This is a genomic window from Enterococcus sp. RIT-PI-f (assembly GCF_001297065.1).
Taxonomy (GTDB): domain Bacteria; phylum Bacillota; class Bacilli; order Lactobacillales; family Enterococcaceae; genus Enterococcus_D.
The window spans coordinates 1-57,671 of the sequence record NZ_LHOX01000004.1 but is presented as its reverse complement, the minus strand read 5'-3'; the positions used below and the strand labels follow the sequence as shown (position 1 = coordinate 57,671).

At 42.7% G+C, this 57,671-nt stretch carries 55 protein-coding genes, 1 rRNA gene and 1 riboswitch (1 of these 57 running past the window's edge); of the genes, 15 read left to right on the top strand and 41 right to left on the bottom strand.

All coding sequences use genetic code 11. From position 1 onward, the window contains the following. Positions 1-565, bottom strand: partial view of an amino acid ABC transporter ATP-binding protein gene (locus tag AEQ18_RS01470; RefSeq protein WP_054114596.1) — the 5' portion only. Its footprint begins 173 nt before the window's first position; only the first 565 of its 738 coding nucleotides appear in the window; it begins with the start codon at positions 563-565; its stop codon lies beyond the left edge, outside the window. Positions 566-834: 269 nt separating this feature from the next. On the opposite strand from AEQ18_RS01470, the gene trpS reads away from it, so the two are divergent. After that, positions 835-1,842 carry a tryptophan--tRNA ligase gene (gene trpS / locus AEQ18_RS01465; protein ID WP_054114595.1) on the top strand — a complete coding sequence of 336 codons (1,008 nt, stop codon included), beginning with the start codon at positions 835-837 and terminating at the stop codon, positions 1,840-1,842. 94 nt (positions 1,843-1,936) lie between these two features. Here trpS and pheT read toward each other — a convergent pair whose 3' ends face one another. The 6 genes from pheT to lepB form a co-directional block, all read right to left on the bottom strand. Beyond that, entirely contained in the window at positions 1,937-4,354 is a 2,418-nt protein-coding gene (pheT, locus tag AEQ18_RS01460) for a phenylalanine--tRNA ligase subunit beta (RefSeq protein WP_054114594.1), read from the bottom strand. A gap of 4 nt (positions 4,355-4,358) precedes the next feature. Further along, complete coding sequence (gene pheS, locus AEQ18_RS01455; protein WP_054114593.1) at positions 4,359-5,402, bottom strand: phenylalanine--tRNA ligase subunit alpha; 1,044 nt, start codon at positions 5,400-5,402, stop codon at positions 4,359-4,361. Positions 5,403-5,747: 345 nt separating this feature from the next. Continuing rightward, a complete protein-coding gene (locus AEQ18_RS01450; RefSeq protein WP_054114592.1) occupies positions 5,748-6,068 on the bottom strand; it encodes a winged helix-turn-helix transcriptional regulator in 321 nt (106 codons plus the stop codon). 64 nt (positions 6,069-6,132) lie between these two features. Further along, on the bottom strand, positions 6,133-9,813 hold the full coding sequence (gene addA, locus AEQ18_RS01445; RefSeq protein WP_054114591.1) for a helicase-exonuclease AddAB subunit AddA: 3,681 nt from the start codon (positions 9,811-9,813) through the stop codon (positions 6,133-6,135). Then, positions 9,806-13,408 (bottom strand): PD-(D/E)XK nuclease family protein, encoded by a 3,603-nt coding sequence (locus AEQ18_RS01440; RefSeq protein ID WP_054114590.1) that lies wholly within the window; start codon positions 13,406-13,408, stop codon positions 9,806-9,808. The genes addA and AEQ18_RS01440 overlap by 8 nt, the downstream gene beginning before the upstream one ends. Before the next feature lie 74 nt (positions 13,409-13,482). Next, positions 13,483-14,022, bottom strand: coding sequence for a signal peptidase I (gene lepB, locus AEQ18_RS01435; RefSeq protein ID WP_054114589.1), 540 nt, complete (start codon positions 14,020-14,022; stop codon positions 13,483-13,485). Between the two features lie 219 nt (positions 14,023-14,241). Here lepB and AEQ18_RS01430 point away from each other — a divergent pair, with 219 nt between their 5' ends. After that, positions 14,242-15,693: an NAD-dependent succinate-semialdehyde dehydrogenase gene (locus AEQ18_RS01430; protein WP_054114588.1), complete on the top strand. Its 1,452-nt coding sequence runs from the start codon at positions 14,242-14,244 to the stop codon at positions 15,691-15,693. A 114-nt stretch (positions 15,694-15,807) separates the two neighbouring features. After that, positions 15,808-16,404: a nitroreductase family protein gene (locus AEQ18_RS01425; RefSeq protein WP_054114587.1), complete on the top strand. Its 597-nt coding sequence runs from the start codon at positions 15,808-15,810 to the stop codon at positions 16,402-16,404. Between the two features lie 65 nt (positions 16,405-16,469). On the opposite strand, the gene AEQ18_RS01420 is transcribed toward AEQ18_RS01425, so the two are convergent. Further along, entirely contained in the window at positions 16,470-16,964 is a 495-nt protein-coding gene (locus AEQ18_RS01420) for a hypothetical protein (RefSeq protein ID WP_054114586.1), read from the bottom strand. Between the two features lie 134 nt (positions 16,965-17,098). On the opposite strand from AEQ18_RS01420, the gene AEQ18_RS01415 reads away from it, so the two are divergent. Together AEQ18_RS01415 and AEQ18_RS01410 are read left to right on the top strand one after the other, a co-directional pair. After that, positions 17,099-17,626 carry an HdeD family acid-resistance protein gene (locus tag AEQ18_RS01415; RefSeq protein ID WP_054114585.1) on the top strand — a complete coding sequence of 176 codons (528 nt, stop codon included), beginning with the start codon at positions 17,099-17,101 and terminating at the stop codon, positions 17,624-17,626. Between the two features lie 119 nt (positions 17,627-17,745). Further along, positions 17,746-18,189 (top strand): hypothetical protein, encoded by a 444-nt coding sequence (locus tag AEQ18_RS01410; RefSeq protein WP_054114584.1) that lies wholly within the window; start codon positions 17,746-17,748, stop codon positions 18,187-18,189. 62 nt (positions 18,190-18,251) lie between these two features. On the opposite strand, the gene AEQ18_RS01405 is transcribed toward AEQ18_RS01410, so the two are convergent. After that, positions 18,252-20,186 (bottom strand): heavy metal translocating P-type ATPase, encoded by a 1,935-nt coding sequence (locus AEQ18_RS01405; RefSeq protein WP_054114583.1) that lies wholly within the window; start codon positions 20,184-20,186, stop codon positions 18,252-18,254. A gap of 180 nt (positions 20,187-20,366) precedes the next feature. Between AEQ18_RS01405 and rsxC the strand changes: the two genes are divergently transcribed. From rsxC to AEQ18_RS01390, 3 genes are read left to right on the top strand one after another with little or no spacing between them, the layout of a single operon-like run. Next, positions 20,367-21,704: an electron transport complex subunit RsxC gene (rsxC, locus tag AEQ18_RS01400; protein WP_054114582.1), complete on the top strand. Its 1,338-nt coding sequence runs from the start codon at positions 20,367-20,369 to the stop codon at positions 21,702-21,704. Continuing rightward, positions 21,697-22,767 carry an RnfABCDGE type electron transport complex subunit D gene (locus tag AEQ18_RS01395; protein ID WP_054114581.1) on the top strand — a complete coding sequence of 357 codons (1,071 nt, stop codon included), beginning with the start codon at positions 21,697-21,699 and terminating at the stop codon, positions 22,765-22,767. The genes rsxC and AEQ18_RS01395 overlap by 8 nt, the downstream gene beginning before the upstream one ends. 27 nt (positions 22,768-22,794) lie before the next feature. Continuing rightward, positions 22,795-23,367, top strand: coding sequence for a hypothetical protein (locus tag AEQ18_RS01390; protein ID WP_054114580.1), 573 nt, complete (start codon positions 22,795-22,797; stop codon positions 23,365-23,367). Between the two features lie 80 nt (positions 23,368-23,447). On the opposite strand, the gene AEQ18_RS01385 is transcribed toward AEQ18_RS01390, so the two are convergent. Beyond that, entirely contained in the window at positions 23,448-23,642 is a 195-nt protein-coding gene (locus AEQ18_RS01385; protein WP_054114579.1) for a hypothetical protein, read from the bottom strand. A gap of 128 nt (positions 23,643-23,770) precedes the next feature. On the opposite strand from AEQ18_RS01385, the gene AEQ18_RS01380 reads away from it, so the two are divergent. Continuing rightward, positions 23,771-24,043 carry a hypothetical protein gene (locus AEQ18_RS01380; protein WP_054114578.1) on the top strand — a complete coding sequence of 91 codons (273 nt, stop codon included), beginning with the start codon at positions 23,771-23,773 and terminating at the stop codon, positions 24,041-24,043. A 41-nt stretch (positions 24,044-24,084) separates the two neighbouring features. Here AEQ18_RS01380 and AEQ18_RS01375 read toward each other — a convergent pair whose 3' ends face one another. Continuing rightward, positions 24,085-24,444 carry a hypothetical protein gene (locus AEQ18_RS01375; RefSeq protein WP_054114577.1) on the bottom strand — a complete coding sequence of 120 codons (360 nt, stop codon included), beginning with the start codon at positions 24,442-24,444 and terminating at the stop codon, positions 24,085-24,087. Between the two features lie 195 nt (positions 24,445-24,639). On the opposite strand from AEQ18_RS01375, the gene AEQ18_RS01370 reads away from it, so the two are divergent. Further along, positions 24,640-24,828 (top strand): hypothetical protein, encoded by a 189-nt coding sequence (locus AEQ18_RS01370; protein ID WP_054114576.1) that lies wholly within the window; start codon positions 24,640-24,642, stop codon positions 24,826-24,828. A 25-nt stretch (positions 24,829-24,853) separates the two neighbouring features. Here AEQ18_RS01370 and AEQ18_RS01365 read toward each other — a convergent pair whose 3' ends face one another. Then, positions 24,854-25,396 (bottom strand): ECF transporter S component, encoded by a 543-nt coding sequence (locus AEQ18_RS01365; RefSeq protein ID WP_054114575.1) that lies wholly within the window; start codon positions 25,394-25,396, stop codon positions 24,854-24,856. Next, positions 25,380-25,799 carry a DUF4430 domain-containing protein gene (locus tag AEQ18_RS01360; protein WP_054114611.1) on the bottom strand — a complete coding sequence of 140 codons (420 nt, stop codon included), beginning with the start codon at positions 25,797-25,799 and terminating at the stop codon, positions 25,380-25,382. The genes AEQ18_RS01365 and AEQ18_RS01360 overlap by 17 nt, the downstream gene beginning before the upstream one ends. A 198-nt stretch (positions 25,800-25,997) precedes the next feature. Here AEQ18_RS01360 and AEQ18_RS01355 point away from each other — a divergent pair, with 198 nt between their 5' ends. Next, positions 25,998-27,398, top strand: a complete 1,401-nt coding sequence (locus AEQ18_RS01355; protein ID WP_054114574.1) for a C69 family dipeptidase — start codon at positions 25,998-26,000, stop codon at positions 27,396-27,398. A gap of 117 nt (positions 27,399-27,515) precedes the next feature. After that, complete coding sequence (locus AEQ18_RS15555) at positions 27,516-27,677, top strand: aldo/keto reductase (protein ID WP_152911858.1); 162 nt, start codon at positions 27,516-27,518, stop codon at positions 27,675-27,677. 76 nt (positions 27,678-27,753) lie between these two features. On the opposite strand, the gene AEQ18_RS01350 is transcribed toward AEQ18_RS15555, so the two are convergent. From AEQ18_RS01350 to AEQ18_RS01335, 4 genes are all read right to left on the bottom strand, one after another. After that, positions 27,754-28,914, bottom strand: a complete 1,161-nt coding sequence (locus AEQ18_RS01350) for a MalY/PatB family protein (protein WP_054114573.1) — start codon at positions 28,912-28,914, stop codon at positions 27,754-27,756. A gap of 21 nt (positions 28,915-28,935) precedes the next feature. Then, on the bottom strand, positions 28,936-30,501 hold the full coding sequence (malX, locus tag AEQ18_RS01345; RefSeq protein WP_054114572.1) for a maltose/glucose-specific PTS transporter subunit IIBC: 1,566 nt from the start codon (positions 30,499-30,501) through the stop codon (positions 28,936-28,938). Between the two features lie 94 nt (positions 30,502-30,595). Further along, on the bottom strand, positions 30,596-31,408 hold the full coding sequence (locus tag AEQ18_RS01340; RefSeq protein WP_235505463.1) for a MurR/RpiR family transcriptional regulator: 813 nt from the start codon (positions 31,406-31,408) through the stop codon (positions 30,596-30,598). A 67-nt stretch (positions 31,409-31,475) separates the two neighbouring features. Continuing rightward, a complete protein-coding gene (locus AEQ18_RS01335) occupies positions 31,476-31,673 on the bottom strand; it encodes a hypothetical protein (RefSeq protein ID WP_054114571.1) in 198 nt (65 codons plus the stop codon). Between the two features lie 122 nt (positions 31,674-31,795). Between AEQ18_RS01335 and AEQ18_RS01330 the strand changes: the two genes are divergently transcribed. After that, positions 31,796-32,464, top strand: a complete 669-nt coding sequence (locus AEQ18_RS01330) for an NAD(P)H-dependent oxidoreductase (protein ID WP_054114570.1) — start codon at positions 31,796-31,798, stop codon at positions 32,462-32,464. Then, complete coding sequence (locus tag AEQ18_RS15725) at positions 32,461-32,634, top strand: hypothetical protein (RefSeq protein ID WP_162838217.1); 174 nt, start codon at positions 32,461-32,463, stop codon at positions 32,632-32,634. Before AEQ18_RS01330 ends, AEQ18_RS15725 begins: the two co-directional genes overlap by 4 nt. 51 nt (positions 32,635-32,685) lie before the next feature. Here AEQ18_RS15725 and dat read toward each other — a convergent pair whose 3' ends face one another. From dat to AEQ18_RS01230, 19 genes are all read right to left on the bottom strand, one after another. Next, on the bottom strand, positions 32,686-33,522 hold the full coding sequence (gene dat / locus AEQ18_RS01325; protein WP_054114569.1) for a D-amino-acid transaminase: 837 nt from the start codon (positions 33,520-33,522) through the stop codon (positions 32,686-32,688). A 132-nt stretch (positions 33,523-33,654) separates the two neighbouring features. Further along, a complete protein-coding gene (locus AEQ18_RS01320) occupies positions 33,655-34,749 on the bottom strand; it encodes an AI-2E family transporter (protein ID WP_054114568.1) in 1,095 nt (364 codons plus the stop codon). Positions 34,750-34,809: 60 nt separating this feature from the next. Next, complete coding sequence (locus tag AEQ18_RS01315; protein ID WP_054114567.1) at positions 34,810-35,235, bottom strand: hypothetical protein; 426 nt, start codon at positions 35,233-35,235, stop codon at positions 34,810-34,812. A gap of 56 nt (positions 35,236-35,291) precedes the next feature. Continuing rightward, positions 35,292-35,696: a GNAT family N-acetyltransferase gene (locus AEQ18_RS01310; RefSeq protein ID WP_054114566.1), complete on the bottom strand. Its 405-nt coding sequence runs from the start codon at positions 35,694-35,696 to the stop codon at positions 35,292-35,294. 124 nt (positions 35,697-35,820) lie between these two features. Then, complete coding sequence (locus AEQ18_RS01305; RefSeq protein WP_054114565.1) at positions 35,821-36,489, bottom strand: phosphatase PAP2 family protein; 669 nt, start codon at positions 36,487-36,489, stop codon at positions 35,821-35,823. A 2-nt stretch (positions 36,490-36,491) separates the two neighbouring features. After that, complete coding sequence (locus AEQ18_RS01300; RefSeq protein ID WP_054114564.1) at positions 36,492-37,679, bottom strand: FtsW/RodA/SpoVE family cell cycle protein; 1,188 nt, start codon at positions 37,677-37,679, stop codon at positions 36,492-36,494. After that, positions 37,657-38,808, bottom strand: a complete 1,152-nt coding sequence (locus tag AEQ18_RS01295) for an FtsW/RodA/SpoVE family cell cycle protein (RefSeq protein ID WP_054114563.1) — start codon at positions 38,806-38,808, stop codon at positions 37,657-37,659. Before AEQ18_RS01295 ends, AEQ18_RS01300 begins: the two co-directional genes overlap by 23 nt. 101 nt (positions 38,809-38,909) lie before the next feature. Then, positions 38,910-39,082, bottom strand: a riboswitch (M-box (ykoK) riboswitch). Positions 39,083-39,357: 275 nt separating this feature from the next. Next, a complete protein-coding gene (locus AEQ18_RS01290; RefSeq protein WP_054114562.1) occupies positions 39,358-41,229 on the bottom strand; it encodes an endonuclease MutS2 in 1,872 nt (623 codons plus the stop codon). Positions 41,230-41,560: 331 nt separating this feature from the next. Next, entirely contained in the window at positions 41,561-43,090 is a 1,530-nt protein-coding gene (gene ahpF, locus AEQ18_RS01280) for an alkyl hydroperoxide reductase subunit F (RefSeq protein ID WP_054114560.1), read from the bottom strand. Between the two features lie 9 nt (positions 43,091-43,099). Further along, positions 43,100-43,663, bottom strand: a complete 564-nt coding sequence (gene ahpC / locus AEQ18_RS01275) for an alkyl hydroperoxide reductase subunit C (RefSeq protein WP_054114559.1) — start codon at positions 43,661-43,663, stop codon at positions 43,100-43,102. A gap of 281 nt (positions 43,664-43,944) precedes the next feature. Continuing rightward, complete coding sequence (locus AEQ18_RS01270) at positions 43,945-44,154, bottom strand: hypothetical protein (protein WP_054114558.1); 210 nt, start codon at positions 44,152-44,154, stop codon at positions 43,945-43,947. 127 nt (positions 44,155-44,281) lie between these two features. Continuing rightward, entirely contained in the window at positions 44,282-45,247 is a 966-nt protein-coding gene (locus AEQ18_RS01265; protein WP_054114557.1) for a permease prefix domain 1-containing protein, read from the bottom strand. Further along, positions 45,244-45,576, bottom strand: a complete 333-nt coding sequence (locus AEQ18_RS01260; RefSeq protein WP_054114556.1) for a PadR family transcriptional regulator — start codon at positions 45,574-45,576, stop codon at positions 45,244-45,246. The genes AEQ18_RS01265 and AEQ18_RS01260 overlap by 4 nt, the downstream gene beginning before the upstream one ends. Before the next feature lie 160 nt (positions 45,577-45,736). After that, positions 45,737-46,717: a siderophore ABC transporter substrate-binding protein gene (locus AEQ18_RS01255; RefSeq protein WP_054114555.1), complete on the bottom strand. Its 981-nt coding sequence runs from the start codon at positions 46,715-46,717 to the stop codon at positions 45,737-45,739. Positions 46,718-46,737: 20 nt separating this feature from the next. Beyond that, positions 46,738-47,496, bottom strand: coding sequence for an iron ABC transporter ATP-binding protein (locus tag AEQ18_RS01250; protein ID WP_054114554.1), 759 nt, complete (start codon positions 47,494-47,496; stop codon positions 46,738-46,740). Beyond that, on the bottom strand, positions 47,493-48,437 hold the full coding sequence (locus AEQ18_RS01245) for an iron chelate uptake ABC transporter family permease subunit (protein WP_054114553.1): 945 nt from the start codon (positions 48,435-48,437) through the stop codon (positions 47,493-47,495). Before AEQ18_RS01245 ends, AEQ18_RS01250 begins: the two co-directional genes overlap by 4 nt. Further along, on the bottom strand, positions 48,434-49,381 hold the full coding sequence (locus AEQ18_RS01240) for an iron chelate uptake ABC transporter family permease subunit (RefSeq protein WP_054114552.1): 948 nt from the start codon (positions 49,379-49,381) through the stop codon (positions 48,434-48,436). Before AEQ18_RS01240 ends, AEQ18_RS01245 begins: the two co-directional genes overlap by 4 nt. A gap of 153 nt (positions 49,382-49,534) precedes the next feature. Beyond that, positions 49,535-50,899: an FAD-dependent oxidoreductase gene (locus tag AEQ18_RS01235; protein ID WP_054114551.1), complete on the bottom strand. Its 1,365-nt coding sequence runs from the start codon at positions 50,897-50,899 to the stop codon at positions 49,535-49,537. Continuing rightward, positions 50,896-52,353 carry a helix-turn-helix domain-containing protein gene (locus AEQ18_RS01230; protein ID WP_054114609.1) on the bottom strand — a complete coding sequence of 486 codons (1,458 nt, stop codon included), beginning with the start codon at positions 52,351-52,353 and terminating at the stop codon, positions 50,896-50,898. Before AEQ18_RS01230 ends, AEQ18_RS01235 begins: the two co-directional genes overlap by 4 nt. Before the next feature lie 154 nt (positions 52,354-52,507). Here AEQ18_RS01230 and AEQ18_RS01225 point away from each other — a divergent pair, with 154 nt between their 5' ends. Beyond that, positions 52,508-53,611: an SLC13 family permease gene (locus AEQ18_RS01225; RefSeq protein WP_054114550.1), complete on the top strand. Its 1,104-nt coding sequence runs from the start codon at positions 52,508-52,510 to the stop codon at positions 53,609-53,611. Here the strand turns inward: AEQ18_RS01225 and AEQ18_RS01220 are convergent. From AEQ18_RS01220 to rrf, 5 genes are all read right to left on the bottom strand, one after another. Further along, positions 53,596-54,339, bottom strand: coding sequence for a class I SAM-dependent methyltransferase (locus AEQ18_RS01220; RefSeq protein WP_054114549.1), 744 nt, complete (start codon positions 54,337-54,339; stop codon positions 53,596-53,598). The genes AEQ18_RS01225 and AEQ18_RS01220 overlap by 16 nt on opposite strands. Beyond that, positions 54,339-55,340 (bottom strand): zinc-binding alcohol dehydrogenase family protein, encoded by a 1,002-nt coding sequence (locus AEQ18_RS01215; RefSeq protein ID WP_054114548.1) that lies wholly within the window; start codon positions 55,338-55,340, stop codon positions 54,339-54,341. Before AEQ18_RS01215 ends, AEQ18_RS01220 begins: the two co-directional genes overlap by 1 nt. Before the next feature lie 78 nt (positions 55,341-55,418). Then, positions 55,419-56,336: a hypothetical protein gene (locus tag AEQ18_RS01210; RefSeq protein ID WP_152911859.1), complete on the bottom strand. Its 918-nt coding sequence runs from the start codon at positions 56,334-56,336 to the stop codon at positions 55,419-55,421. Positions 56,337-56,442: 106 nt separating this feature from the next. Next, complete coding sequence (locus tag AEQ18_RS01205; RefSeq protein ID WP_054114546.1) at positions 56,443-57,339, bottom strand: hypothetical protein; 897 nt, start codon at positions 57,337-57,339, stop codon at positions 56,443-56,445. Positions 57,340-57,544: 205 nt separating this feature from the next. Continuing rightward, positions 57,545-57,660: ribosomal RNA gene (gene rrf / locus AEQ18_RS01200) — 5S ribosomal RNA — on the bottom strand. Positions 57,661-57,671 lie beyond the last annotated feature (11 nt).

The window sequence follows — 57,671 nt, the reverse complement described above, 5'->3', positions numbered from 1 at the left end:
TGCCTTCACTAGCGATTTTCTTCATGACATCTAGGACATCACCGATCATTTCAGGATCGAGAGCTGATGTTGGTTCATCAAACAGCAACATCTCTGGTGTCATCGCCAATCCCCGTGCGATAGCTACCCGCTGTTGCTGCCCGCCTGAAAGCATCGATGGATAAGAATCCTTTTTATCTAACATGCCAACACGATCCAACAATTTTTCTGCTAGATTGATCGCTTCTTGCTCATTCTTTTTTAATACTTTGATTGGCGCTAACGTAATATTTTCTAACACGGTTTTATTTGGATAAAGATTGAAATGTTGAAAAACCATGCCAATGTTTTTTCTGACATCCGTCAACTTGACATCTTTGTCAAATAAATTTTTGTTATTGACCAATAATTGTCCACCAGAAATCGTTTCTAATCCATTGATGGTACGAAGCATGGTACTTTTTCCGGATCCAGATGGGCCAATCACAACAACAACTTCACCTTTTTCAAATTCAAGGTTAATGTTCTTTAATGCATGGAATTTGCCATAATACTTCTCTACATTTTTAAATTCGATCATTGCCATTGCTTCACACTCCTAGCTTTATTTAAAATTACATGAGTAATTGGTAAGATTTGATTCATATTATAGCCTAAACTTTTTTGTTTTGTAAAGGTGCTTTTCGTTTATCCTTCCTTTATTGATGAAACTACCTTAGTTATTTTACTGATATGTCAGGTTTTTGTCCATGAAAATTTTTATGGAAAATTTTCTTCCTCCTTGGGGAACGAGTTGTTTCTTTTGCCAAAAAAAGGTAAGATAAACCATATACGTATCGTAAAGGTGGATGACAAGTGAATACAATTTTAACAGGCGATCGCCCAACCGGGAAATTACATCTTGGTCATTATGTGGGCTCTCTCAAAAAACGGGTGGAAATGCAAGCAGACCCAGACAATCAACTCTTCGTCATGGTTGCGGATATGCAAGCATTGACGGACAATGCCAAAACACCGGAGAAAGTTTCCGCAAATATTTTGGAAGTTGCGCTAGATTACTTGGCTGTAGGAATCGATCCTGCGAAAACAACTTTATTTATTCAATCGCAAATTCCCCAATTATCTGAATTAACGATGTACTATCTCAATTTGGTCAGTGTGGCACGGGTTCGACGCAATCCAACGGTCAAAGCTGAAATCGAGCAAAAGAAATTTGGCGAAGGTGTCCCTAGCGGATTTTTTATTTATCCAGTTTCTCAGGCAGCCGATATAACGGCTTTCAAAGCCAATCTTGTCCCCGTAGGTGAAGACCAAAAGCCTATGCTGGAACAAGCGCAAGAAATCGTCCACAGTTTTAATAGTACCTACCAAGAAGTGCTAGTAGAACCAAAAGCAGTCTTGCCCCCTAAAGGTATGGGCCGGTTAGCTGGAATCGATGGCAATGGCAAAATGAGCAAATCATTGAACAATGGCATCTACTTAGCTGATCCTGCTGACGTATTGCAAAAGAAAGTCATGAGTATGTATACGGACCCCAATCATATTCATGTCAATGATCCAGGACAAGTGGAAGGTAATATGGTCTTCACATATCTTGACGTCTTTGGCACGGAGAAAGAAAAAATCGCTGACTTGAAAGATCAATATCGACAAGGCGGCTTGGGGGATGTCAAAATCAAACGCTATTTGATCGATGTTCTTGAAGCAGAATTCGCACCGATTCGTGCACGTCGCGAAGATTTCGCAAAAGATCCTGCAGCAGTGATGGATCTTTTGAAAAAAGGCAGCCAGCAAGCCGAAAAAGTGGCAGCTCAAACCCTATCTGAGGTCAAAAAAGCAATGGGTATCAACTATTTTGCTTAATTAAACCGCATCACATGAAACAAAAACATGACAAAAAAATCACACAACGGATATTTTCCGTGTGTGATTTTTTTTGCTTGGCTCGTTCTATTGTTTACCGTACTTCAGCTTGTAATTTTTCTTCTAGATTTTTCGTGATTTTGGCCATTGCCTGATTGATTTCTTCATCAGTCAATGTCGCTTCTGGATTGGCAAATGTCAAACTATAGGCCAATGATTTTTTGCCTGATTCGATATTCTTGCCCTGATACACATCGAACAGACGGACATCTTGCAAGAATCGTCCTGCTGATTCGACGATCACAGTGTTCACGGTTTGGTTGGTCGTTGTTTCACTCAGCAACAAAGCGATGTCGCGATTGACTGCTGGATATTTCGATACGGTTTGATACACCGTTTGTGCGGATGTATTTTGAAGCAGTTGGTCTAGATCCAGTTCAGCAACATACGTTTCGGTCACGTCATAGGCTTTAGCCACTGTCGGGTGTACTTGTCCGACAAAACCGATGACTTGCTGATCCAATTGGATCATAGCCGTGCGGCCAGGATGCATCTCTTGCAACTGATTTGTTTGGGTATAGCTGATGCGCTTAGTCAATCCCAATTGATCAAATAGATTTTCTAGAATGCCTTTGACATGATAAAAATCAACTTTTTGGGCTTGTGATTGCCAATCTTTGTTATGGACATTACCTGTTACGGCGATGCTGACATGATTGACTTCTGTTGGCAATTCTTTTTTGCTATCCCCTGCTTGTTTAAAGACGCGGCCAATTTCATATAAAGCCACATTGCTGTTTTTACGGGCTAAATTATAGGCGAGGTCATCTAGCAAGCCGGCAATCAAGTTTAAGCGCAAGACTGCCCGGTCTTCTGTCATCGGCCAATCCAAACGTGTGACTTGACTTGACGTGAAGGTGAATTGTTGCGCTTTGTCTTCTGTTGTCAATGCGTAACTGATTGCTTCACTGACACCATTGCCTTCAAGGATCGTGCGTACTTTGCGGGTCAACATTTGTTCATGGGTCAAACGGCCGGCGACTGTTTCGCCTGAAGGTAGTGTTGAAGGCAAGCGGTCATAGCCATAGATCCGCGCCACTTCTTCAATGATATCTGCCTCAATGCTAATATCCCAGCGGCGTGGCGGTACAGATACATGGTAAGTTTCATTATCTAATGTCGCAGTAAAACCTAACGCTGCGAAAATTTCTTCCACTTCAGCTTGATCGATCTTCGTGCCTAAATAGCGATTGATGCGATCCAAGGTGATTGCTACAGATACAGGCGCAACATCGACTGTCGCACCTTCTACAGCCCCTTTCAGCACCTGTCCACCGGACAATTCAGCAATCATCGCAGCAGCGGCATCACATGCGGCTGCAACCGTTGCTTGGTTGATGCCTTTTTCAAAGCGAGCAGATGACTCACTACGCAAATTGAATTTTTTGGATGTCAAACGAATCGCTAATGGATCGAATAAAGCAGCTTCTAAGGCTACTGTGGTAGTTGTCGCGGTGATTTCTGAGTCTAATCCACCCATCACACCTGCTAAAGCAACAGGAACTTGTCCATTGGTGATCACGATATCATCCCCAGAGACTGTCCGTGATTCTCCGTCAAGGGTCACCAATGTTTCTGCTTCTTTCCCACGGCGAACCAAAATCTCTTGACTATTCAATTTTTGGTAATCAAAAGCATGGAGCGGTTGTCCGAATAACAATAGGATATAGTTGGTTACATCCACAACATTATTGATGGGTCGAATGCCTTCATTCATCAAACGATTTTGCAACCATTGCGGGCTTGGCGCGATGGTCACATCTTCAATGATGCGAATTTGATAGGCTGGTGCATCTGCTTGGTCCTCGACTGTCACATTGATTTTTGAGGCAGCTGCGGTTTCAACTTCATGTAGTTCAAATGGTTTAAAGCTTGGCGTTTGACGATAGATAGCCCCAACTTCATAGGCAACGCCACGCATACTCAAGGCATCTGCCCGATTTGGGGTAATAGATAATTCAATCAGATGATCATCCATATCCAAATATGGGAACACTGGTTTTCCGACTTCAGCATCCGCTGGCAAATAATAAATGCCTTCTGCATATTCTTTCGGTATGACACTGTCTCCATAGCCTAATTCTTGTAAAGAACAGATCATGCCATTGGAAACTTGCCCACGCATTTTGCCTTTTTTGATTTTGACATTGCCGGTGATGCGAGAACCTGGCAAAGCAACGATCACTTTGATGCCGCTTTTGACATTTGGTGCACCGCAAACAATCTGTGTGATTTCTTCACCGATATCGACTTGGCAGATCGATAAGTGATCAGAGTCTGGATGAGGTTCACAGGCTGTGACTTCCCCAACGACGATTTTCTTTAACCCTTCTTCTGGCACGTCGATTCCTTCAACTTCGATGCCTGTCACTGACATTTTGTCTGCCAATTCTTTTGGCGTGATAGCTGACAGGTCAAGGTATTCATTTAACCATTTATACGATACTAACATTTATTTATTCCCCCTTGAACTGACTGATAAAACGAAGATCATTGGTATAAAATTGACGAATGTCGTTGACACCGTAACGTAACATCGCCACGCGGTCTGGTCCCAACCCGAAGGCAAAGCCTGAATAGACAGTGGCATCGATCCCTGACATTTCCAGGACATTTGGATGAACCATGCCTGCACCTAAGATCTCGATCCAGCCTGTGTGTTTGCAGACATTACAACCGGCGCCGCCGCATTTGAAACAGCTGACATCGACTTCTACAGAAGGTTCAGTAAAAGGGAAATAACTAGGTCGCAAACGGATTTTTCGGTCTTCACCGAACATCTTTTGCATCATAACTTCCAATGTCCCTTTTAGGTCACCCATGGTCACATCTTTATCGATCACCAATCCTTCGATTTGGTGGAATTGATGACTGTGTGTCGCGTCATCCGTGTCCCGACGGAAGACTTTTCCTGGCGAGATCATGCGTAATGGACCTTTGCTGAAATCATGGGTTTCCATGGTGCGCGCTTGCACAGGTGAAGTATGGGTTCGAATCAAAATTTCATCAGAGATATAGAAGGTATCTTGCATATCCCGTGCTGGGTGATCTTTCGGCAAATTCATGCGTTCAAAATTATAATGGTCTTTTTCGACTTCATACCCTTCAACGACTTGATAGCCCATGCCCACGAAGATATCTTCGATTTCTTCCATGATTTGTGTCAAGACATGGCGGGTACCTTGAGGCATGTTCTTCCCTGGCAATGTCACATCAATGGCTTCTTCTGCCAACGCTTTTTCAAGAGCTGCGGCTTCCAATTGAACTTTTGCTGCCTCGACAGCTTCTGTTAAGCGATCGCGGATCTCATTGGCATAACTCCCTACCTTTGGTCGTTCTTCAGCAGACAGATCTTTCATCCCCCGCAACACTTCAGTGATGGGGCCTTTTTTCCCTAGAACATCGACTCTGATTTGATTCAGGTCTTTGATCGTCGTGCTTTCATTGATTTTAAGAAGCGTAGATTCTTTCAAAGCTTCTAATTTCTCTTGTAAAGACATAAGTTTCCTCCTTCTAAATATAAATAGTGCTGGTCTGTTTCTTATCCATGACATGTGCTTGTGTTTTTTGGCAACAAAAAAAGACGTGTCCTCTAAAAGGAACGACGTCTTCGTGTTACCATCCTCATTCGCAGCAATATACTGCGCACTCACTTCATTTAACGACAAGAATACTGCCGACTGACGAATCAGTAAGCTCCAGAAGTGAAATTCATTTAGTGGATACAGGATCTGCTTGCAGTCTATGGCATATCTCCCTTGACTGATCCAGCCAAATTACTAGCTTCTATCATCGCTTTTTCAACTATTCATTTAATGCTAGTTTACCTAAAAACCAAACATAAATCAACTGCATTCTTCTTCTGTGACCCAATTTTCTGCCCATCGCTTCACGCTCATCATACTATTTTCTAATGCGACCCCTCGTGGTGTCAAGCAGTAAAGATTGCTTTCTTTACAGACAATATCTTCCCGCTCTAATTCTTTCAATCGTTCAACCAAGACACGATCACTAACTTGAGGGATTTTATTGGCTAAATCAACAAATCTTTGTTTGCCATCTTCCAGAAGGACATCAATGATCAAGCCATTCCACTTTTTCCCCAAAATCGAAAATGCTTTCTCAAATTTAGGGCAAAGGGCGTACTCTGTTTCTACTTTTATCATTCTCCATCACCTCTTGTGGCTATTATAGCATATTGCTTACGAATTGTAAGAAACCCGGCTTCTATTACGAAAAGTCAAGCACCTGTTGTGCGTGCAGCAAGACTAGGTACATATGGCGAACCGGCTTATCTAAAGCTTTTTCAAGCGCTTGGCCATAGAGTTTCAATTGGCCGTAATAGCGATCTTTCATTTTTTTGATCATCCGTTCTTCGTTGCCAAAGGTATCATCTGTTTTAAAGTCATATAAGATGATCTCGTCTGGCAATTCGATATACCCATCAATGATCCCGTGGATCAAGAGTTGTGCGTCGGGTTCGTCAAATCCTTCAAATATCGTATCCGCTTCTTTTAACATCGAAAAGGGTTGCTCTCTTTTGACGCTATCTGAAAATTGAACCACTTTTTTTCCTAGCTCAGTATGATAAAACCATAAAATACTGTCGCGGTCAATTTGTTTGGCGATTTCTTCAGAAAAAAATCGTTTTTCGACCAAGCGATCGATATGTGCGGTCAACGATTCACTAGTGGGCTGTTCACCCAATGGCAGCATTTGCAGTACAGTATGGGTGGCAGTGCCAATCGCAGCTGCGTCTGATGCAACAGCTTGCATGAATTTGGGTTTTGCCAATGCCTCTTGAACATACCGGTGCTGTTGCTGTGTCTTTTCTGTGGTGCTTTGCCAGGCCAGTAACGTCGTTTGTTGATCATCTGGATCATTGTACAGCCGTTTTAATTCTGAGACAGATTGATAGCTGGTGGTATCTGTTGCCTTGGGATATGTGTATTGATAGCTCAAGCGTTGCGTCATATCGGCAATATCAACAGAAGCTGGATCATCAACCACAGCCTCTTCTGAGACTTCTTCAAGGGCTATTTCTTGAGCAAGTGCCGCTTGGTTCCACCAGGTGATCGAGAAATGTGCTGGATGCTGGATCGTTCGCTTACGGTCCAGCGCTTCAGAATAAACTGTTTCCATATCTGGGTGACGCATCAAGGTTCGACCAATCCAATCCATTAGGTTTCCCCGCGCGACCAGCCGCAATGCCGGATCAAGCACGAGGTCTTTTTGGGTCAATCCTGCTTGCCAGGCTTTGAAGCCATCTTCCTGATTTTTGTAGGACCCTACCAAAAAGAGTTTTTGTTCCGCTCTAGTCAAGGCTACATATAGTTTCCGCATTTCTTCGGATAACGCCTTTTTTAATCGGACTTGCTTGATTGCTTGAAACGGCAACGTTTCATACTTGATATTTTCAGCCGCATCTATATATTGGATCCCAGCGCCTAAACCTTCTTCGAAGATGTATCGCTTTTGAAAATCTTGATAGTTGAAAAATTTTGTAGTGTCCAACAAGAAGACAACAGGAAATTCCAAGCCCTTACTTGCATGGACGGTCATGACCCGTACTGCATTTTCTACGGGGGTGGCCAGTGGTTCTGCTAGATCCTTGTTTTTTTCCTGCATCTTCTCGACAAATCGGATAAATTGGTAAAGGCCGCGGAAACTGCTCTTTTCATACTTTTCAGCGCGGTGGATCAATGCCACTAGGTTGGCGTAACGCTGTTGTCCTGCTGGCAGCCCCACCACATAATCTAAATAAGCTGTTTCCTCATAGATCCGCCACAATAAATCTGGGATCGTGCTGCGGCGTGCGTCTTCTCGCCAATGGGCTAAAGCGGTCAAAAACTGATGGACGGTTTGAGACAATTGGTGTGTTTCTTGCTGATGCACCTCGTGATAGGTTCGCAAGGCATCGTAATAGTCCCCCACACGATCCGCCATACGGATCTCAGCCAATTGGTCTTCCGTCAAGCCGACGATCGGCGAGCGCAAAACAGCCACCAACGGAATATCTTGATAGGGATTGTCAATGATCTGCAACAGTGAAACGATTGTTTGGATCTCCGTTGCTTGGAAATAATTTTTGGCGTCATTGACAGCCAATGGCAAGCCGAATTTTTTGAAGACATCCAAGATCACGAGATTATTCTTGCGCGTCGGTGTCAACAAGACGATATCCCGATAAGTGATTGGCCGATTCTCTTTGGTTTTTTTGTCGTAGATCATAAACTGCTCATCGATCAACGCCCGAATCTTTAAGGCGGTAATATGCAGTTCACCTTCTGTTTTGTCATCGATGACTTGTTCTGATTCGCCTTGCTCTTTCTCATAAAGCAAAATTTCTGTCTGATACGCATCGCTTTCAGGGAAATTGGGAAAACCTGTCACTAAGGCAGCCGCATCATCATATGGGATTTGGCCAACCCGTTCATCCATCAGCTGTTGAAAGACCAAATTGGTAAAATCCAACACATCAGAACGCGACCGGAAGTTTTCGGCTAAGACGATCCTGCGACCGCCATTTTCCGTTTCAAAATCCACATATTTTTCGATAAAGAGCGTTGGATCTGCCAAACGAAATGAATAGATGGATTGTTTGACATCTCCGACCATAAACATATTGCCTGGATTGTTATCCACTTGACGCACCCAGTAGAGCAAGGCTTCCTGCAAGCGATTGACATCTTGATATTCATCCACTAATACTTCAGCAAAGCGGTCGCGATAATAGGCCGCCGCTTCACTGCCCCCGCCATCCCCTCGCAAGATCTGCAAGGTAAAATGCTCGAGATCATTAAAGTCTAAACGTCCAGTTGCCAATTTGCGGTCTTGAAATGCGCCCATAAAAGCCGCAGTCATTTCAGCCATTTTATCCACGATCGGCGCTGATTGCCTTAATAAATCGATCATCTCAGCTGGCGGATAGGGAAAATAAGCTTTTAACTGCTCGACCATTTTTTTGGCCTCATCTCGCAATGGTTTGATTTCTTGCGACAACTCTTTTTGCTCCGCTTTGCGGTACGCCGGATAACGTGCATAATTTGGTTTTTGGATGTTGTCATAAAAAACATCTACCTGATCTTGTTGGATCAACCCTTGCAGCTGCTCCACCAATGTGAGATCCTGCTGCAAAACAAGCGCGGCTTTTTCCATTTCTACTGAGAAATCGGCTAGGTCTTTGGCCGCCGTGACTAAAGAATGGGCCGTCTGCAAGGTTTCCTGCAGCATAGGTTTGATATGGGATCGATAGAGCGGTTGATCTGCAAATGTGCCTTCGACTGTATATTGATCTGCCAAATGATTCAACCAATGGATCGGATCTGGATTTGCGCGGGCAAAGTCATATAAAGACATGATCAAATCCCCGACACCTTCATCAGAACGATCACTGGCAAAGTTTTCTGTCAGGCGGAAAAAGGCTTCATCATTGGCTTCATACTGTTGATCCCGCAGTTGGGTCCAAATCTCTTCTTTCAGCAATAGCGTTTCTGTTTCATCCGTCAGCATCCGAAAATTCGGATCAAGATCGATCAAATAATAAAAACGGCGGATCACGGTCAAACAAAAAGCATGCAGTGTAGAGATATTGGCTGCTGGCAGCAACTGCAATTGACGAACAAAATGCTGTCTCCTAACTTCATCACTTTCTTGATTGATGGCTTCATGCAAGGCTTGTTCGATCCGTTCCTTCATTTCTCTGGCGGCAGCTTCGGTAAAAGTCACGATCAGCAACGCGTCCACCGTCGTTCCGGCTTTCAATTTTTCGATTACCCGACGGACCAAAACAGTGGTTTTGCCAGAGCCAGCAGACGCAGACACCAATAAGTTATCCCCATGGTCAAAAATCGCTTGCCATTGGGTATCCGTAAATGTTTCATTTTGCGGTTTTAAAGGGATCTTACTCATGTTCTTCCTCCCTTAAACGTTGTATGATTTCTTCTTTTGAAAGATTTTCTAATCTATGATAATCATTTTCTTTCAATAATACATCAAATTCACAAATACTGCGGAAAGGACAAAAGGCACATGCCCGCTTCTTATCTTTGATTTTGTACGAAGGATTCAATGCGATATCGCCACTGAGCAATTTCTCCGCACTCTGTTGCATGTTTTTGCGATTATGCCCCCGCAGCAAATCCAATTCCTCTTCGGTGTAAAACTTATTTTTGGCTTGGGCGGTTTTCTGGTAGGCATCATTCTTGTCTTTGCGAATCGGAAAGATCAATGAATTCTTGCTTGTATCTACCTCTTGATCCAGCAAAGGAAAGACTTTTGGCTCATCAATGAATAAACCATCATACTTGAATCGTTTCAATCGTTCCTCTTCATCCGCCGCTTGGCCATCCAATAAGGGATCATGGACGTGCAGATAATAAGCCCCAGCAGGATGCACATCTGGCGAGCCAACCAATTGGACGGCATCTGTCAAAGCGACATCTAAATACGTGATCAACTGCATCGCCAAGCCATAATACGCTTCTGACAAATCAAATTCACGGCTGCTGGATTTGTAATCAACGACAGAAAGCCACTGTTCTTCTTCACTTTTGGCGGTATCCACGCGATCGATTTTGCCGCGTACATGGAGTTTCCCTCCAGAACTTAGTGGCAATTCGATGCCGTTGATACCATTTGAGCCAGCGATTTGACCAAACAAGACTTCTGTCTTTTCAGGTGAAAAGTGCATTTTCTGACCTTGGCGCATCAATGCCCAGGCCACCCGTTGAATTGTTTTGCCCAGTTGGTATCGAATAAAGTTCATGCGCGCTGAACTCGTCAGTAAGCGATAACGGCTTTCCCCAAATATTTGTTGTAAAACAGCTTCAACAAACTGCGTCTTTTGCTCAGCTGTCAACTGAGTCAACGTGATATTTTCTGTAATCAGCACTTTGACAAATCGGTCTAAGGCATCGTGGAAAAACTCACCTGTCATGGCTGGACTTAGTCCGTAGATATCTCTTTCCTTCAGGCGCAAACCGTAACTGACGAAATATTTGTATTCACATTGATAGAATGTTTCCATCTGAGATATCGAGCTGTAGATCGACGGGCCGTACAATGCAGCGGCTTGTTCTTGTGACAGTGGCACAGGAATATTTTGATGGGTTTGGCTTTCAAAGACTTTATGGGCCAATCCGCTCCACTGAGTAGTCAATAATCGCTGCTTCAACGTTTGCCAAACCGGTGGCAAGTGGCTGTCATTTTTTCTAGCTTGCTGACTCAAGTTGTTGATTTGATAAATCAAACTGCGATAGGTTCCAACATAATAGGCCGCCGGGCTCGTCAAGGATAAGAAACCACGATCGACAAAGCGACTGGATGTTCGCTGCGTGATCCGTTCTAGATAAGGTGATGGTTTGATATTTTGCTGGGTATCAAAGTTGCATGCATAAGATAGATATAAATGATTCGTTGCTGATAGCAGGATCCCATAAAACAAATAGGGCTCCTTGACGCTGCCTTCGATGATCGTATCACGCAAATATTTTGCGCCAGCAAAATGCTGATTAAATTGTTGCCGCTCTTCATTGGTCAGTAACGTACGATTCTCGACTTTTCTAGGTAGCACACTTTCATTTAAGCCTAAAGCAAATGTGATCTTCGCTTGTCGTGGTCGGGCAAGGTCATGACGGTTGATATTGACCTGGTCGATCGCTGTTGGGATTTTGCCAAAGGTCACTGCTTCTAGACCAGTCATGACGATGTCTTGAAATACATCTAGGTCAAAATCATCTTCGCCATAGACAGCAATATATTCATCTAAAAGATCCATCAAGGCTTGCCAAGCTTGTTCATGATTGCGGGCTTGGTCTAATTTCCCTTGGTCGATCGCTTGATCACGCCAATGCCGCAGTTGTGCTTCGACACCTGACTGGATCAAGAATAAATACACCAGTTGCACTGCTTCTTGATTGGTTTGGACGGCCGTTAGTGCTTGTAAAGTTTCTGCAATGTCTGCACGAAAAGCGCGGCGCAACTCATTGGTGGCTGCTGTCAACGCGGAGATTTCTGTTTGTTCTTGCTCGTCGGTCGTGTAGGCTGCTAAAGTCCAATCTTCTGCTTTGGTCCATACGGCACCTTGAAAATCATGTGCCAATGCTTGATTTTCAGTGATATCTGTCAATTGCCGAAAGCGATCTCGTGCGGCTAGCCAATCGGCTTCTTCCTGAAAAGCGCGAGGCAAATACAATTCAGTCCGCAACAGCCGAAAGACATCCCGCAAACGAAAGCCATATTGTCTGCAAGCAAAAAAAGCATGCAAGAACTCCACTAGCGGATGTTGCGCCATCATTTGCTCTTCATCAATATAAAAAGGAATCTCATATTCGCTGAATATTTTGGGCATATATGGGTGATAGACCTCCGGTTCTGCCACCAGCAGCTGGATATCACGATAGCGCAAACCAGCTGGATCCGTCGCTTCACTCATCAAACGGCGGATCTCAGCCGCAATCTGCCGCACTTCTTCTTCCGGGTTCCCCAACTTCCATAAGGATACATGCGGAGCGAGGGATGTCTGTTGCTGATACTTCCCTTGCGATTGGGTTTCTCGCCAAAAAGTTTCTAATTCAAAATAAGCCCTTTGTTGTTCTGATTGGCTCGTCACTGGAGGCAATTTTTGATCAAGATATACTTTGAACCGCTTTTCTTTGGCGTACTGATAAAACTGATAATAACTGCGGCCTGCTTCATAAAATAAATCTAATGGCGATGGCAGTTCGTTGGTGTATGGCCGATCCAACAATAGATCGATCACCACATGACCTTTTTGCATCAACACATTGAGCAATAGCTGTTCTTGTGTAGAAAAACTTGAGAAACCGTTGACTACAAATAACGTGTTTGATAAGTCAGGTCTTTTCAAGCTGAGGCGATCATTGTCGGTTGTTGTGCTTTGACTGGAAAAGCCATCTTCATCCTCTGTCAAATACTGCGTCAATAAGGTGATTGGCTGATCGACCTGAAGGTCTCGCGCCAATAATTCTGCTTCAAATCGTTGAAAAATCGCCACTAATTCAGTGAATTTGCGGTTGGCATCTGTCTTGCTTTCAATGATGCTGCCCCCTGCCAATAAATCCTCGACACCCAGTTGGCTGGTATGCATTTCCTGATAGAAAGCCAGCAATTGTTGAATAAAACCGCTCTTGTTGATTTCTCCGCGATACAATACCAATTCATCTGCCATTTCCAGCAGTAGTTTTCGCATGATCATCGTGGCGCCGTTCTCCGAAAGCGTGCCCTGTGACAATAAACCGGTTTGTTGCAAATAGTACCACGCCAACCGATGAAAACTATAGACTTGTCCGCGTATCGAAGCAAAATCCCCCGAACGACCTGCCTTTAGTCCTTGCAATATTTCTCTTTCTCGTTCAAATTTATTATAGTTTGGTACCAAAAAAAACACTTCGTGCTGCGCTTGTCGCAGCCATTCTTCAGCCGCAGTCTGTATCCCCTGTTCGTGGTCACTGCGTCCGTCGCCGATGATAAATCGTAGACTCATAATTGGCTCCTTCCTTGCAAGACTGCCCTATTGCGTGGCGTTGTTTGACTACCACTAAATAAAGTCTGTGTATGCTAATCATTTTCTAGTCGCCCAAAATCAGCTAATGGCCAAAAGACAAAAGCCACGTCCCCTAATACGGCGGTTTCATCGATCAATCCCAACTGACGACTGTCTTTCGAGATGCGTCGATTATCGCCTAAGACCAGCAGTTTTCCTTCTGGTACTTCTGTTTCATTGAATAAGGACATATCAAAGTCATCCGTTAATGGAAATCCATCATCTAGCGTCGTTTTGTAGGCTTCCAAATAAGGTTCATCATAGGCGGTTCCATTGATGTATAAAGTATCATTTTGATAAACGACTTGATCGCCCGGCAATCCAATGACGCGTTTGATGTAATTTCTGCCTGTGTCATCCGGCGCAATAAACGTAATAATATCAAAACGCTCGATCTCCGTTTGTTTGAGGGCGATCACCCGCTCCCCATCATGCAACGTGGGATCCATTGAATCGCCTTTCACGATCACAGGCGTAAACACGTACTGTCGCAACAAAAAAAGAAACAGTGCGAAAATCGCGATAAATCCTAATGTTTTCAGTAATTCTTTCATATCATTTACGCATCCTTACCTGTTGACTCATTTGATGATTCGATGTGAAATCGAACAAACATTCTTATTTTTTTATTTTAACATAAATCAGCACAAAGGTAAGTCAAAGGAAGACTTTCTTTAAAAAAACTTGACTAGGCCATCTTGCATATGAATTGTCAGATAGACGGATCCATGCTACGGTTTGAATAGAACGATACATTGAAAGGAAGTGCCAATATGAATAGACAATTACCAGAAGTACCGACAAAATTATTGATTGATGGCAAATGGGTCGATGGCAGTCAAGAAGCAGTGGCTGTGTTGGATCCAGCAACCAACGAAGAACTGGTCAAAGTCAGTCAAGGCAGTACCAAAGAAACCAAAGAGGCGATCGATGCCGCAGCAAAGGCCTTTACCACATGGTCTCGCTTATCGCCAAAAGAACGCGCTGACCATATGAACAACATCGCTGATTTGATGGCTGAAGAAAGTGACCGTCTGGCGTTGATCATGAGTTTAGAGCAAGGCAAACCTGTCAAAGAAGCTGCTGCTGAGATTCAATCAAATGTCGACAACTTCCGATGGAATGCGGCTGAAGCACAGCGCGTCTATGGGGAAGTGATTCCAGCGCCTGAGACGAACCACTGGTTGGTGCGCAAGGAGGCGATCGGTGTCGTAGGTGCCATTACGCCTTGGAACTTCCCTTCTAATATGATCGCCCGCAAGATTGCCCCGGCGATTGCCGTTGGTTGTACGTTGGTGATGAAACCATCAAAAGAAACACCGCTATCGGCTTTAGCATTAGGCGATATTTTCCAACGCGCTGGATTACCTGATGGGGTTGTCAATATTCTTTTGGGCGCTTCCTCAGATATTGGCAAAGAATTGACAGAAAATGAGACCGTCAAAAAAATCACCTTTACCGGTTCAACAGAAGTTGGCATGAAACTCTATGAACAAGCAGCGCCTACTTTGAAGAAAGTATCATTGGAACTAGGTGGTCACGCCCCTTTTATTGTGTTCAACGATGCCGATCTCTCCTTGGCAGTTGAAAAATTGATTGCTGCTAAGTTCAGAAATAACGGACAGGTTTGTACCTCTCCTAATCGCATCTTTGTGGAAGAATCAATCAAAGAAGCTTTCACAGAACGTTTACTTGAAAAAATGAAAGATGTAACAGTTGGACTAGGCACGGATGATCCAACTGTGGGCCCATTGATCAACCAATCTGGCGTGGATAAAGTCGTCGATCAATTGGCTGATGCGACCAATAAAGGCGCCACCATTTTATACGGCGGACACAAATTAACAGAGGGTGATTATGGCAAAGGAAATTTCTTTGAACCTACTGTGATCGATGGTATCACCACAGACATGGACATTTATTATGAAGAAACATTTGGCCCAGTCATCCCATTGATTGCTTTCAACGACCTTGACGCAGTGATCGATGCAGCAAACGATACTGTCTTTGGTCTGGCTTCTTATTTCTTTTCCACCAATTTACAGACGATCTCGAAGACTGCACAAAAATTGCAGTACGGCATGGTAGGTGTCAATGATATCGCCATCTCCAACCCGGCAGCACCATTTGGCGGTGTCAAACATTCAGGTTTTGGGCGCGAGAATGGCAAATATGGCCCTGAGGAATATGTGACGGTCAAATTTATCGCAATTGATGCACAATAACTTTAGCTTTATCTAGGAGTCCAGCATATAGCTGGACTTTTTCTAAGCACTTTTGTTTACTAACATTAAGTAAGCATGTATACTACATCTATATTATAAAAAGGTGGTTACAAGATGACAACATTCTTAGATACAATCAAAAAACGCCGTTCAATTTATGGATTAGGCAAAAACGTTACATTATCCGAATCTGAAATTGAAGCAATCATCAAAGAAGCAGTCAAAAACAGCCCGACTGCATTTAATGCGCAATCTCCTCGTGCCGTGATCTTATTTGGTGAAGCCCATGAGAAATTATGGTCATTAACAGAAGCAGCCCTTGAGCCATTAACGCCGCCTGAAGCTTTTGATGCGACCAAACAAAAATTAGCCGGTTTCAAAGCTGGTTTCGGTACCGTATTGTTCTTCATCCATACGGATACAGTCAAAAATCTGCAAGAGCAATTCGCCCTTTATGCAGACAACTTCCCTGTTTGGGCAGAACAGTCTAATGGTATTGCCCAATCAAATACATGGGTGGCTTTAGAAGAAGCTGGCCTTGGTGCCAACTTGCAGCATTACAATCCAGTGATTGATGAAGCAGTGGCAAACGAATGGTCGATTCCTGAAAACTGGCAATTACGGGCACAATTGGTCTTTGGCTCAAAAGAAAGTGAAGCCAATGAAAAAGAATTTCTAAATGATGATGAACGATTTTTAGTCATTAAATAAATAAGTAAAAAGACACCGCCGTTCAAAATGGCGGTGTCTTTTTGTTTGCTTATAGGTTCTATCTGTTATGGCTGAGATCGATCATCGTGATCAACTAAAATATCGATGGGTGTGCCTTCTTTTAGATGCTCACTCAGGAAAACGACGATTTCCGCCATTGGCTGCTTGAATTTCAACAATGGCCCACGGATACCCCGCCGAAAATAATTCATTTTGATCGGGTCTCCTTCTTTTTCCTGATACAAGACGATTCGATCAATGTCTGGATACGCAATTCCCTTGATATTCATGGGGTGTATAACGATCCGATCATTGGCCAATCCTTTGCTGTCTAATGCAAAGCTAAGAAAAATAAAGCCGGATATCATCCCTCGCAGACGATGATCTAAGGTATCATCAATCAATAGCATCGACACGATGACCAACAGTGAAAAAAGCACAATCGCGATCCTCGCCCCTGTTCGTTCTGCAGCTATCATCACAATTTCCCGCCGCAGCAGCAGCAAAAAAAGAAAAAGCACGATCGTAAATAGACCCATTAATAGTGTTAAACCTGTCATATGTTTCTCCGTTCAGCTTTTTTCTTATTCTATCAAAGATTTTGGATTCCTAAAAGGAATAAATCATTGGCTATGTTTTATAGTACCCAATTTTTGGATAATTCGGTACAATAGGGAAAAAGGAGGTAACAACTATGAATGCATTTTTTGATAAATTGTATCGCTATGATTTGATTAGAGCCATCGTCTATATCATTTTTGGATTGATCATTCTCATCGCGCCGCGTACCGTATTCGATACGATCGTTTACCTAGTAGCAGGCTATATCGCTTGTTTGGGTATCATTAGTCTATATACCAACTATCAAGACCAGAAAAAAGGCTACCGCAATGTCCAATTCATTTCTGGTATTTTATTGTTGATTTCTGCCGCAGCGATTTTGGTCTTTGCCAGTGGATTGCTGTCGATCATTCCCTTCTTCCTAGGGATCTTGATCACGATTAGCGGCTGTACCCGCTTAATGGCCAACTTTAGCCAAAAACGCAGCGGTGCACCTTATCTGATCGGCCTGATCGTTAGTTTTCTGATTATCGCAGCTGGGATCATTTTGGTGTTCAATCCATTTTCAACAGTATTGTTCTTCTTTCAAATATTTGGTGGGATTCTTTTGTTTATGGGCCTATCGGATGCCATCAACCATTTTCAGCGGAAAAATGCCTAAAATGAGAATGTGCTAAAAATCAAAGTTTTCTGACACCTTCATGTAGACTTTTGCGCTTTGACCTTTTACAATAAGGTAAAGTATCAGAATCAAAGCGAAATGACTGTAGGAGGTGCGACATGCAAAAAATCAACCCAGAAGCAAAACACCCAAATGACGTACCAGTGATCTTTTTGACAGATCCCACAGGTAAAGTGATGCGGAAAATCTCGATCAATGAATGGCGGGCATTGCACGCTGACACTGATCGCATCGAAGAATTGGATATCAAGTTATACCGTGAGGCCATCAGTTTTTATTTGCAAGAAGACTATCCAAAAGCCAAAGATTTGCTGCATTTTTTGATCAATAAAACCAACTATACCCATTATGAATATGTGGAACGTTTGGCGAATATCTACCGCTTAGAACAAGAATCTGCAAAAGAAAAAGCGTTACTCCTCAAAGCATTTCAGGCAATCAATCAATTGGAATCAGTTGAAGGTATTCTTCGACGCATTGAAAAGCGTTTAGAAAAAATCGATTCTTTCCAATTTCCAACAGATAGCCAATTCAGCCTTTGAATCAGACATAAAAAAACCGCTGCTAGCTGCCTTTTGATAAGGCGTCTAGCAGCGGTTTTTGTTTACTCTGGTAGTTTTCTTAATAATCGCAGACCATTCAGCAAGACCAGCAGTGTACTGCCTTCATGCGCAATCACACCTAAGCCGATATTCATCTTTCCAAATAGATTCAATAGGACGAGCAATGCTACGACCAGCATGGAGAAATAGATATTTTGCCAAATCACTTTGTCTGTCTTTTTGGCAATCCGATACGCATAATCAACACGGTACAGGTCATTTTTCATAATGACTGCATCTGCAACTTCGATGGCTGCATCTGATCCTTCCCCCATCGCAAAACCGATGTCAGCTTGTACGAGTGCGGGTGCATCATTGATGCCATCACCGACCATTGCGGTGACACCATATGTTTGCTGCACGCCTTGTAAGATTTCCGCTTTGTCCGCAGGCATGACGTTGGCAATCGTTTGATCCATGTCCAACAAACGACCGACACTTTCTCCGGCTGCTTGCCGATCTCCAGTGATCATCACTGTATGGATCCCTTGCTGCTTCATTCGTTTGATCATCGCAGCTGCTTTAGGATTTGGTTGATCCATCAAGCCAATCACAGCCTCCACCGACTGGTTGATCGAAAACAAAACGATTGTCTTGCCTTCTGCTTCCATTTCAGCGACAGCTTTTTGCAGTGGTTGAGCCATTGCCAGCGTATCGCTCACTTTTCCCAATCGATAGGTTTTGTCAGCTTTTCTGGCAATCAGACCGCTGCCTGCCTCATTGGTGACCGCTATGGTTTCTTCTGGCAGGTCTTCTCGATCAAAATGAGCAATGATCGCTTCAGCTAAAGGATGATTGGCTTGTTTTTCCATTGCTGTAATCACTGTATCGATCATCATTCGATCGGCATGATCATGATAGACAACATCGGTTACACTAGGTTTCCCTTCCGTTAATGTTCCGGTTTTATCAAAAGCAATGGCATTGATTTGCGCCAATTGCGTCAAATAGGTACTCCCTTTGAATAAAACACCCCGCTTAGCCAAGTTGGACAATGCCGAAAGACTAACAGGCACTGCACTGGCTGCTAAAGCACAAGGTGAAGCCGCGATCATCATGACCATACTGCGATAAAAACTAGTTGACCAATCCCAACTGAGTAAGAAATGCGCCAGTACAAAAAACAAAGGCACCAACACGAAGACTGTTTTGACATAGATCGGTTCGATTTTCTTGATCCTTGTTTCAGTTGGTGATTGATTGGTCTGAGCTGCTGTGGCTACGGCAATGATTTTGGCAAACACTGAATCTGCGCTATCTTTTGTTACTTCCATCGTGAAATTGCCTGAACCATTCAAGGTACTGCCGAAGACTTCATCTCCCACTGATTTTTCCCGTGGGATGCTTTCCCCATTGATGGAAGATTCATTGATATCACTTGCGCCCGTGATGATGATCCCATCAGCAGCGACTTGGTCGCCTGGCAAAACTTTCAGACGATCGCCTTTCTTGATTTGATCCGCTGCAATTTTCGTGACGGTTCCTGCAGCATCGAGCAACCTAGCTTCTGTCGGATTGATTTTCAAGAGATTGGTGATTTCGCGTCGACTCTGCCCTTCTGCATACTCTTCCAAAAAATGGGCACCGGCAAAAATCAGGATCAATAAGGCCCCTTCACTGTAATTTCCGATGATCACTGAGCCAACAGTGGCTGCGGTCATCAATAAGTGTACATTTGGCGTCAGCCGCTGATTGATTTTGGATTGCGTCACGGTATCGATGATTCCTTCTGCAATCACATGGTAACCTGCTAAGATGATCGTTGCTAAATATAAAATTGTCTTTAAGTTGTCACTAGGAACAAAGAGCGCTGCGATAAAAAGCAAGAAGCCAATCATAAACCAGATACGCGATAAATGACCATGTGCGTGGTCGTCGTGGTCATGGCTATGCGCTTCGCTATGGGTATGTCCTTTTTGACACGTATGTTCTGCCATTTGAATCCCTCCATCCTTCACATGAATACATGAACATGTTTACATATATCATTATATATGAACAACTAATCATATGTCAAATAAAAAAATATTCTTTTTTTGCTTTTGTAAGGGTTTAAATTTTTGTGTCGGTCCAGAGCATGATACACTTATAGGTAGATAATGAAAGGAGTGTTTTGTATGCGGACATTTACTGGCGGTATCTCTCTGAGTCCTCCCTTGAAAATGCTAAAAGAGAAATTGATGATCGAACAAGATGACCTCTTATGTTTCTCGCCAACCATGGTTTTTATCCCATTAGCGCAACATATCGGCGCGCCTGTCGAGCCTTTAGTGTCAGTTGGCGATTACGTCAAACAAGGACAAGTCATTGCCGAAGCAGATGCGTTTGTTTCCGCAAAAGTCCATGCCTCAGTATCTGGAACGATCGTGGATATCGTAGATTGGCCAAATCAGAACAATGGTGAAGGTACAACGATCATCATTGAGAATGATTTCAAATTCAGCAATGATTTTTTGCCCTCGGCTTTTGATTGGTCTGAGGCAACAAATAAAGAGATTTTGGCTAAGATTCAAGCGGGAGGCATCGCTGGCAAAGGCGGCGCCACGTTCCCTACCCATGTCAAATTCAGTGTAGATGATACGAAAAAAATCCATACATTGATTTTGAACGGCTCTGAATGCGAGCCCTTTTTACGCAGCGACGCCTTTTTGATGCAAAAAGAAGCCCAGCAAATCATCACTGGCGCCAAAATTGCCCAAAAATTATTGGCCGACCCGAAGATCTTGATTGGGATCGAAGATGATAAGCCGCAAGCAATCAAAGCGATGACCGCTGCGAGTGCAGACGATGACACCATCGAAGTCGTTACTGTCCCAACTGTTTATCCAACCGGTGGTGAAAAGCAGTTAGTAGAGTTATTGACCGATCAAGAAGTGCCCCTCGGCGGATTGACCGCTGATATTGGCATTGTTTTGATCAACGTTGCCACCAGTTTTGCATTGGCTGATGCTGTTTGCTTCAATAAACCTTTGATCGAACGGTACACGACTGTCACAGGTGATGTGAAAAATCCTTGTATTGTCAAAAATCCTTTAGGTACGTTAGCAGGAGAATTGATCGATTTTGCCGGTGGATTTCAAGGTGCCCCCAGCAAATTGATTCTTGGCGGACCAATGATGGGCAAGGCAGTCAATACATTGAAAGTCCCCGTCACCAAAGGCAGTAATGGTGTGATCGTCTTTAATGAAGAAACTGATTGGCTCTATAAAGAAAATCCATGTATTCGCTGCAACAAATGTGTCGAAGCTTGTCCTATGCGTTTGATGCCGATGGAAATCGATCAATATTATCGTGCAGGTGATTATCAAAAATGTGAAGATCTATTGGCAGAGGCTTGTATCAATTGCGGTGCTTGCACCTTTGTCTGCCCTGCGAAACGGTCTTTAGCCGCCAATATCACAGCTGCAAAAAGCAAAGTTGCGCAGCTGCAAGAGGAGGCGAAAGAAAGTGCCTGATTACTATCAAGATTCAGCGAGTGAAAAAATCTTTCAACAACGAAAGAATCAAGAAACACCGCCTAACCCACATATTCGCGACAACAACGAAACGGTAAAGATCATGGGTGCAGTGATTCTGGCCTTGCTGCCAGCTGTATTGTTTTCAGGCTACCTTTTCGGTATTAAGGTCTATGGCTTATTTTTGATTGGGCTTGCGACGGCTTTCGCTGCCGACATTGGCTGGTCTTTCTTAGTCAAACGCCCCATTCGATTTGATTTGAGTATTGTGATTACTGCCTTATTATTGACAATGAATCTCCCCCCCTCTGCGCCTTGGTATTTCCCAGTGATCGGTGTCGCTTTTGCGGTGATCATCGTCAAAGAATTCTTTGGCGGCATCGGTTATAATTTTCTTAATCCAGCATTGGGGGGCCGGGCTTTATTGATTGGTTTATTTTACAATCAGATGTTTCTGATCAGTTGGCCCGATCCACCTTTTGGCAGTATCAGTCCTGACGTCGTCTCGCAAGCTACGGCCAATGATGTGGTTTCAGGAGCTACACCGCTTGCTGTGATGAAAGCCGGTGATACATTATCCAATCAAGAACTTTGGGATGCCTTTTTGGGATTTACTGGTGGGCGTGTGGGTGAAACCAGTGCGCTATTGCTGCTACTGGGTGGCATTTTTCTGGTTTGGCGTAAAATCATTTCTCCTCGTATTCCCCTGATCATATTTGCAACGATCGGTGTTTTTGCGTTTATCTTAGGACCTGAAGGATTATTCACAGGTACATGGCAGCATGTGATTGGCCATATCATCAGTGGCGGTGCGATGCTGGGGGCTATTTATATGGCCACAGATTATGCATCTACTCCTGGGACGAAAGCCGGTGAAAACTTATTTGCATTGGGTGTTGGCTTGCTTGTCGTTCTTTTCCGTTTTTATGGGTTCACCAATGAAGGAATGAGTTATGCCATTTTGATCATGAATTGCTTTACACCATTGATCGATCGTTTCTTGCGTCTAAGAATCTTGGGTGAAGGAAAACCCACCCCTTTCAATCTTAAAATCATGCGTTGATCAACTGTTTTCAAAGGAGGAATCTATATGACGATCGCCAACAGACTTGTGCTGTTTCTCATGGTTATTTTGACAAATTATGTATGCCAACAACTGGCCCCTCTCGTTGGCAAGAAAATGCCCAATGTCACGACCCGCGTCTGTTACCTTGCAAGCATCATCGGCGCAGCTTATTTTATCAGTGGAACATTGTTTTTTGCGGTGATGCACGTTCAACTCGTATACGGAAACGTCGTCGTGACCAACCTAGTCACTGCTGCTTTGATTGCCCTAATCGTTACTGGGGGCGTCCTGGCAATCGTTCCTGGCAAGAAGCGTTACCTGACGGACCATTTGATCAAAACGACCTTTATAAGTGTGCCGATTTTGACCTTAGCAACTGTCACGCAGTTTCCCTATCATCAATATATGCTGCACCTAGCGACCGCAGCTGGGATGTATTTGCTGTTTGCCTTCGCGTTATCCGGTGTGCGGACCAGAGTTGAGATTGCTGCGATCCCCAAATTACTGCAAGGATTGCCCTTAGATATCGTCACCTTGTTTTTGTTTTATCTCAGTTTTTCTTTTCTCAATGGTGTTTTTTTCAACTACTTATTTTAAGCCCAACAAAGCCAGTCAGATCAAGACGTTCTATCACGACTTGATCTGACTGGCTTATATATTTATGTGTAGGCAAGTATCTATTTCTTTCGAAACATTTCCCGAAAAGAACCGATCAAAAAACCGGTTGTATACGCATTATCGGCTTTTCTATTTTTTTCATCAGCCACTTTTTGCCGGGTTTTCAGCCCTTTATTGGCGTTCTTCCTTTTTCCCTCTCGCAGTTCTTTCGAGGCATTTTGCCATTCTTTCGAAAAACGATTGTATCCAGCCATCAAAATCACTCCTTTGTTTCAGCTTATCATAGACAGATAATTATTTCATGTGAATTGCCTTTCCTTGCTAAATCGGGTAACATAGCTAGTAGAAAGAAGTATGTATGCTGCTTAGAAAGGAAATGACTATGAACGAAACACATACAGGATTGCTTGTGAATAGCCGGGTCTTTCAAGAAACACCTATGATGTTGACAGGGATCCAATTACTTGAAGACCATAAAATCGTCAATTGTATCATCAAAGACCGTTACCTTTCCAGCTATGTTTTACGGTTGCCGTTAAATAAATACAACCTTGAAGTAGAAGGAAAATGGAATAAGCGTGAGCAGTTGGTGATCAAACATATGAAAATTAAAAATATCGACGCATTTATCAAAATCGTCGGTACACCAGAGTAAAAACCAACCAGAGCAGCTATCGCGGCAGCTCTGGTTGGTTTTTACTTGGCCATTTGGGCTATGCGTGCTAGAAACTGTTTTTGCTCTTCTTGAATCCCCATCGCCATTGGTTTGATCAATAGTTTGATCGTCGCGTTCGGCGTGCGAATACTCAGTTTCTTATTCAAGACACCGGTGAATTGCAACTGTGTGATATCATGCAAAAAAATGGTTTGCAAGGCTTTTTCATTAAAGTCCAAATCTAACTGGATCAAATGTAATTTTTCTTCATCAAGGACCAGAATATAGTATTTAGGTAATGGGAGAGCAATCATTTTGGCTTCTTCTGCATAAGCTGCAAGTTTGCCGTCAAACTTCTGGCGGTAGACTTCAAGATCTGCTTTTTTGACGATCCACTTCATGTTCAGCAACCCCTTTCACTTAGTATCAGCATACGCGCCACTGATAAAATCTGATAATAATATGCCTGTGGTTTTTTTCACATAAGTATCATAAAGTGAAAATAACATTTATTATGCTATTCAAGGTGAAATCCTTTACTTTCATCATTCTTTCCGATATTCTATTGCTAAATTGAATAGAATGAGGTGTGCATGATGAATGAATCACAGTTAGATCTAAGCATTGATTATTGGGCAAAAGTCATTGGACAACCAGATTTAGTGGAAGTTCAAGTCTTACATGTCCTTACAAATACAGCTACTGTTTGCATCAAAGAAACTGGTGAGACCGGCGTCGCAAAACTGTGCGATCTAGTTGCACAAGAAGAAAAATTGATTGTATAATGTAACACCATAGAAAAAGACAAGATCAGCTGATCTTGTCTTTTTTAGGATAAAAACGCTGGATCAGTTGGCTGAATACTGGTGCCAATAAAACATAAAACGCACCGTTGCCAAAAGCATGCAAAGCATCAAAACTGAGCCCTTGTATGTAATAAGGCCAAAAATGAGGCAGCTGATACCACTGAACACTTAACCATGAAATCACCCACCCATACAGAAATCCTGCACTGATGCTGTACAACAATTGCAAGAGCTTAGTTTGCCGATAGCTGCGAGACAAACAAAGCACTGCTTGTACAGCTAAAACGACGGCATAACTAATGATTTGCATGACCGTCCACAGACCCATCCCCATATACAGATTGGTAATGACCAGTGAAAGGATCGCCACGATCATGCCACGACTGAATCCCAATGACAAAACGATCAATAAGAAAATCACTGTCATTGGCTGTACGTTCGGCAATGGATGCAGCAAAGTCCGTCCGACCACTGCAGCAGCCGTGAATAAACTAAGAAATGCCAGTTCCCGCACGGGAAGAAATGCTTGTTTATTCGAATTTTTCATAGGTAAAAACCACTTTGTCGTTTTCCCCTAAGAAGGTATCATTGGCGCCTGTATTGATCATTTCATCATTGATCGTGTAAGTCCAGTAATAGCCGTTGCTTTCATCTTGGGCCAGGCCATCAATACTGGTGATCATGCCCTGATCCTCTACCAAATCAAAATTGTCTTTCATGATCGACATCAGCGTTGTTCCCTCATCAAAGGTCACAGTTTTATCTGTTAAAGAAGACGCTTCTTCATCGGTATTGTTGACAAAAGAAATCTCGGCACTCCGTTGGGTCGCTGATTTTTCAGCTGATGAAGCTTCCGTTGTTGTGTCGGTGCCATCAATACTTGGTTTCGCACAGCCCACCAATAAAATACTCATAACGATTGCATAGCTGACCATCCATTTTAATCTCATTTTTTGTTTCATTTGTTCTCCTCGTTTCTTTTTGTTATGCCTATATTGTACTAAACTATATTGTACTAAATAAGTATAGAAAATTCGATGGTTTTTGCAAAGTAGATGGTTTGCCATTGTAAATAGCAGAAACAATCGTTATACTAACATCAATTCTAAAAGACATGATAAATATGGGAACAAGTAAGGAGAACAAGTATGAAAAGAAAAACAGCCTCTTGCACCACGATCTTGGTGGGAAAAAAAGCCACCAATGATGGATCAACGATGATCGCCCGTAATGAAGATTCCGGCAGTGGATCAGAGCCGCAAAAATTTGTGGTGATCACCCCTGAACAACAACGCACGTCATTTTATGCCGTTTTAAGTGACTGTACGGTTGCATTACCGAATGATCCAATGCGCTATACTTCGACACCTGAAGCAGATCCTGCACAAGGCGTATGGGCGGCATCAGGAATCAATGCCGCGAATGTGGCAATGACCGGCACAGAAACCATTACCACCAATTCCCGGGTCTTAGCAATCGATCCTTTTGTATCCACCGGCATCGGCGAAGCGGATTTTGTCAGTATCGTCTTACCGTATATTCATTCCGCTCGAGAAGGTGTTTTGCGCTTAGGTAAATTACTCGCACAATATGGTACCTACGAGTCTAATGGTATTGCCTTTTCCGATCAGGATGAAGTCTGGTACATGGAAACCATTGGTGGCCATCACTGGGCGGCTATCCGTATTCCTGACGATGCCTATGTCGTCGCGCCGAATCGCTTGAATATCGACCACTTTGATTTTGACGCTGATCACGTCTTATACGCCGCAGGATTGCCAGAGATGATCGACAAACACCACTTGAATCCCGATTTTGAAGGTGTCAATCTACGTCATATTTTCGGCAGTGCTACTGAGAAAGATACACGGTATAATAATCCTCGTGCTTGGTATATCCAAAAACATTTCAGTGGAACAGAGTCCGAGCCAATCGATCATGAATTGCCTTTCTTGTGTTATCCCAAACGAAAGCTAACGATTGAAGATGTCAAATGGGCGTTAAGCAGTCATTTTCAAGATACACCTTTCGACCCATATGGTACCGGCACAGAAGAAGAGAAAAAACAATTTCGTTCCATCGCGCTCAACCGAAACCAGCAGATTCATATTTTGCAAATCAGAAACAATATCGCGCCTGAACTTGCAGGAATCCATTGGTTGGCTTTTGGACCAAATACGTTCAATGGGGTTGTTCCTTTTTATAGCCATATCACGGATACACCTGCTGCTTATCGAGATACGACGAAAGTCTATGATCCTTTGAATCATTACTGGTTAAGTCGGACCCTTGCATTGATTGGTGATAGCGACTATGACCGTTATAGTGATCTAGCAGCGAGATTTGAGTTAGATACGATGGCTCATAGCCGCCGCATCCAACACCAAACGGATCAAGCATGGCTTGATCAGGATCAGCCTGCAATGCTTTTAGAAAAGGCCAATGCACAAATGGCGGATTACTACATGGAACAAGCAACTGTTCTTTTGGGCAAAATGGTTGAATCAGGAAGTCAAAAAATGACGTTGCGCTTTAATTTGGCTGACTAGTATTCACACAAATTTTACCTAAAATTGTTTTGAACCATACATTCATCCTTTATCATGAAGTTACCTGTTCCTCCACTAAAAAAGTGAAGGAACAAGGAACTGTTGGGAGGAATGACTATGCAAACACACAAGTATCGGACCATTACCAACGAATTGATCAAAGGTGAGATCATCACCCGCTATGACCATCGATCGATTTTGATCATCCAAGACCGTGATGGTTTTCTCCATGTCGTTGAAAACGCTCCTGCGCCCCCTGTACATGCACGATCAAAATAAAACAAAAACCGCTTGCGCAAGTGGGAAGAAAACAGGATTTCTTCTTGCGTGAACGGTTTTTGTTGATGAATCATTACTACTGCAGACTTTTTGTCAACCGGGCCATTCCTTCTTCGAGTTTTGATCGAGGACAACCAATATTCAAACGCAAAAATTGCTTTCCCGATTCTCCATAAACTGCCCCATCCATGATCGCAATTTTCCCTTGATTGATCAAACGATCTTGGATCTCAGACATTGAAAATCCCAGCTTTGAGCAATCCAACCACATCAAATATGTTGCTTGACTATTCACTATCTTGATGTCGCTATGATACTTTTGCAAGTAGTTTTTTACAAAAGATATATTCTGATCAAGATAAAGGTTTAGTGCATCGACCCATGTATCGCCTTCTTGATACGCAGCAATCGTCGCCGTCAAGCCAAAAATACTAGTGGAACTCAAGCCGTTAGCTTCTTTCATTTGCTTGATGAATTTATCTCTGATGTTTTGATTAGGGATCAGTCCATAGGAATAAATCAAGCCAGGAAAATTGAACGTTTTGCTTCCCGATGTCACGACCGCAATATTTTGATCAGCCAACTGAATTAGCGGCACATGAACTTGCCCCTGCCTTAATATATCCATATGGATTTCGTCTGAGATAACAAATACACCATGCTGATCGGCCAGCTGCAAGATCGCACTTAACTCTTCTTTCTTCCACACACGGCCGGTGGGATTATGCGGACTGCATAACAGTAAAACTTTATTATTTGGCTGAGCCATCAACTGTGCAAGTTCAGTCAGATTGATCTGATAATTTCCGTCTTGGTATAGGAGTGGATTGTCAACTAGCAGGCGGTCATTACTGGTGATCAAATGAAAAAATGCATCATAAGCTGGTGTCTGAATGATCACGCCATCCCCCGCAACTGTTAAAATATCTATCAATTGTTTGATACTGTATATCACTGATGGACTATAAACCAACCAGTCTTCACTGATCGAAGTCGCAAATCGCTTCTGGTACCAAAGATATACTGATTGTTTGAAATCAGTATGGTTCCAACGTGTATACCCATAGACTGGATGCTGCATGCGTTTGATCAGTGCCTTTTCAACCACACTTGGCACCTTAAAATCAGTATCCGAAATCGTAAAAGGCAATAAATCTTTTTGACCAAAGCGATCTTCGATATAGTCCCATTGCGTGCAATGGGTTCCTCTGCGATCTATCTCTTCATCAAAAAACATAACATCTGCTCCTCTAGCCACCTACAAGATGGCATCCAATTGGTTTCTTACTGTGGTTACTTTCGTACCAATAATTACTTGGATATTGGTATCATTCAGATGCACAACACCTAGAGCACCTAATTTCTTCAAGCGCGCATCATCAATGATCGTCCCATCCTTGACGACTAATCGCAGACGGGTAATACAATTATCCAAAGATTCGATATTTTCTGCACCGCCAAGTGCATGTAGTATCCCCGGCGCATCAAAACCGCCTTTGGTATCATGTTTCAATTCTTCGTCGGAATACGTCATGTCTTCGGGTTCAGTCTCTTCACGCCCAGGTGTTTTCAAATCTTTACGTAAGATAACGGTCTTGAACACAACATAGTAAAGGGCAAACCAGCAAGCACCCACGATTAAGACCATCCACCATTTAGTATCAGTTCCTTGCATGACACCAAAAATAATGAAATCTAGGATACCGCCATCCGTATTGCCTATCGTCACACCTAAGAGACTCATCACCATAAACCCAGCCCCCGTCATGATCACATGGAAAATCCACAATAACGGACTGATGAACAAGAATAGAAACTCGATGGGCTCGGTGATCCCGGTGACAAAAGTTGCGATCACACCTGAGATCAGCAAGCCTTTGATTTTATGCCGATTTTGCGGTTTGGCTGTTTGATACATTGCCAACGCTGCAGCTGGTAGACCAAACATAAATGTTGGCATTTTCCCCTGTGACAAGAATGCTGTCGCGCTTGGCGAGATACTTAACCCATTTTGTAATTCTGCATAAAAGATATTCAACGCACCAAAAACTTGCTGACCATCAACGATCTGACTGCCCCCAGCCTCAGTAAAGCGAATCATTGATACCAAGATATGATGCAACCCAAAAGGCAGAAGCAAGCGCTCACCAGAACCGAACAGAAACGGACCAAATGGACCTGCCTGCTGGATCAGATTGCCAATCGCAGTAATAACAAACGCAAACACAGGCCAAATCATAGGGATCACGACACCTGTTATTGCCAGAGTCATTGAAGTGACGATCGGTACAAAACGGGCACCAGAAAAGAATGCAAAACTATCAGGCAATTGAAAATGATAAAATTTCATATGCAGTTTATATACGATAAGGCCTGCAATAATTCCACCTAAAACCCCCATTGATAATGTCTGGATCCCAAAGACCATTTCTTGGCCCGCTTCTCTCAGCAATTCTGTACTAGCAAGCTGGTTGGTTTCTTGTAAATAAAAATTGATTGATAAATGCATAACTACATAACCAACAAACCCTGAAAAAGCGGCTACCCCTTTTTCTTTACGCGCTAAGCCTAATGGGATCGCCATCGCGAACATGACTGGCAGATAGCTGAATGCGAATCCACCGATGGTAGACATAAATCGAAAGATCACTTGCAACCATCCAGCACCTAAAACCGGAAATGCATCAATAGTGGCATCAGAAGAAAAGGCACTTCCGATACCTAAAAATAACCCCATAAACGCGAGCAATGCTACCGGCAGCATGAATGTTTTCCCTAATCCTTGAAATATTTCCATCCAACTGGCTTTTTTTGCTTTTTGCATGCTTATTTCCTCCTAGTTTCTTATTTCCTTACAATGAAAATGTAAACGATATCACGAAGCGAAACAAGGTCCAGCAAAAAAGAAGAATAGCCATTCAAAAATCAGAATGACTATTCTTCTCAATTTGAGATTGATTGGCAAATTGGATCAACAAAACATCCACGATCCCTGCCAAAGAAACGCGAGGGCTTAAGTCGATATCATGGGTGTAGATCGAACTACTTTCGGATGTAAAAGACAATGTAGCCCTTTCTGTCAAGGAACTGCCATTTACGCCAGTGAAAGCTATGATCGGCACTTGGCAGGCATTCAAACGATCTGCATAATCTAACAAACCAATCGTTTCACCACTCAAACTGATAAAGACAGCTAAATCATTACTTGTCAGATGATTACTGACAGCAAAAAGCTCATCCCAATCAGTTGCGGCGCCTACAGGTTTCCCCAGAAATCGTAATTTTCTACTTGCGGATAACGCCACTGGCATACTCTGACCCAACGCGAAAAATTCGACCCGTTTGGCTTTTTCCAACAATCTAGCGGCAGATTGGATGTTCTTTGGATCAATTCCCTGCATCGAACGGGTAAAATCATCAACCATTTGCTGGATCAGCTGTACTAAGGCAAAGGGTTGGCTTCTCTCACCTTCGATATGTGCCGCTGATTGCTGATTTTTCAAGGCAAATTTAAATTCTTGAAAACCTGCAAAGCCCAGTTTCTTTGCCATACGAGAAACTGTCGCTTGACTGGTGAAAGTTTGTAGCGCCAATTGGGTCGCAGTCATTTCTGAAACAACTGTCGACGCATTCAAACAGTAGTCAAGTACATTTTTTTCAACACGATTCAATTTGGGGATTTGATACTGAATTTGTTTATATAAATGATTCATCTCATCGGTCCATTTCATTTGATACTCTTATTATACCTGTGTCAAAGAAATGTACAACTATCCATATGTGCTGCAAACAATTTTATCAGCCTTGATCGACAGATCGATTCCGCTTGACTGTAAATTCTTGTCCATCTTCATCCATGAGCCTGCTGATCCTGTTGTTGGCCAATTGACGGGGCTTTTTCCTTGCCGAGCCTTTTTCCACTAGTGCGATCCCAATGGCAATAAGCCAAACCAGTAGCGCTATGACTTTGATCAAAACTCGATTGCGTTTATTCATGATACATGGCTCCTTCATATGTGTGTGTTTGTTTGATCATACCTCATCCAACTTAAATCAACCTAAAAAAAAGCAGAGTAGTTTCCCTTTGGCTGAATTTGTGGTACATCTATAGTGAAAGGATGAATGATTTTATGACAAACACGTTGGTCATCGCGAGCCACCCAAACTATCAGCAGTCGCTGTCGCAACGATTTTTCACTGAAAGTGCCAAAATCCCCGGAGTCACGCTCCATTTTCTTGACACATTGGATCATTTCGTTACTGAAGATGAACTGACACGACTATCAGATTGCGACCGATTGATTTTACAATTTCCATTGTATTGGTATAGCGTTCCTGCTAAATTAAAAGCGTGGATCGATCAAATTTGGGCAGAGGCGGAACCCTTTTTGAGCGGCAAAGAAATCGGATTTGCCATTTCGACAGGTGTGGCGGCAAAAGAATTTCAATTGGGGGGACAAGAACAAATCAGCTTCAATGAACTCTTGCGGCCACAATTGAGAATGGCTCAAAAATACCAGATGACGGTGCTGCCTTTGATTATTTTAGACCAGTTCATGTATAAAACAGAAAACCAAAAGCGAAAGTTCGTGGTGGATTATCAACAATTACTCACCATGCCTTCCCCTTTCTCCTTTGATCAAAAACAACGTTGGTTTGCAGATCAACTGCGAACGCGCGTTGAAACCAAGCCTCAACTCGCGCCTTTGTTGACACGATTGGAAGAAAATCGCGAGCTGATCGAAGATTTAACTGATGCTTTGAATAGTTTGGAGGAACCATTTTGATTGAACCATGGATCGAAAGACTGATTAATGACAGCAGCAATGAAACCAAAGATTATCACGAAAAAGCCCTCTTGCAAGAGCTGGCCGTCATACTCCAAGAGCAGGAACAGCGTATCACATCCAAGCAAGGTGAATTGGATGGCAAGCTGTGGAATCCTAGTGATTGGTAAACAAAAAGCCTAGTCTAGATTCGATGAATCTGGCTAAGCTTTTTTTGATCGCTAAATGGCTGAAATGTATGCTTGCTGCAACAAGGTCGTGATAGCTCCTCTTTCGCCATGTCCGATCAACTGTCCGTCAACTGACACGACAGGGACGATCTCCCATACAGAATTGGTCAAGAAGCATTCTTGGAATTCCCCTAAGCGAGCAACCGGTACAGCTTCTTCTTTTAATGAAAGCCCTAATTCTCGACACAATTCTCGGACTTTGATTTTGGTGATACCTGGCAAGACCAAAGGGCCATCAGGATGCGTGTACAACGTCCCATCTAACACAAACCACAAATTGGATGCCGAGGCTTCGGTAAAGAAACCATCTCTTTGCAGCAAGGCATCGTCAAATCCTTTTTCAACGGCTTCGTCCAATGACAGCAAGTTGCCTAACAAACTTAATGACTTGATGTCGCAATGCAGCCAACGCTGGTCAGGGATGACCGTCGCAGTCAGACCCTTTTGCTGCATCGCTGCAGGACGTTCAAAAGGGATCACATTGGCTGTCAAAACCGGCTGGACGGATCCAGCAGCAGGAAATAAATGGTTTCGCGGTGAGGCGATGCCTCTTGTGATCTGCAGATAGATTTCTCCATCGTCGATGCCTTCAGCAGCCAGCAGCCGTTGCAGATCAAGGGCAATCTGTGATGCGTCATAGGGCAATGACAATTTGATTTTCTGCGCACTCCTTGTCAATCGCTCCAGATGTTCAGTTAGCATGTAGCATTGACCATCGTAGACTCGGATCACTTCATAGATGCCATCACCATATTGATAGCCGCGGTCTTCTATATCTATCTTCACCTGTTCCCGTTCAACAATATCTTGATTCCATAATACCTTCATTTTACCCACCCCTCAAGAATTACTGTGACGCTAGTATAGCACGTTATGCCGGTCAAAACGACAATCATTCAAAGAAAAAGCCAGCGGGCATGATCAAAAAAACAGTTATCCTGGGATAACTGTTTGTTCGTGCTATTCTTTATCAATGACTGAATGCGACAAGCGATGTTCTTGCCAGTATCGTATAAATGTGCCGCACATGGCCACAACGATCGAATAGACAGGCAACGCAACGATCATTCCTACAAATCCTAACAGATTCCCAGCAATCAACAACAAAAAGACAGCAATGATCGGATGGATATGTAGCACTTTATTCATCACTAATGGAGAAACCAAATACGATTCACCAAACTGGATGATCGTGATCCCAAGCACCAGAAGTAGACTTGTTTGGATATCTTGACTGAGTGCAAATAAGAATGCCGGTGCAGCCCCAATAAAAGGACCAAAGTAAGGAATAATGTCCAGTACCCCGCAAATCAGCCCCAATAAAAGGGCATTCTGTAAGCCTAGTAAAGAGAAAACCAAATAACTAGATACAGCAACATAAGAACATACAAGCAATTTGCCGCCGATATAAGCTGAAGCCGCTTGATGGAAATCATCACACAACTGCAAAATCAAAGCGCGATACTTTTTGGGTGATTTCTCTGAAAGAAGTGTTGGCAGCCTGTCCCCATCTTTGAACATATAAACCAATAGCAACGGAATCGTGAACAAAATAATCGCCGAATGGGATACGATCGAGATCAGGCTTGTCAAACTATTGGTAGCCCCTGTCAAAAATTGCAGCGCAAAATTGCCGATTTGTGAAAAATTGACAGATTCCACCAATGGCTCAAATATATTTTGCAAATAAGAATGATCAATATTGTCGATCACCAAATTGATGATGATCGGCACTTGACTGATGAAGCGCCCCATCTCGGCTGCCAAAGCGGGCCCAATGACTTGTATGATCAAATAAGCTGCAAATACGATCAGCAGCAAAGTCGAAAGCAAGGCCACTTGTTTTTTCTTGGTCACACGATAGATCCAATTAAAAAACGGCAAAAAGATATAGAAAATAAAAATCGAAATCAAGACTGGCAGAAAGACACTTGAGAAAACAGCCTCAAGCGGCCTGAAAACGAATAAAATATTAGAAAAGATCCAGATTGCCAATCCCACCAAACAAATGATCACCAAACTGGCAAAAATTTTTGACTTTTGTAAAAACTTCAAATGATTTTCCTCCAAATTGCTTTAAATGATTGATATATTTAAATGAAACGCATTTACCGATTAATTTTGATGTGCGGAAAAAGGAATGTGTTGGTGATCCACACGAATGATATGTCTGCTCAGTCCAAATTGTAAGAAACCAATCAGCAAGAAGAAGACATGCAGCCCATTTCCGCCCCGCAACATCCCCACTTGAATGAGAATCCAAGCAACCAAGCAGCCACCCATACACATGCTTAGATAGTTATCTTTTTTCCGTACCATCAACAACGCCGCACTTAAATTTCCTAGGCCCAATACCAAAAACAAAAAAATGCCAGGAACCAAAAAAGTAGAAAAAGGCGTATGCCGCAGTATGGTTTGTGACAGACCCATGTATGTGTCACCATTTTCCAGTGGCTGCCAACTCAGCCATGCAATCATTCCCCCAGCACAAGCCCCAAGACCAACAAATAAAGCGATAAACAACAGCAGCCATTTCCCCATCTATTCACACCTTCTCCTTTTTTTTAGCCATTGCCAGCGTGTATCTGATCTTCCTCTCATGAAGAAAAGCCGTACGCTACACCACCTGTTTTGCCCACTTGTTGAAAGCCGCATGCTTCATAAAATGACATAGATTGTATCTGGTCATCTGTCAAAAGGATCTTTTGCCGTACATCTGGAAAAGCGGCAATCATCTTTTCTAATAACGTTCGGCCGATATTTTGCCGTTGATAATTCGGCAAAACCAATAGATCCTGGATATACAAGATCGTTTCTCCATCTGTTACAGCTCTGATCAAACCGACTAAGCGCTCTTGATCATACGCTGCCAGCACATCAGAACGCGGCAAACCCGCCAGCAATTTCTCAGGCTTTCGGGTATACAGTGTCCAACCAACTTCTTGATATAATGTCAAAATTTGTGCCTCATCGTGAGGGACACCTTCCTGAAATACGATCATCACAGCCACTCCTCACCTCTGCCAAATACATCATGCCTTATTTGGCTCATTTTATTCATGGTATCGTGGCGAAACACACCTGTCAACGTTTTCAGCTGAATAAAGGACATTTATTATCAAGTGGTCATTTGATCTGGTTGCTTGCCACTGCTCTATCCGATTCACTGAAGTGGACAAACACACCATATGTCAAGCTGCTGACTGCTCCGCTCAAACAAAGACTAGCCAGCAGATCACTGGGATAGTGCACACCAAAATACACGCGCGTCATCATCACCAGCAAAATATAGACCATACCACCGGCCATCACCCACTTCTTTATAAGCGATTGACACCTGGAAGACACAGAAGCCATCAGATAAGGGAAGATGACGATACAAGTCAGAACGAAGGTAACCGCCAATAAGGTATGGCCGCTAGGAAAGCTGAACGATGCCCGTTCTGCATGACCGGCAAATGAAGGTCTTGGACGGGCGATCATTGATTTGATCCCTTTGCCCAAGCCGCTGATCAGAATCAAGTTCCCCCAGAGCCAAATCATCAATGTCCACGAACGACGCCAGCATAAACCGATGCTTAAAAGTAAAAGAGCAGCTGTGATAGGTATGATGGTGGCCGTTGCTGCAATTGCGCCAAAAAAAGTATCTAATTGTTCTGAACGATGCAATGGCCATTGACTGAACAAATGGTCAATCGTTGACAACATAGCTGGACGCAACCAGACGAGTAGCGACAATAACAAGAAAAGAACGGCAAGAACAGCACTACAAATCAGATATCGCTTTTGATGCATACTCACTCAAACCTCATTTCCGAATCCTGTCTTGAATCGATTGCCAGTAAAGGCGCTTTGTTCAAGCCCAAAATGATGCCCATCGCCATGCTGATTGCCAGTAAAGAGGTGCCTCCTTGACTCAGAAACGGCAATGGGATACCCGTCAATGGCAATAATCCAATCGCTGCACCGATATTTTCGAAAATCTGAAAGACTAAACCAAAAATAAAGGTGATTGCAATATAGACTGAAGCTTTGTTGTTCGTAGATAACGCGGCGAAAATCACTTGATAAATCAAATAGAAATACAAAAAAATCACCAAAGTGCTGCCTAAAAAGCCAAAGGTTTCTCCAATGACAGTAAAGACCATATCAGATTCCCGGACTGGCACATACACAGTCACATGCTCTGGACTTGCCCCTAACAATCCACCAGAACCAATGGCCAACATACTACGCACTTGCTGGAAAGCAATCGAATCTTGATAGGCAAAAGGATCGACCCATGCTTTGACTCTGTCCAGCTGATACTGGGAAAAGGTCAATTGGAATAGTAGCCGATTGCCCCATTCTGTAAATACCAACAACAGCAAAACACCGCCAACTAAAACAGCAAGACTAGCGATCACCGTCAATATTTTCCAATGAACACCGGAAATGACAAATAATGCCCCCAGCATCACAACGAAAACCAGGCTGGTCCCAAAATCTCGCTGCATATACATCAGCAAAAATGTCGGTACACTATATAACAAAATGCTGCCGACATACATCATATCGGTTTGGATCGTGCGCATTGTTTTGCGTTTTTCATAGCGTAAGGTCAAATAGACCATAAATAAAACAAAGGCGATTTTCATCAATTCAGAAGGTTGGATCGTAAAGCTGCCGATCCGCAACCAACGCTTTGTATGTGTTTCAGCAAACATGAAGGGATCATATAACCAGTGCAGCGATGCCATCAGTCCAAGAGATAGGACATACCAGATGCCAGAATAACGCAATAGAAACGATGTTTTTAATAAACTAGCCGCCCCTAATACAAGGACCGACAACACACAAAATATAATCTGCCGCAGCATCACGGAACCTGGTTCGCGGCCATCCATCACTGCCGCCTGATATTGGACCCAAATACTCAGTAGATACAATAAAAAAATCGGTAATAACAAGGCATAATTGATTTCACGCTGTTTGTACAATCGCATATTGTTCCACTTCCTCTCTCGCCAATTTTATACATAACCCGAAGGCAAAAGATAAGATAAAATAACTGGATCCACCATAACTGATGAATGGCAGCGGCACACCAGTCATCGGCATCAGGCCGAGGATACTGGCAATATTAATACTGGTTTGCATCAACAATAAAGTCGCTGTACCGAGCAAAATCAGCCCAATCTGGTTATCCTGGCATGCGGCACTACGCATGAACAAGCGCATAATGATCGTAAACAATAAGCCAATCACAAAGATACCGAAAATCAAGCCCATTTCTTCTACCAGAACAGAGAAAATAAAGTCCGTTTCAGCTACCGGCAAGAACCCTTTTTTCGTAATACTATTGCCTAAACCCAATCCGCTTAAACCACCATTGAACAAGGCGTAATAAGAATGGATCATCTGAAACCCTTGGCCATATGGATCAGAAAAAGGATTCCCGACCAAGCGAATCCGATTATAGACATGTGCAAACATCGTTGGCAACAAATCATGCTGACCTAGAAGCAGAATCAGCCCCCCTACGCATACCACCATCAGGACTAAACCACCAAATAACAGCGCCGTGACCTTGACTGGGACTTGAACAGTTGTGATCATCATAAAAGCCAAAAACAACAAGATAAAAACCCCAGCCACTTTTGGTTGAAAGAGTATCAGCAAGCAGCATACCAGAAGCAGCACAAATGGTTTCTTCATCTCTTGCAACGAAGCCTTTGGCGCCTTAAAAAAGTGCGCCAGGTACAAAATCATGCCCACATTGACGATCTCAGAAGGCTGGAATTGCAGCCCAGCGATTGCTACCCATCTTTGGGCCCCATTAACAGTCACGCCAAAAAACGGAACATGAGCCAATAAAAGCGTCAATACGCCAAATCCAATCAAACCTACAGCCAAAGAACGCCCTAGCAACACTTGAACGCGCACCCGCTGCAGCAAAAGAATCAGCCCCCAGCTTAATACCAAAAAAATCAACTGCCGTTTGAACAATGCAGAAGGTTGCGCCCCAATCGTCAGCAGGCGAAATGAACTTGCGCTGTAAATCATCAAAAGCCCAATCGTACTTAATAAAATATACGATAGGACCATGAGCCAATCCGTCTTTTTCGTTTTCATTCGATCCACTCCTCTTTGCCTTAGAGTCGGTGTTCAGACGGTCATCTATCTAACGTGCAGCCTAAGAAAAAAGTCTAACTTCCCTTAGGACGTTAGACTTTTTTCAATCTCATCGTCCGAGTTTTAGCACTATACAACGTAAAGCAAATCAACTTGCTTAGCTATTTTATGAAAAGCCTTAATCCGACAATTCCTGTTTTACACATTGGCGTCTTTCGACGTTTCTGCGCAATAGCCTATGTTTGTATAGGAGCCTCACCTAACAAGGTTTATTGTTATTTTATATCCAGTAAAATGTTACCTTTCTTCGACCGCTTTGACAATAGCCGCCAAATAATAAAGGATATTCTTTACTATTTCTTAATTATATCCATCGTTTTGAAGATATTCAATCACTTTCTGAATTTTACTCTTTTGGTCTTTTAAACGTCTTATATAAAAATAAATAACTTTCGTAATAAAAAAAGATCGTTGTTCAGACATTATCTGAACAACGATCTTTCTCCTTAATGGCATACATCTTTCCTAAGAGTGTTCGCCTTTATACGCTTAAGATTTCTGTTTCCCTTGTTTCTTTAGTTGTTTATACGCTTTTTTGGATCCGCGGGACAAATCTTTATTGAACTTATACGTGCGATGATCTATAAATAATTGATCAAGATCATACCCTGCTGGATACAATTCCGTTTGTTTGATCAGCAAGCGAATCCTTTTCACCGCAACCATGGCCATCTCCTCATCGATCCATACTTTGGCCTGACCGTTGTCCGCATACTGATAAAATATCCCCTTTTGTCCTCGATCTCCTGCTAGCACTTGATCACCCTTGGTCAGTAACTGGGGATGTTCAGATAAATGTGTATGCTCAGGAAGCGGTGCAAACACATTTTTTTGCAAAGGGTACGCTTTGCTCGACAAATAAGTGATTGCTTTGGCAACGATTGGTTTGGGAATCTGCATTTTCTCAGCGATCCAAAAAGCATTGCTTTCGCCTACCTGATTGACCAATAGACGATACTTAGGTGCCAATGTCTGGGGATCAAAAGCCATAGCAGCCGTTTGGAAGTCAGGATGATCCACTGCAAACTGCTTGATTTCACCATAATGCGTCGTGGCGATCAGCAATGCCCCGGAACGATAGATGGCATCCATGATCGCGATCGCGAGGGCGGCACCTTCATTTGGTTCCGTGCCACTACCGATCTCATCCAATAACACAATAGAATTGCGCTGATTTTCAGCTAAAATACCGGCAATATTAGCCATATGGCCTGAAAATGTACTTAAGGCATTCGCCAAACTTTGCTGGTCACCGATATCCATCGAAAGACTTTTAAAAAACGGAACGCTACTCTGGCCATGATGGTTAGGAAACAACCCATGATGTGCCATGGCACAGACCAAGGCAACCGTTTTTAAAACAACTGTTTTGCCTCCTGCATTTGGTCCTGTGATCACCATACAGCGTGTATGGATCCCTAAAGACAAATCTAGAGGAACTGCTTCATCGCCAAGCAAAGGATGCTTGACCTGATCCAAGATTAGTTCTTCCTTCTGGTTGAGCGTCAAGGGCAACCCATTGATGTCTCGGCAAAATTTGCCCTTGGCAAAAATCACATCGAGCACAGCTAAGCAGTCTAAACCTTGGTGGATCAGCGGCAATTCCTCAGCAATCAAGCCGGTCAGTTCAGCTAATATTTGATACTCGATCGCTGTTTTTTCCGCTTCTGCCAGAATCAAACGATCATTTAATCGGGCAACTGTCTCAGGCTCAATGAAGACAGTCCCACCTTTGTTGGATCGTTCAATGATCGACCCTTTGAATTGATGCTGCCACTCTACGCGTACCGGCAGTGTATAGCGATCATTCTTCTTGATCATGCGATTGTCTTGCAAGTACTTCCCTTGTGATAAAAACTTTAAAAAAACTTTTTTTAAATCAGCTTCGATCTGATCAATTTGACGAACGATCTTGCGCAAATGCCGATTCGCCTCTGGATCAATGCGCTGATGACGGATGGATTGGCTGATTTTCTCAGTGATCAGCGTAAAATCCGCCAACGAATCACTATATCCGGTCAAAATCGGTGCCAAAGCGTGGTGCTTTTCAAAGAAAGTTTTGATTCTCGGCATAGATCGTAAAAAGTCGCCATAAGACACCAATTCATGGGGCATCAAAATAAAACCTTTTTCGATTTTTTCTGTATCAGATTGCGCATGCTGTATGCCCATAAATGGCACGGCAAGGCCTGCTGCCAATAACGTGACGGCTTCCTTTGTTTCCTCCATCCGCTTAACTGCTGTTGTGTAAGAAGCTGCCGGTGCCTCAGATGAAAATAAGTTTTTGCCGTAATCACTGATGATTTTCTTTTTTACTTGTACTTTGATTTGTTCAAATTCTGCTGCTTGAGGTATCTTCATGTCGGTTGTCCTTTCTGGTGCCTGCAGAATCCGAACATCTCTGCGTCCAAAAAAGTGTACAAAAAAAGCGATAGTTCCCCATCACCTGTTTCATCAATAACGATTTGTATCGGTATCTGCAGGCACAACAAATAAACATACTTTATTTCGTTTATTTGTTTAAATTGTCTGATTAGATACCGTAGACACTCATAACATACCTCTTTCGCTTTTTGAACGTGTTTTATTGATTGTAAACGAAACCACTGACACTTGTCAACATTTGGCTTGGACCTGCAAATCAAAAACACCAAAGTCAGATCACTTTGGTGTTTTTATCAAATAAGTTGGCTTACGAGCGAATCAAATGATCGAAAGCACCTAATGCTGCAGTGGCACCAGATCCCATTGAAATAATGATTTGCTTGTAGGCACTATCTGTACAATCACCGGCAGCAAAAACCCCTTCAATGTTGGTGGCGCCTTGTTTGTCGACAACAATTTCATTCCGCTGATTCAAGACGATCCGGTCTTGCAACCATTCTGTATTGGGCATCAAGCCAATCAAGATAAAGACCCCTTCAACAGCCAATGTGAATTCACCGTTTGACGCACGATCCGTATAAGTCAACTGCTCTACGTGATCTGATCCAGTGATTTCTTTGGTTGCCGCGTTTGTAATAACAGTGACGTTGTCTAATGTCTGCAATCTCTTTTGCAAGACCAAATCAGCTTTCAACTCTGGCAAGAATTCCAATACATAGACATGCTTTGCCATCCCTGCTAAGTCGATCGCTGCTTCAATACCGGAGTTTCCGCCGCCGATGACTGCTACTTCTTTTCCAGCAAATAGTGGGCCATCGCAATGAGGGCAGTAAGCGACCCCTTTGTTTTTGAATTCTTTCTCACCTGGTACATTGATATTGCGCCAACGGGCACCTGTGGCCAAGATGGCTGTTTTGGTTTGTAAAACAGCACCATTTTCTAATTCTACTTCAACAAATTCATTGCGGCGGATATCTTTGGCACGCTGGCCTTTCATCACATCGACTTGATACTCATTGACATGGTCTTCCACTTGACGCATCAATTTAGGTCCTTCGGTATACAAGGTGCCGATCATATTTTCGATCCCAAGTGTTTCCATCACCTGTCCGCCGAAAGTTTCAGCCACCATACCGGTTTTGATTCCTTTACGCGCTGCATATACCGCTGCACTTCCACCAGCAGGTCCGCCACCGACCACAAGGACATCAAATACTTCTTTATCCGTAAAGGCTTCTTTACTGGTTGGCCCAGCTGCTTTTTCTAATAATTGTTCAATCGTTTGGCGACCGCTGGCAAATTCTTCATTGTCTAAAAAGACCGTTGGTACAGCCATGATTTTCTTTTGATCGATTTCATCTTTGAACATACCGCCTTCGATCATTGTATGACGAATATTCGGATTCAAGACGGCCATGATATTCAATGCTTGTACAACATCCGGACAGTTATGACAAGTCAAACTAACATAGGTTTCAAAGTAAAGCGGCCGATCAATGGCTTTGATCCGCTTTTGCAATGCCGCATCAATTTTCGGCGGACGACCGCTGACTTGCAGCAATGCCAGAATAAATGATGTGAATTCATGCCCAAGAGGTAATCCAGCAAAAACGATGCCACTGGTCTTTCCTGGTTGTTCGATGGAAAAACTCGGTGTCCGTTCCAAACTTTGTTCTTGCATCGAGATTTTTGGCGACATTTCAGCGATTTCAGTTAAAAAATCCCGTACTTTTGCCGAGCCTTCATCTGCGCCTAACGAAGCTGTAAAGACAACATCCGCTTCTAGCATCGCCAAATATTGAGTTAATTGATCTTTGATCCCTTTATCTAATCCCATGTGTGCCTCCTATATTTTCCCTACTAGGTCCAAACTAGGTGTAAGTGTATCTTCGCCTTCTTTCCACTTGGCTGGACATACTTCCCCTGGATGGGTGCGTACATATTGCGCTGCACGGATCTTATCGATCAATCCGCTTGCATCGCGGCCAATCCCATCAGCATTGATTTCCACTGTTTGAACGACACCATCAGGATCGATAATGAACGTGCCCCGTTGTGACAAGCCAGAAGCTTCATCCAGCACATCAAAGATCTCTGAGATCACATGAGAAGGATCTGCGATCATGATGTATTCGATTTTGTTGATTGCGTCAGAATGATCATGCCACGCTTTATGGACATAATGGGTATCAGTTGAAACTGAGTAAACTTCAGTACCCAATTCTTTCAATGCATGATATTGATCTTGCAAGTCTTCCAATTCTGTTGGACATACAAAAGAGAAATCCGCTGGGTAGAAGCAGACAACATTCCATTTCCCTTTGAAATCTTCAGATGAAACATCGATAAATTTACCTTCGTGATAAGCTTGCGCTTCGAATGAACCAATTTCTTTTCCAATTAATGACATTACATTTCCTCCAATTAGAATTATTATTTGAGAATAATCTCTATTAATTATTAGACTAATTCACCGAAAATTGCAATAGTTCTCGCAGAATTCCTTTATTTAAATTATTTTCTCCTCATAAATAAGCATTTTCCTTTTACTCTCCTGAAAAATATTATATGATTTTTGACTGACCTTTATTAAGGACGTTATTTTAATCTTCTCTGCATTCTCATTTACCATCTTGATTCTCAATTACAAAAAAGACCCGCTTCCTTATTTTTCGGAAACGGATCATCTATTTATTTAGTTTGCGTCGTTAAGAAATGGAACAATCCACCAATCGTCGCCTCTGGTAATTCTAAAACCGTACCATCCAGACGAGCTTCTTCCACTAGATAATGATCTTGAAATGGTGGGACCTCTAAATATTGACTGGCCAAAAATGCTTTGGCATCCTCATATTGGGCGGTTTCTTTACTGCCATTTTTTACATAGTGTATCTCTAACATGATTTTTTGCCTCTTTCCTTGTTTCCCACGAGCGGATCAAAATGCTTGACCATTCTCATGTACACTGTGATTATAAACCTGCTATCACGAGATGTAAAGAAACCTTGCTTGCCAAAAGGATGTTTCTTTAGTTGCGTTTTCGATTCACTTGCGCCAAAAAGAAATCTTGTAAAATGCCCCCTACAACGAAAATCAGCCAAGAACAGGCCCAAGCATGAAATACAAATGACCACATAAAATATACCACCAAAATCACTGGCCAATAGACCGTATGAAAGAAAACAACTTTCCCTGCTGCATCCCCGTATTTATGCTTGGTTGCTCTTGTGCCTGGATGATCTTCATCTCGAATAAAATAGGTTTCATTGACTAATTTTGCATAACCTGAGCGAATCACACTGACGTAAACAATGAAGAAGACCCCGACAGCCACCATCAATAAAAATAGCGCAACACCAAAAGGCATATCATAATAAAAGATACTACTCATCAAGACAGGGGCCAAAGAGAAAATACACAAACCGATCCCCAAGACCAAACCAATCCGAAAACTTTTTTCGTAGTCTTCCAATTGCTGCCGTGCAATGTGCTTGATCGTTTTTGAGATAAAGCGATCATCCATTTTCTTGCGACTCGCTGCATATTTTAAAGCAGCAGATAGGATGAACCCTACACCGAGTGCGCCAAAAACCAACATCATCAAGACCCCCAAAGCGCCAGAGCCTTGCCCTAACAAAAATGACATAATAGCAAGGGAGGCAATACATAGACCAATGCCTGTTGAGACGTATAATGCAAAATAGCGTACTGTCTGCCAATAATCAAAAGATTCTTCTTCGCTGAGAGCATCTTCCCAGTCCTCATCCTCCTGAGATGCTTCAGATGAAATGTCCAATGCCTGTAAGAGTTCATCCACAGAGCCAAATTCGCTGATGACTGCACCGATCGCTTCATGTTCGCTTTTTCCTTGACTGATCAATTCATGGTAATGGTCCTCCATGATCGCGGATAAATCTTCTTTGGCTTTTCTCGTTTCAGGTGTGATTGGCACGTTCAAGAATAAACTGTCTAAATAGTCATGTATGGTTTTCATTTTGCTCCTCCTTGTAAGAACTGGTCAACGACGATTTTGGTCTGTTGCCATTCTGTTCGTTTCTCTTTCAATAACTGCTTGCCTGCGGCCGTGATCTGATAATAGGTCCTTTTCTTGCCATGGGTCACTTCACCTGGATATGAACGGATCAGGCCTTGCTTTTCCAAGCGGGTAAAGGCAGAGTATAGCGTGGTTTCTTTGATGACATAGACGCCATCTGTTCCTTCTCGGATCTGTTTAGAAATCGCATAGCCATATGAATCTTCTTTTGCAAGAATAGATAGAATGATCGCATCATTGTATCCCCGAATCCCGTCACTCGAAATCATACGATCCCTCCTCAATTACTGCATCTGTCGTACTAATTATAAAACAATTACTACGACAGGTAAAGTAAACTTGCTAAAATTTACCAATATCGGTCTAAGGTCTTACTTGAATACAAAAAAAAGAAGTGACCTGTCATCACTTCTTTTTGCTTTGATTTACTTATTCAACAGCTGGTTGGACATCCGCCAGCATTCGTTCAATTGATTCGATCCCTGATCCTGCTAAATACCAAACCGCCGCATCCAACTCAATGATATGATCATTTTGACCAGCAGTCGTTTCTTGCACGATCTCGTTACTGATAAAAGCAGATTGCGATTCCTCGCCGCCAATTGCTTGCGTGCGGTCCACAACAAAAATCAGATCTGGATTTTTTTCTAACAAAAATTCATACGAGATGCTTTCTCCATGGGTTGATGCCTCCAACGTATCATCCACTGGAATGAAGCCGAAAGTATCATACAAAATACTATAACGAGAACCTGGACCAAATGCAGACAAATTGCCTTCATTGACCATCACGATAAGCGCCGTTAACTCGCTTTCTTCGGCACTGGCATGCAAGGTGTCGATTTGGCTTTGCAAATCAGCCATCTGACGCTGCGCTTCTTCTTCTTTGCCAAAGATTTCTGCCAGTGTTTGGATATTGCTTTCGATCGAAGTCCAAGTATCATCATTGTCCACAGAGAGAAAGATCGTTGGTGCAATCGCCGCTAACTCGTCTTGATAGTCTCTTTGACGGCCAGAAATGATGATCAAGTCCGGCTGCAGCTGATTGATTTTTTCTAAATCAGGTTCTTTGATGCCGCCTGCGGATTCCACCGTTTCAAATGCAGATAGATACGCGGGCAAATTGCTGGTAGCAGCACCCACCACTCGATCACCGACGCCCAGCACATTCATGGTATCTAAAGCACTGTTATCGAAAACCACGACTTTTTCTGGCTGATAGGGTACAGTCACCTTGCCATTGCTGTCTGTCACTTCGATGTCAGTAGGTGTGTCGTCTTCCGTAGACACCTCTGATTGTGCAGCTGTTGATGCTGCTGTTTGACTCTCTTCTTGTGTTGTACTGCTTCCGCAAGCAGCCAACCCCAAAAACATCCCGATCGTGATTACGCCTATAACTATTTTCTTCATTGTATCCTCCTAAAATTTTTTTATGTGAAGGGGTAGCAAAAATAACTGCCCTCCACCGGTACCAATTTGATAGGTAATTCATATAATTCAGACAACAGAGATTCTTGGATGATCTCTTTTGTGCTGCCAGCACGCAAGACTTGGCCGTCTTTCATGGCAACGATATAGTCTGCATAGCGTGCCGCATAATTGATGTCGTGTAACACGATCACCACCGTTTTCTTTTCTGATTGCACCAACTCGGTCAAATGATTCATGAGCTGGGTCGCATGTTTTAAGTCTAAATTGTTCAAAGGCTCGTCTAGCAAGATATAATCGGTTTCCTGCGCTAAAACCATCGCCAAGTAGACCCGTTGCAATTGTCCGCCGGATAGCGCATGGATCGACCGCTCTTTGAAATCTGCCAGTCCCACTTTGTGGATTGCTGAAGCAATGATCTGTTCATCTGCAACGGTTTGGCGTCCGCGGTTATAAGGATAACGGCCAAAAGCCACGAGTTCTTCAACGGTCAAGTGCACACCATATTGATTGCTCTGCTGCAGATAGGCCAACTTTCGCGCCAATTCTTTCCCGGGCCATTGTTTTAACTCTCTGCCGTCCAGATAAATGGCGCCTGTCCGTTCATTTAGCACGCGGCTAAGCAGAGATAGCAAGGTGCTTTTGCCGGCACCATTGGGTCCAATCAAGGCAATCAGCTGTCCTTCTGGCAATGTCAGATCACAGGCTTTGATGATTGGCGTTTTCCCATATGATTGATGGAGATTTACTGTTTCGATCATCCTTTTTTCCTTTCCAGAATCAATTTCGATATAAAGAACAGACCGCCTAAAAATTGGATCACAGTATTGACTGTGATCGTCCAACCAAAGACTTGTTCTACAAAAAATTGCCCAAAGACCAGCAACAAAAAGGCGATTAGCGTGCCGCCAAGAAAAAGCCATCCGTGGCGAAAAGTTGGTATGACTTGATAAGTGATGGTCACGACCACGAATCCTAAAAAGACGGTCGGACCAACCAATGCTGAGGCGGTTCCGGTGAGCAGAGCAATCAAAAACAACAGCAAGCGATGCACGAAAGGTACTGGTATCCCCAAGCTCACAGATTGTCGACTGCCTAAATGAAGGACATTCAGTTCAGGAATCAAAAAGACCAGACAAAGACTGCCCAGTAAGATGATGCCGGCTGCCCATAGCAAATGCTGTGTATGAATGTGATTAAAGCTGGCAAACAACCGGCCTTGAAGCATATCGTATTCATTTGGGTCCATCAAGACTTGCAAAAAAGTACTATAACTGCTGAACATCGTGCCGCAGATCATGCCCGCCATCAATAATAAAAACAAATGATGGCCTTTATTCTGATAAAAAAATCCAATCAGCAGACAGCCCAAGAGCGCTGTGGCCAAGATTGACAACAAAAACATCGTTGTCGTTTCCTGACTGAGTATTTGAATGCCCCCTACCAAGAAAAACGACAGGGTCTGGATCAGAACATATAATTGATCTAATCCTAGAATGCCAGGGGTCAAATAACGGTTTTGCGTCATCGTCTGCAACGCAAACGTACTGAATGAACTAGCGATCGCTACAAGTCCAAAGGCCAGCAAGCGTCTGCCCCGTAACGCGAAAGCAAAAGACCAGTTGCCATATGTGTTATAGGTTAAATAAGCAAGGACTGCACATAGGCTCAAAAGGAACAAACTCCCCACTTTTACTTTCATCGTATCTGCCTCCAAAATAATAAACCTAATAATAAGCTGCCGCCAATCATGCCCGCAATCACGCTGACAGGCATTTCATACGGTGCAATAACGGTTCTGGCTAAAAGATCACAGATCAGCAAAAAACTACTTCCTGCAAAACAAGTCAACCACAAATTGTTCTTTAAATGATCGCCAAAGAATATGCCAATCATATTTGGTACCACGATCCCTAAGAAAGGCAACTGTCCCACCATCAACAAAACAATACTGCTGGCAAAGGCTACTAAGCCTAGAACGAACATCCGCAAGAAGCCATAATTGATACCTAAACTACGTGCAACATCTTCTCCCAACCCGGCAATCGTGATTTCATAGGTCACAAAATATAAGAGAAAGAATACAGGGATGATGAGATATAACCATTCATATTGGCCGACTGTGATTGTGGCAAAATTGCCTTGCAGCCATGAAGATACATTTTGGACTAATTGATAACGATAGGCCAAGAAGCCGCTGACTGCCCCAATGATATTGCCAAACATCACCCCAGCCAATGGCAGCATCATGGGGTTGTCTTTCGGCAATAATCGGCTGATCGATAGAAACAGCAAGACACCAAGATAGGCAAACAAAGCAGCCACTGCCGTCCGCAGTAAAACCGAGCCATTCGGCAAAAACAACATAACCATCAAAATGCCCAATCTGGCACTATCACTTAGTCCTACTGCTTCAGCTGCCACAAATTTATTTTGCAGTAAATGCTGCATGACCTTGCCGCAAAGACTCACTATGCTCCCGGCAATCACTAAACTGATCGTTCGTGGCAGTCTGATTTTGACCAGAACCATCCATGCTTCCGGTACCCCTGCCAGCAATCCAGCTATTGAAAGCTCGTGGGTGCCAACAAATAACGAGGTGATCATTAAGATGCAAAACAGCAGAAATACGCTGATTCTTTTCATTTTTTCCTCCAAAATCTAATTGATAACGATTCTCATTCTCTATATAAGGGTACTTGATAATGAAAAAAATCACAAGCATTTTTTGCATAAAAAAAATAAACCTACAAAAAACGTAGGTTTACATCGCTATCCGTATTTTAAAATAACTGTGCATTATTTGATCAGCGCATCGATGGCCAGTTGGTTTAAAAAATGTAATGGAAATGAGATCGTTGGATTAAAAAAGTAGTCCATGGTCGCCAATTGCTGCAATGTTGCTTCACTATGGATCAAAGTGGAAATCGTATTGATGATCTCCAAACTACCGCGATCACTCGTAATGATCTGCCCACCCATAATCACTTGGCTCTCTCGATCATAGATCAGTTTCAGCGTGACTTCGAAGTTTTCTTCCCGGGTAAAAAAAGTACGGGAATGAAAGGTTTTGGTCACAGAATCAACCTGAAAGCCATAATATGGTGCTTCCGTTTCATTGATACCAGAGCTGCTGACATAATAACCAAATAATTTACTCACCACTGTTCGCTGCATTTTAGGAAATGGGATCTTGGCGGTGCCATTTACAGCTGCCAACAGATTGGTTGCTGCGATGATTCCCGTCCGATAGGCGTTTGTGACTAGAGGGATATACAAAGAACTATCAGAATGATTGAAAGGGATCGACACCAAATCGCCAATCGCATAGATCGACGGATCAGATGTTTGCAAATAATCATCCGTCCGAATAGTCCCATCTAGATTAAGGGTCAGAAATTCCTCCACCAAAGCAACATTTGGACGGGGATTGACCGCGTAGACAACGATGTCCGCAGAAATTTCCTTACCGTTGGACAACAAGAGTCCTGTGTAATTCCCCGCTGCATCTTTCTTGGTATGGGCGACATTGCTATTCAAATAAATGCGCAGATTTTCAGGAAAACGCGCCATCAAAATTTCAGCGATTTCCTGATCGAAATAGCGAAATAACAACGTATCCATCCGGTCAATCAAATGAACTTCCTTATGCTGTCCGCTTAATGACTCAGCCAACTCGAAGCCAATCAATCCAGCACCGACGATGGCCACCGTTTTGGCCGATTGAATCTTAGCCAATGCATGACGTGACTGTCCAATCGTTTTATAGGTGGTGATCTGTGCTTCAACATCTTCTGCAAATTCCGTCCGAAACGTACTAGAACCCATCGCCAAAATCAAGCCATCGTAGGCGACTTCATCTTCTTGCACAAAAGATGCTGTCGACGTCTTGAATTGAACCACTTTACGCGCAGGATGAATCGCAATGACTTCACTATTGAGCATCACATTGATCCCTTCTGACAACAGTTCGCTCGCTGTCGCGGTTCTAGAGTCTTGCAACTGCTCGATATACCCTTCCAAGACTAGATTCAAGCTGCTCGCAATGTAGCCTAGAACACTCGATTTTTCAATGATGATCACATCTACTTTGGGATTTGCTTTTTTTAAATGCCGTGCTGCTGCTAACCCTGCATGAGAGCCCCCGATTATTACTATTCTCATACTCTTTCCAACTCACTTTCAAGGTTATTTCTTCTGATTTCTTCAACGATCGTATGCAATCGTGCTTCTTCAAACGGATTGGCACCGCCTGTCAAGATCATTTGCTTTTTGTAGTGATAACCTTCTGCTATCTCTGGATGATCGACAATCAATAGATCATAGACTACTGTTGGCGCTTCTTCAAAATGTATATTGGGATAGCCAGCCAATTCCTTGATCAAAAAGCGCCGCAAGAATGCACTGCGCAGTTGAGATTGGGATAGCAAGATCCCCACAATAAATTTTTGTTCTTGCTTCACTTGCAGCCAATCCTGTACCAGCAACAATTCATTCACTAAATGCTGAATCTTCTCTGCTGAATAGACTTGCCCTGATTGTTTGGCCAATGCAGCAATCGCTTGCTGACTCGTGGTCAAATCATGTGTATTCGAGACCGTTTCAGGCTGTAATTCAGCAAAGGCAACAATTGATCCTTGCTGATAGATCGACTGGACACTGATTGTTGTTAGCATCGAAAATAGGGCTTCTTCCTGGTGGCGTCCCGGTGTCATGTCATTCAACGCTTGCAACAATACTGTGTTGCTCTTGCTGATTTGGGACCAAAAAAAATGAGCACTATCTGTGTCAGGAAGGGCTGGGACGATGATGCCCTCTGCCAATAAAAACAAATACAAATAAAGGGTTTCGTAGTCACTCCAAGAAACGGCAAACCGACTTAAATAACGACCCATCACATTTCTAAGCACTTGAAAATCCGCATCATTTTCCAGTGATTTTAAGAGTTCATAGGACCCATCATGTTGTTGCGACCCTCGATAATCGAAACGGGCTTCCATCAAACCAAACCACAAACTCAGTCTTGCTGCCTGACCCTTTGATAACTTGATGGCCAATTGGCCCTCGATCACACGAATCAGATTATCCGTACTGGCCCGTGAAAAATGACTTTTTATTTTGGCTGCAGGATAACTTTCTGCGAAGAATTGAAAAAAGAAGAAACGAATTTGACGTTCATCCCCTACCAACTTCTTGTTCTTCAATTGAATCTCAAATTCGGATAATAACGTATTGATCGTTTTGAAATGACGAAAAAGCGACGCTTCACTCAGCACCAATTCCAGCATCATTTTGGTCGTCGATTCTTCTCGATGAAAAAACACATAGGATAAAATTTTAAAATCGATGGCTTCTGATAAATATTGGTACAAAAATTCTCGTAAATCAAAATCTACTGGGAGCGTCAAATGGACACGATCATTTTCCCCATTGCTGATCATCGCATCTTGATGAAACGTTTGTAAAGAGGCAGCAAGATTTTGCATTTCTTTTTGCACTGTAGGCGCAGACACAGATAATTTTTTGGCGATTTTTTTATAGGAAATCTCTGAACCTTCTCGAAAAAACATCGCCAAGATCTGGAAATGGACCTGCTGATTTTTTTCAAGTAATTGCATCAAATTCACTGGGGGATCCCTCCTCACGTATGATCGATCGACTCATTGGTTCCATCCTGGTTTTTCCTCTCCATTGTTCATGGGCACAACGCACTTTGTTTTGTTTCTCTGTAGTAGAAATGGTAAAATGCAGGGTGGAGAAAGGTGTGTACAAATGAAAACACGATTGATTGGTTTTTTTAAGAGTGATTTATTATTCACTTTATCATTGATTTTAGCCCTTGTCACCTGTTTGACCGGGCGCTTTAGTTGGTCTTTTATTGATTATAAAGTTATCTTCTCATTATTTGGCTTGATGCTCGTCATCAATGGCTTGGAACACGCTGGCCTACTCCATACATTAGGACAAACTATCCTTCAAAAAAGCCAATATTTAAGAACATTGATTCGCTCGATCGTCCTTTTAAGTTTTTTTAGTTCAATGCTGCTGACCAATGATGTGGCAATTTTGACTTTGCTCCCCATGTATATCATGTTAACGCGTGGCATACAAGAACGCAGTAGTGTACTACTAGGTGCTGTCTACCTGACAGCGGCGGCAAATATGGGCAGTAGCCTATTTCCTTTCGGCAATCCGCAAAATTTGTTTTTATTTTCGTATTATGCGATTCCCTTGCCGCGCTTTTTAGCCACAACTGCTACCTTTGTGGGGCTTTCCTTGCTTGCTTTACTCCTATTGATCCAACTATTGCCGAAAAAACCGTTAACGATCAGAGTAGAACCAGTGATCTTCAAAAAGAAAGAAACAACTGTATATAGTGGCTTGCTGCTTGTGATGATCCTCGGTATTTTTGGCCTATTGCCCATGCCTGCTGCTGTGGGTCTTACTGCTGCTGTGATTTTTTTTCAAAACAAGCAATTATTTGTAAAAGTTGATTATCTGCTGCTGTTGACTTTTGTTTTCTTTTTTCTGATCGTGGGCAACATCCAAGCACAAACTGTGATCATTGATACGATCCAGCCTTACTTTCAAGAAAGTCATCAAGCACTGATCGGCAGTATCTTGTTGTCACAAGTCATTTCCAATGTACCGGCAGCTATCTTGATCGCGCCCTTTACTACCTTGGAAAAAGCGTTATTACTTGGGGTCAATCTTGGAGGTCTCGGTACGTTGATCGCATCATTGGCAAACTTGATTGCTTATAAATTGATCAAACAAGCCTTGCCGCAAGAAACCAAACAGTATCAAAAACGCTTTTACCTTGTGAACACTGCCTTGCTGATCACAGTAGCAGCTGTTGTTTATATACTCTTATGATCAGCAACACATTCATTTCGAACGATTAATAACTCAAAGACGATTTTGGTCGTACTGATACGGTACTGCTTTTGTTCAAATACCTGTTGACAGAGTGTGTCAAGCGTACTCGGTGCATAGTCATCCGCAAAATAAGCCCGAAATGTGGGTTGGTCAATAACTTCCGTGACCACATAGGCAAATTGCTGACTTTTCCATGGAATTTCTGCTTGATCCAGCCATCTTTTATAGGTATTGTTCAATTCAAGTGCATCATTAGCTTCTGCAGGGATTTCAAAGGGCTGAAAAAGATCCTCTGACTCCTCCACCACCCGCAAAATCAACAAGCATGTGGTTTTTTGACAAAAACGCAGCAATGATTCTTCATCGACCAATGCAGGATTCATTGCCATAAAAATACATGAATATACAGTGGGATCAGCAAGGAATGACTGCTGATCTTTTTTTATCCGGATGATTTTTTCTTGTGGATCTGGGACACGTTGACGTATGATGCGCAGCATTTCTTGTGAAAAATCAAGCGCTACATATGTTTGAACAAAAGGATAGAACGCAGCGACGTACTTTCCGCTTCCTGCCGCAAAATCGACGAAGGTGTCAAGCGGCAAGAGGTTTATTTCCCGTAAATAGGCCACCAAGTCTTTGGCAATTGGCAGCTGTGACTCTTCTTGAATCTCAGCGTAGGTATCGGCAAAATCATCCCAGTAAAGCTCCTCGGGTGTAGACATCAAGCAAAGCCTCCAGTGACCACGACTTTACCCGTATGATGGTTTTCTACGAGCGCAGTCGCCTCTTTCAGATGGGGGACCGTTATCCCACCAGTAATTGTTTTGGTTACAGTAGCATGGATGGTTTTATCTGCCAATAATTGCGCAATCTTAGTCAGAATAGCGCCTTGAGAAGCAATATCATGACCGGTATCTGTTTTAGCAAACATATATTCCCAGAAAAAATCGACACATATATTCTTAAATGGATTCAAATCAAGTGGTTTTTCGGTGTTGACGATCATGCCGATTTTACCAAATGGCGCGATTAAATCAATACATTGAGGCAAGTAAGCCGATCCGTCATAGAATAATACGATTGCCTGAAATGTACCCTCGATCTGCTTCTTGAGGGGCTGATGGTGATCGATCGGGAAATCAACACCATTCTGGCGAAGCCATGTCTGGTTTTCTGGACTACTGGTTCCATATACTGTCAAACCAGCCCATTTTGCCAATTGCGCAGCAATTGATCCTACCCCGCCGCTTGCATTCACGATCAAGATCGAACCGGTATTGGCGTTTTCTCTTGGCACAAACCCCATTTTTTCAAATAGCAGCTCCCAAGCAGTGATACTGGTCAACGGCAACGCAGCCAGCGCTTCTTCGGTGACACCCTCTGGCGCTTTGGCTACAATTCTGCTGTCTACCAGCTGATAGTGTTGATTTGCTCCCGAACGATTTGTAGTTCCTGCATAAAATACCCGATCTCCTATAGCGAAACCTGTCACAGATTCACCAACTGCTGTAACCACGCCGCAGGCATCATACCCTTGCACGATAAACTGATCGGACTTTTTGATGCTGGTCCGTCTTTTCACGTCGATTGGGTTGACAGATATTGCTTTTACCTCGACCTGTAAATCCTGAGGGCCTAATGTCGGCAAAGTGATCAATTGTTGCTGGAAAACACCCGGGTCTGACAAAGAACGACCTTCATAAAAACCAATTGCAGTATGCATCAAAAAAACTCCTTTCAAAAAAAAGCCAAAATGGTTATAACAACCATTTTAGCATTTTTCTTCTTATAAGGGCTAAGATTATTTACTAGGTACCACTAATGGAACCAAAAACGCATAGCTGGTAAAGAAATCCAGTAATGACCGTTTCCATTGGTCAGAATCGATCGTTAGCACAGCCGAATTTGGCTGCATATGAATGGTCAATCGTTGATTTTTGTCTAAGAGGATACGTATTTCCCCTAAATTCTCCGTCTGGAAATCATAGTCTTTATTTTCCATTGTGGTAATAAAAATTTGATCCAAGACAGTGTCCCCAACAGGAAAATCTGTTTCCATATCCACCGACAATCGTTGTGTATTGTCGATCAAGCTTGGTGATACAGTAAAGCCTAATTCTTTGATATGGGCTAATATTTGATTGATATCATAGTTGAAGAGTGACAATTGATTGACTGAGAATATATTTTCTGCATGCCATTGGCGAATCAAGTGCAAGATTTGATCATCATTCACTAAGACCGATCGCTGTGCTGAATCAATGGTCAGTAGCGGCAAGTAACTTGATTCATAGGTACTGTTGATTGGATTCAGTTTGAAATACAAGTCAAGCTGCTTTGCTTCCGTCAACTGGAACCTGACATAGAAATGTTTGGTTTGCCATGTGTCATAATTATCTGTCGCGGAGAGCTGAATCGATTTTAGTGGTTTCAAAAATTCATAGGCATAGTATTCCAGCAAAGTTTTCTTGGCAATCGTCGATATGTCTTTTTCGCCTACGATCAAATGCTGATAATGGGTATGTAACCCTTCGAAATCAGATTCCATCATCGATTTGCGTAATTTTAAATCAGCCAATTCTTTTTCAGCTTGGTCGATCAGTGATTCGATCCGTGCGTGATCTTGAGCTTTTGCCTGATAATAGTCATCTTCATGGACTGCGTCTGTATCTTGCGCCCATTGTTGCTCAGATGGATCACTTCGCTGATCCGTTGACACGTCCAAAAGTGTCTCTGGTTCCTCCTGATGCGCATCAATCGCATCTTCAGATGTTTGAGTCTCATCAACTAGATATTCAGTTTCTTCAAGTGAATGTTCATTTTGATTACTCGTAGATTCTTTCGTCAAGTTCATGCAACTCCTTTCCAGTATACCGATTCAAAAAAGTGATCAATTTAGCCGAAAAATCTTCAAAGGAACCGAAGTAAGCATCGATTTGGCGAAATTCTTTTTCTACTATGGCTTTCTTCAAGCGTAAGTTTTGGTATTTTTTTTGCAAACGTTCTTTCTCATGGGTGATTTCTTCTTCATTGTTGGTATATCTTTCCCACTCTTTGCGTTTATCTTCTAAAGCTTTTCGTTCATTGGTCAATTGTTCAAGTTCTTCCTCCACTTTCGTGCGGTTAAAGAAACCTTTTGTTTCAGTCAGCTCATTTTCTGCTGCTGAAACTTGATCGATTTTTTCTTGGATCGTTTTGACTTCAGAAATTGCCGTGATTCGTTTGGCTTCCAATTGATCGATCTGTTTTTCAATCGACGTCAACATTTCCCGATTGCCGCGTTGAAACTTATCCCATTCATCATCGATTTGGGGGATCACAAATATTTCTGGAATACTGGCGTCGATGCCAATCGTCGCACGTTCATGGAAATACGTGCCGATTTTATAATAATGTACGGTTGGTGAAACCTTTTCGCAATGTAGCATGAACGGAAATGTCAGCGTGAAATGATCATGGATCTTCCGCGCCAATAATTCATCTATTTCATGGTTTTGATTTGATGTTTCCTTTAATTGCTTGTGTAGACGACCATTGTAAATTCGGTATATTTCTGGAATATCTTCGTTCTCAATTGCTGTTTCAAAATCTTGGAGATCTTGCAGCATTTGACCAATATTTTTAGAGGCAACATGCTTGATATCGACAAATGTTGCTTCTTCTGAGCTGGAAAAATCTTCATGATCTACTTCAACTTGTTCTTTTTTCCCTTCATCAGTCATATGACCCCTCCTTAAAATACTTCATTACTAGTGTATCATTTTTTACAAAAAAAAGTTATTTTAAGTCATCACTTTTAATAATTTCATGTAATATCTCATTTTTTCCATGTTGATTGGCTTCAAATATAAAGTAGTGTGATTATCTGCTATAGACCATAAAAACAACATAAAAAAAACGTATATCGTGAAATATACGTTTTACATTGCGTGGCGACGTCCTACTCTCACAAAGGGAAACCCTTCACTACAATCGGCGCTAAGAAGCTTAACTTCTGTGTTCGGCATGGTTACAGGTGTATCCTTCTTGCTATCGCCACCACACTATTCAATTG

Bases quoted from the DNA above. Each gene is read 5' to 3' on its own strand.
- pheS (WP_054114593.1), bottom strand. From the start codon at position 5,402: ATGTCTTTACAAGAGAAATTAGAAGCTTTGAAAGAATCTACGCTTCTT.
- AEQ18_RS01430 (WP_054114588.1), top strand. From the start codon at position 14,242: ATGAATAGACAATTACCAGAAGTACCGACAAAATTATTGATTGATGGC.
- rsxC (WP_054114582.1), top strand. From the start codon at position 20,367: ATGCGGACATTTACTGGCGGTATCTCTCTGAGTCCTCCCTTGAAAATG.
- AEQ18_RS01340 (WP_235505463.1), bottom strand. From the start codon at position 31,408: ATGAAATGGACCGATGAGATGAATCATTTATATAAACAAATTCAGTAT.
- AEQ18_RS01415 (WP_054114585.1), top strand. From the start codon at position 17,099: ATGAATGCATTTTTTGATAAATTGTATCGCTATGATTTGATTAGAGCC.
- AEQ18_RS01260 (WP_054114556.1), bottom strand. From the start codon at position 45,576: ATGATTTCGAGTGACGGGATTCGGGGATACAATGATGCGATCATTCTA.
- AEQ18_RS01225 (WP_054114550.1), top strand. From the start codon at position 52,508: ATGAAAACACGATTGATTGGTTTTTTTAAGAGTGATTTATTATTCACT.
- AEQ18_RS01425 (WP_054114587.1), top strand. From the start codon at position 15,808: ATGACAACATTCTTAGATACAATCAAAAAACGCCGTTCAATTTATGGA.
- AEQ18_RS01215 (WP_054114548.1), bottom strand. From the start codon at position 55,340: ATGCATACTGCAATTGGTTTTTATGAAGGTCGTTCTTTGTCAGACCCG.
- AEQ18_RS01300 (WP_054114564.1), bottom strand. From the start codon at position 37,679: ATGCGATTGTACAAACAGCGTGAAATCAATTATGCCTTGTTATTACCG.
- AEQ18_RS01410 (WP_054114584.1), top strand. From the start codon at position 17,746: ATGCAAAAAATCAACCCAGAAGCAAAACACCCAAATGACGTACCAGTG.
- AEQ18_RS01240 (WP_054114552.1), bottom strand. From the start codon at position 49,381: ATGAAAAGAATCAGCGTATTTCTGCTGTTTTGCATCTTAATGATCACC.
- ahpF (WP_054114560.1), bottom strand. From the start codon at position 43,090: ATGGGATTAGATAAAGGGATCAAAGATCAATTAACTCAATATTTGGCG.
- AEQ18_RS01250 (WP_054114554.1), bottom strand. From the start codon at position 47,496: ATGATCGAAACAGTAAATCTCCATCAATCATATGGGAAAACGCCAATC.
- AEQ18_RS01295 (WP_054114563.1), bottom strand. From the start codon at position 38,808: ATGAAAACGAAAAAGACGGATTGGCTCATGGTCCTATCGTATATTTTA.
- AEQ18_RS01230 (WP_054114609.1), bottom strand. From the start codon at position 52,353: ATGCAATTACTTGAAAAAAATCAGCAGGTCCATTTCCAGATCTTGGCG.
- ahpC (WP_054114559.1), bottom strand. From the start codon at position 43,663: ATGTCATTAATTGGAAAAGAAATTGGTTCATTCGAAGCGCAAGCTTAT.
- AEQ18_RS01255 (WP_054114555.1), bottom strand. From the start codon at position 46,717: ATGAAGAAAATAGTTATAGGCGTAATCACGATCGGGATGTTTTTGGGG.
- AEQ18_RS01355 (WP_054114574.1), top strand. From the start codon at position 25,998: ATGAAAAGAAAAACAGCCTCTTGCACCACGATCTTGGTGGGAAAAAAA.
- lepB (WP_054114589.1), bottom strand. From the start codon at position 14,022: ATGAAAGAATTACTGAAAACATTAGGATTTATCGCGATTTTCGCACTG.
- AEQ18_RS01365 (WP_054114575.1), bottom strand. From the start codon at position 25,396: ATGAAAAATTCGAATAAACAAGCATTTCTTCCCGTGCGGGAACTGGCA.
- AEQ18_RS01360 (WP_054114611.1), bottom strand. From the start codon at position 25,799: ATGAGATTAAAATGGATGGTCAGCTATGCAATCGTTATGAGTATTTTA.
- AEQ18_RS01405 (WP_054114583.1), bottom strand. From the start codon at position 20,186: ATGGCAGAACATACGTGTCAAAAAGGACATACCCATAGCGAAGCGCAT.
- AEQ18_RS01440 (WP_054114590.1), bottom strand. From the start codon at position 13,408: ATGAGTCTACGATTTATCATCGGCGACGGACGCAGTGACCACGAACAG.
- dat (WP_054114569.1), bottom strand. From the start codon at position 33,522: ATGAAGGTATTATGGAATCAAGATATTGTTGAACGGGAACAGGTGAAG.
- AEQ18_RS01290 (WP_054114562.1), bottom strand. From the start codon at position 41,229: ATGAAGATACCTCAAGCAGCAGAATTTGAACAAATCAAAGTACAAGTA.
- malX (WP_054114572.1), bottom strand. From the start codon at position 30,501: ATGCAAAAAGCAAAAAAAGCCAGTTGGATGGAAATATTTCAAGGATTA.
- AEQ18_RS15555 (WP_152911858.1), top strand. From the start codon at position 27,516: ATGCAAACACACAAGTATCGGACCATTACCAACGAATTGATCAAAGGT.
- AEQ18_RS01390 (WP_054114580.1), top strand. From the start codon at position 22,795: ATGACGATCGCCAACAGACTTGTGCTGTTTCTCATGGTTATTTTGACA.
- AEQ18_RS01350 (WP_054114573.1), bottom strand. From the start codon at position 28,914: ATGTTTTTTGATGAAGAGATAGATCGCAGAGGAACCCATTGCACGCAA.
- AEQ18_RS01335 (WP_054114571.1), bottom strand. From the start codon at position 31,673: ATGAATAAACGCAATCGAGTTTTGATCAAAGTCATAGCGCTACTGGTT.
- AEQ18_RS01305 (WP_054114565.1), bottom strand. From the start codon at position 36,489: ATGCATCAAAAGCGATATCTGATTTGTAGTGCTGTTCTTGCCGTTCTT.
- AEQ18_RS01450 (WP_054114592.1), bottom strand. From the start codon at position 6,068: ATGATAAAAGTAGAAACAGAGTACGCCCTTTGCCCTAAATTTGAGAAA.
- AEQ18_RS01375 (WP_054114577.1), bottom strand. From the start codon at position 24,444: ATGAAGTGGATCGTCAAAAAAGCAGATCTTGAAGTCTACCGCCAGAAG.
- AEQ18_RS01235 (WP_054114551.1), bottom strand. From the start codon at position 50,899: ATGAGAATAGTAATAATCGGGGGCTCTCATGCAGGGTTAGCAGCAGCA.
- AEQ18_RS01330 (WP_054114570.1), top strand. From the start codon at position 31,796: ATGAATGATTTTATGACAAACACGTTGGTCATCGCGAGCCACCCAAAC.
- AEQ18_RS01245 (WP_054114553.1), bottom strand. From the start codon at position 48,437: ATGAAAGTAAAAGTGGGGAGTTTGTTCCTTTTGAGCCTATGTGCAGTC.
- AEQ18_RS01205 (WP_054114546.1), bottom strand. From the start codon at position 57,339: ATGACTGATGAAGGGAAAAAAGAACAAGTTGAAGTAGATCATGAAGAT.
- AEQ18_RS01310 (WP_054114566.1), bottom strand. From the start codon at position 35,696: ATGATCGTATTTCAGGAAGGTGTCCCTCACGATGAGGCACAAATTTTG.
- AEQ18_RS01265 (WP_054114557.1), bottom strand. From the start codon at position 45,247: ATGAAAACCATACATGACTATTTAGACAGTTTATTCTTGAACGTGCCA.
- addA (WP_054114591.1), bottom strand. From the start codon at position 9,813: ATGAGTAAGATCCCTTTAAAACCGCAAAATGAAACATTTACGGATACC.
- pheT (WP_054114594.1), bottom strand. From the start codon at position 4,354: ATGTTAGTATCGTATAAATGGTTAAATGAATACCTTGACCTGTCAGCT.
- AEQ18_RS01315 (WP_054114567.1), bottom strand. From the start codon at position 35,235: ATGGGGAAATGGCTGCTGTTGTTTATCGCTTTATTTGTTGGTCTTGGG.
- AEQ18_RS01220 (WP_054114549.1), bottom strand. From the start codon at position 54,339: ATGTCTACACCCGAGGAGCTTTACTGGGATGATTTTGCCGATACCTAC.
- AEQ18_RS01270 (WP_054114558.1), bottom strand. From the start codon at position 44,154: ATGTTAGAGATACACTATGTAAAAAATGGCAGTAAAGAAACCGCCCAA.
- AEQ18_RS01370 (WP_054114576.1), top strand. From the start codon at position 24,640: ATGAATGAATCACAGTTAGATCTAAGCATTGATTATTGGGCAAAAGTC.
- AEQ18_RS01380 (WP_054114578.1), top strand. From the start codon at position 23,771: ATGAACGAAACACATACAGGATTGCTTGTGAATAGCCGGGTCTTTCAA.
- AEQ18_RS01385 (WP_054114579.1), bottom strand. From the start codon at position 23,642: ATGGCTGGATACAATCGTTTTTCGAAAGAATGGCAAAATGCCTCGAAA.
- AEQ18_RS01420 (WP_054114586.1), bottom strand. From the start codon at position 16,964: ATGACAGGTTTAACACTATTAATGGGTCTATTTACGATCGTGCTTTTT.